The sequence below is a fragment of the Maribellus luteus genome (assembly GCF_003576475.1).
Lineage (GTDB): Bacteria > Bacteroidota > Bacteroidia > Bacteroidales > Prolixibacteraceae > Draconibacterium > Draconibacterium luteum.
Genome location: NZ_QWGR01000016.1, coordinates 57,449 through 115,119, shown reverse-complemented (window position 1 = coordinate 115,119; position 57,671 = coordinate 57,449). Strand labels below are relative to the sequence as shown.

Here is a 57,671-nt window from a genome sequence, read left to right as displayed (position 1 = left end):
CAGTTCTTTTCCCCGAAACCGGATAAGCGTTACAAGCCCGATAATTGTAATTACTGATATTTGTCCAACCAGAAATCCGATATTATCATTCCACACACTTAATAAACTAGCCAGACACATTATCACCACAACCTTTTCAAATACGTTTAACCTTCCCCAGCATTTTAGACCGATAACGATAGTGGCACTACAATACCCCCACGAAATCATTACCGGCGATGCTACCGTAAGATCATAGCCGGCATTTTGATTAAGAAAAATAAAAAGTAATCCGCCCGTTATGGCGGATAAAACAATTATTGCAAGTATCTCTTTCTTACTGATTCTGTTTTCGAGAATAAAACCTGTTAATACCATCACTAATGCATTATGGGCCCAGTTCAGCAACCCTCCACCGTACAGAGGATATGTTAAAAGCCTGTACCAGTTTAATGGTTCTGCCAGATTCGATGAATATAGCAGTACCATTTTACCAAAAGCAGGAATTGTCAATGATAAAATGCCTGTAATAAAAAACAAGCCTACAAGTACCACCGATAGCTTCGGCCAATTGCTTTTAATGTATGCTTTCATTCGTTTATTATTGTTTATTCTTTATGATCAGCCAGCTGTTCTTGCTTTTTCCACGCGATGCAATCGCGCGGGAACAGGGCTGGTTGTTATAAGTTCTGCAATTAAAGCGCCAGCCGGTAATATGGTAAAGTCAGCGCGGGAACAAACCCGAGTTTCTGAGCCAGGCGGTACGACGGTGTATTGCTTAACTTACACGCCCAAACCGGCTCATAAGCATTTTCCAGGCAATAATCGATCAAAGCCGAACAGGCATACTGTGCAAAGCCTTTTCCCCTGAATTCTGCGATCGTTTCCATGCCCAGTTCCAGCTCTTTCTCAAAAATAAAAGCAGAATAGGCCGTAGTGGCCAGCCTTCCGCAGTCAAACAAACTAAACCCGATGCCGTTTTGACAGAAATCGTCGGCATTGTTCCAAAAACGGGCGGGGACAACGCTTCCGGTCATCGCCTCAAAAACAGCGGCGTCGGTTCTTCTTATTTCGTGCTGCCCGTTTATGTTTGCACGCTTAAACTCCAGGTACTTCTGGTGGTCGAAGCTGAAGTTTACGCGGGTGTTCAGCTCAATGCAATCGCCGGGGGCTTCCCCTGCATCCGATGCTGCACGCAACTTGTCTCCGAACAATTCGGGCAATGTAGTATCCCAGCTGCCGGGAAAGGCCTGCATCCATTCAAACGAATTCCGCGCTCCCTGCCGGTTGAAACAATACTCTGCCAGCTGGCTGTTAAAGGCCTTGTTTTCACTGTCGCCAAACAGCAAACTCATGCCATAGGGATGAACTACATAAAAGCTTTTCGGATGTTCAGCGTGATCAACAAACACCTTCCCGTCTACTTTCTTTTCGATTACCGAACGCGCAAAAAGGTGGTTGATCTTTACTTCCTTTAGCGGTGCTTCCAAAAGGGAATACTTTTCTTTCTTCAGTTCAATCATATACCGGTTGTTTAGCTGTTATGGTTTTTTTCGGTTGACTCTAAAATTAGTATTCAGTGGTCAGTATTCATTTGGATAGGCGGATGCCGGATATTAGATATCGGATTATGGACTCTGAACTCCTTCCCTTGCAATACCTTCGCGCGAAATCCGGCTATCCTGACTTTTCTACTTAGCCGCCCAAATTTCAATCTCTATTTTCAGTTCGGGCAATCCCAATGCTTTTATGTAAGCAATCGTCATCGAAGGGTATTTTTGTCCGAACAGAGTTTCCCATTCGGCGTCAAAAAACTCCCAGTCAATTTCTTCGGTAGCCCAGATGTTTACTTTTATGACGTTGTCAGCGCTTAGGTTTTGGCTGTGTAAAAGCTGCTGAATGTTTTTGAATGTCAATACTACCTGTTCGCTCAGATTTTCCGGAATATTTCCGGTATTATCGATCCCAATTTGCCCCGAAAACGTGTACAAGTCTGAATTCTTCGGGATTATGGTAACGTGTGAGTAGTTACCTACTGGCGCCGGGATATTTTCGGGGTTTAACCGGGTTATCTTATTGGTACTCATTGCTTTTTTTCTGTTATTTTTTTTTTGCAGGAGGGAGCTGAAACTACCTCTCACTGCTTTTGTATGAATAATTTTCTGTAAACTCGTTCCATTGTTCATTCACTAATGCTGAACCTTCTGCTGCCCTGTTTTATTGTGTGCCCTTTCGTTTTTTCTCTGGCATGCGATGCAATGCGCGCGGGAGCAGGGCAGACACTTAAACCGTAAAGGTAAAATAAGCAAGCTCTGCCAGTGAAATGATCAGGAAAAAAACCAGGGAAGTAATCCAGAGTCGTTTGTTTTTCTTTACAATACCAATAAAAAACGCAAACAGGAAAACAATGGGTACAAGAAGTAAAATAATCGATAGCAGATTCATGATGCAGTGTAGTTACTATGGTTAAACACCCTAAAAATACTCTTTTTTACTATACGAGAGACTGTAAAATGGTGGTAGCGTGTGGCCTGTAGCTTTTTTTTCCACGCGATGCAATCGCGCGGGAGCGGGGGTTGTTGTGCTGCCGTGTTGCTGTATTGCCGTGCTGCTGCATCTACTCGAAGCTCGCAGCGCTTCTTCTTTGTCCCCATTTCCGAGGGGGACGAGGAATTCCGGAGGCTCCGACGAAGGAATGACGGAGGGGGTGAGAGCGTTCAGAGTTTAGTGTTCAGTGTTCAGAGTTAGCTGCGAGCCACTTGCTTGCCGGGTAGTTTTAGTTAGATATTGAGTATCTATCCTTTGCAGCCAAATGGTGGTAGCGTATGGCCTGTAGCTTTTTCTTTACCATGTGGTGTTAGCGCGCGGGAGCAGGGGTTGCTGTGTTGCCGTGTTGCTGTTTTACTCGTAGCTCGCAGCGCTTCCTCTTTGTCCCCATTTCCGAGGGGGACGAGGAATTCCGGAGGCTCCGACGAAGGAATGACGGAGGGGGTGAGATAGTTCAGAGTTTAGTGTTCAGTGTTCAGAGTTAGCTGCGAGCCACATGCTTGCCGGGTAGTTCTAGTTGGATATTGAGTATCTATCCTTTGCAGCCAAATGGTTGTATCGTGTGGCCTGTAGCTTTTTTCTTTACCATGTGGTGTTAGCGCGCGGGAGCAGGGCGGGAACGGGGTTCAAATTACTCTTCGCTTCTCTCAACTTAATCGTAATCTGGATTTTTTATATCTCCAATTCACATCAAACTTTTCTTTGTTATCAAACAAATAAGGCGGATTCATAATTACAGCATGAAACGGTGGATAAGTCTCTATTTTATGATAAAGTTCTGAATCGTCTCGAAATCTTCTACTTGTGAATAATTCTATTGTTGTAATTTTCTTTGTCGACCGAATCACAGAACAATTTATCCAAACAGGAACTTTATTTTCAAGAATCAGTCTGTTTGCGACCTCATTAGCAGTCAATGTTTTATTAAGTTCTTTTTTTCTGGCAATTAGATTTTCCTTTTCCGAATCAGTCAAATGCTTACTCAAATCAAGACTATTTGGCTTAATTTTGAAAATCAGCTTGTCAGCAATCTCATTGAAAGTAAACTCTCTCGCCAATTTCAAAGCTGAATTGCTTGCCTCATTCAATCTTTTTATGAAAGTCTCTTTATCCATTTATGTTGTCTCGATTCGTTATTATGCACCCTCGCTGCCGCACGATTGTATCGTGTGGCCTATAGCTTTTTCTTTACCACGCGATGCAATCGCGCGGGAGCGGGGCGATGTCAGTGCACGGGAGCGGGGGGCGGAAAACCTTACAGGTTTGTCAATTTAAAATCAATCAGTTTTTTAATGTTTATCAAATCGTTTGAATCCTGAATGTCAATATAAATACCGCGCGTTTTATTAAAGCTCTTTGCCTCTTTGTATTGAATCTTTAATGAATCAGGCAAATTGCTCTCCATAATTGCTGATTCCAATCGAATAGGATACCAAAATGCAATTCTAAAAGTATCTTCCAATACTTTAATCCAAAAAATGGTCTTTTTCTTTTTCAATGAGCGAAAGAGCCAACTCTTGCCATCGTTATAATATTTCCATACCTCGGAGATATCTTTGCTATTATTATACAGATAAGCCATCATTTGTTTCCAAATCAGTTGTTTATCCCCAATTATCGTTGCTATAAGTTCTTCGTTTGGTTGAATATCTTTATCGCTTAAAACTGTTTTCTGTTCCATATAAATTATTTTTTCTCTGCTACTTTAAATGTATCGTGAGGCCTTTAGCTTTTTTCCTTTACCACGCAATACGATCGCGTTGGAGCGGAGTTATTGAATTCAATACAGATTTGCGACATTCTTCAGAAATTATTTGCTCATTGGCTGTGTAAAATCGAGGGTAACCTTTTTTAGATATCACTCCAGGCTTATTTACCTGGTAAATTTCCAATGTTTCAAGGTTAAAAAATACCTGACAACCATATGGATTTTCAGCCGTAGTAATATCCATATGTATGTAATGGGGTAAAAGTTCAGAGTTATGATACCATGATGCTGAGAAGCTTATGTCGTAGTCCTTATAGTCTTTGAAAAACTCTTTTATGCATTCCGGAATAATTATCTGTTTATCGTTTATAGCTAATGTGAACGTTGCCCGGTTAAATTCTGCGTTAGCATATTTTTCAGGAAGTCCTATTAATTTTCCCTCTTTGCTTAGTTTAATCGGTGTGTCTTCATGGGCAAATAAAGGCAACTGAAACGTTAACATTATTGCTATAAGAATCCAGTTTTTCATTGTTTTCAAATTTTATCGCGCTGCAGCTCGCTGCGCCTGTAGCTTTTCCTTTCACCACGCGATGCAATCGCGCGGGAGCAGGGGCACGGATTACTCAAACTGAACTTTTTGTGTTTCGCGCATTTTCTCCTGTACCGATTCAAGGATGTTCAGTCCCTGCGCATCGGCTTTTACTGCATTCTCAAACGACAAGGGAAAACCCGCCCGTTTGGCGGCCACCATACCGCTTACTACGTTGTTTACATCGCCACCGCTCAAAAAGAGAATTTCCAGTTGTTCACCGTTGAGATTTATTCCACCCTCGGTGGCAACTATCAAAGCGCGAACAATCACCCCAACCGGTGTTTTTCGTAGTCGCATCAACAAAAGTTCCATAAACGAAATACGCACCCCCGAAACGGTGGCCGTAAACCATAGCCCAATGGGAAGAAAATAAAGAACCATAAGCAACAGAACCACTACAGCCCCGATTAAAAAGAAAGGATGAAGATTTTCCATTTTGAATGTTGTTATTGGTTTTACTTAAAACTCCTTTGTTTAAATTACCTCGCTGCCGCACGATTGTAGCGTGTGGCCTATAGGCGCGGGGGTGAGTCTATCAAAACTTTAATCCGGCACTCAATGAAAATCGATCGTAACCACCAACTGCCATGTCGTATTTCATATACCAGGTATTACTATAGGCCAAAGGGAATTCATAGATAACACCTATTACAGGACTTATATCTGTTTGACTGCTTCTTTTGTATGACGTCAAATTTGAATATCCTTTCATCACTTCATACTCGCTAAAAAAACAGGCTCCCAATCCTCCCAGAAACCATGCCCGGTTTAATATCTTATAACCGCCATACATTTCGACACATGTTGCCTGACCGTCCCATTTCATATGTGTACTTCTGCTTCCATCTACACCTGTGTTTTCATGATTTTCTTTGGGTGAAAAGGAAAGATCTAATCCCACTAAAAATTTTTCCCGTAACTCATAAATCATTCCCAGGTCAACCGCAATTTTTGTATAGTCATCATTTACACCCGAAAACGAATTAATACCAAATCCGACATCAATACCAATCTGTGGTTTAAAAACATCACCCGCTCTTTCGCTTTTCCCCTGGGAGAAACCATTATTTAGACAGAAGAAAGCACACAGGCTTATGATTATCTTTTTCATTTCGATTCTTTATGTTTGAAATCTATTCCTCTATTTATCTTATTTTGTACTAAAACCTGCAGCCCCACCATGTTATCGTGTCATCTTTAGCCTTTCTTTTACCACGCGATGCAATCGCGCGGGAGCGGGGGAGAGTGGCTATTCCCTTAGAAGTTTATAACCAAGCCAATGCCATTGTTAGAAGGCGATAGTGTTACTGCATCCCGATTCATCTTTTCACCGGCTTTAATAAGTTGAAGATGCCCCGTCACAATAAATATTGCTCCCGTAAGTGCGGCTATTCCTCCTACAACTATCAAACTCTCCTGCTCCGAAGAAGCACCAATAAGCGAGATACCTGCTCCGCCAAATCCGAGACCAACACCAGTTAAATATCTTATCCCTGCAGATTGCAAATAATCACCTGCAGTTACGTTTTCATTTAGCTCCTGATTTTTCGCGTTCGGATCGAAGTACAAATCATCAGACACTCGTTTTTCTTTCAGATTTTCTTTGTATTCTTTTGAAAAATCTCCAGATAGAAATTTCACATCGGAATTTTTGCGTTTAATCGATTTTGATCTGAATGTTGGTATTTCACCAGCGATTGAAACTACATCACTGATGTCAATCTCATCGTTTTTAAGTTCTGGTACAATTTCACTAAATACGAGTTTGGTTCCATACAAACCATCAATTTTGGCAATAAATACAATTCCAGATTTAGTAGTGACTTGATTCTGGGAATAAACAAAAAAAGGAATTACGGCCCAGAGGACTAACAGTAGCTTTTTCATAATGTTTGATTTTAAGGTTTTTACCAAAGGTATTTTTGAGTTATGTATAGTCAGTTTATTGAACATCCCGTTATCACGCGATGCAATCGCGCGGGAGCGGAGATCTTTTCATTATTTTATTTTTTTAGTTCATCTATTTTCTGTTTTGCGTCATTAAATGCTTTTTCTATAGTCGATAAATCATTTACGAAGATTGTATTTCCAGAACCATACTTTTCTAATACTAAGTACCAAACAAGTTTTCCTTTACTCACATAATATCCTAATTTAAATCCGTCGTCTGTAACAAATTTGTTTTCCAAATAGTCAGGATTTAATGCCAAATCAGAGACTGATTCTTTTTTTAATGGTTCAATTGCTTTAATAACTTCAATTAAATCTTCGTCAGCAATAGATGCTGTTTTGGTGTCATATTGTCCAGCTTTTGAAATTTGAAAGAAGTATTTTTCTTCTTGTCCACTAATAATTTTTCGAATTCTAGTTTCAGCTACACCCAAGCTAAGCTTCAGGTTTGGTAGGGAATAGTCAATATACTTGATTATTGTACCTGTTTTTGATGCAAAAGCATCCATTTTTGTCGTTTCTTTTTGTGCATCTTTTGCATCTTGAGCATATAAGCTGGAAGTAAGAAGAATAACACCTAGGGCGAATAGTAATTTTTTCATTCATTAGTTTTTTAAAGGTTAGAGTATGTTTTAATTCAAAATTGCCGCTAACGTATGGGTACCTGAATATTTGTAACTCCAAGCGTTTTAATCGCTTTTCTTGCAGTATACCAAAGCCATATTCGTTTTTAAGTATTGATAAACGTTTACAAACTCCTTGTAAAGCTTTCTTCTGGGGTGGCAAATCTATCGCTGCTGATCGTCCCGGGGTGTCACCACATTACGGGTTCTAATGTAGCAAAAGAATTTTAAACATAAGATAACCGGGCAGAGAAAAGAGCAGAGAGCAGGGAGTTTAGAGTTCAGTGTTCAGTGTTCAAAGTTTAGAGTATTGAGCTGCGGGCTTCGAGCTACGAGTATCAAGAATCAAGCATCCAGCATCGAGTACACACCCCCTCCGTCATTCCTTCGTCGGAGCCTCCGGAATTCCTCGTCCCCCTCGGAAATGGGGACAAAGAAGAAGTGCTGCGAGCTGCGAGCTTCGAGCTTCGAGTATCGAGAATCCGGTATCGAGTATCGAGAATCAAGAATCGAGTATCGGGTATCCAGAATCCGGTTTAACCACAGAGGACACGGAGAAGACACAGAGTAGGCTGAATTCTGGAATCAGCGAATGCGGCTGATCACTGAACTTTGAACTCTGAACTTTGAACTAATGTATCTCTGACACCCCCTCCGTCATTCCGTCGTCGAAGCCTCCGGAATTCCTCGTCCCCCTCGGAAATGGGGACAAAGAGGAAGTGCTGCGAGCTGCGAGCTGCGAGCTTCGAGTATCAAGAATCAAGCATCGAGAATCAAGTATCGAGTATCGAGTATCGAGCATCCAATTTTAGTTCCCAATAAGCTCGTGGCTCGAAGCTCAAGGCTTGTAGCTTCTGTTTCTAGCGGTAGTTTTTTCGTTTCTTTCGTTTTTTCTTCCATTTCTCCAGCATGCCGCCTACCGAGAATTTAAGCAAGGATACCGAGGAAGCTTCGCTGCGCAGTACGCTGTTGTTTTCGGCCATGGTTTGTTTGGCTCGTTCCGACTCCGAAAAACCATCGCCGGGCAACGGCCGGATGTCCCATTCCTTTACATTTAAATTCTGGCTAACGATTTCTGCTGCCGACTTTTCATCGGGCGAGACGGTTATTTCCTCCACATGTATGCTTTCCGATTCGAGCGTGATCACCGGGTTTCGAAGCAACTGGGTGGCGCTTACTATTTTTCGGAAATACGAAATGTGCGATAACAGCAGCGAGTCGGTGGGCAAAATGTTTAGGGTAAACACCCCGTTTTTCAAACTGATGTCTTTTTCGTGGCTAAGCAGGTTTACAATGTAAACGTCGGGGACGGGGGCACCTTTTGCGTCCACGATCTTCCCCTGGATAAGCATGCGTTCGTCCTGGGCCATTGAACACAGACCGGATAAAATGAAGCTTGCAAGTAAAAGTTGTTTCATATGCCTGGCTTTGTTTCTCCAAAGGTCAGGAATAAAGCTATTAACAGCCATCAAAAAAAATTAAACTATGTTAATGAGGGGAGGGAGTTTAGTTCCGAGTTTAGGGTTCAAAGTTCAGAGTCAGGATCGAGCTTTGGGCTGCGAGCTACGGGCTTCGAGCTTCGAGTATCAAGTATCGAGTATCCAGAACACACCCCCTCCGTCATTCCTTCGTCGGAGCCTCCGGAATTCCTCGTCCTCCTCGGAAATGGGGACAAAGAGGAAGTGCTGCGAGCTTCGAGCTTCGAGTATCGAGAATCCGGTATCGAGTATCGAGAATCAAGAATCGAGTATCGGGTATCCAGAATCCGGTTTAACCACAGAGGACACGGAGTAGGCTGAATTCTAAGATCAGCGAATGCAACTGATCACTGAACTAATGTATCTCTGACACCCCCTCCGTCATTCCTTCGTCGGAGCCTCCGGAATTCCTCGTCCCCCTCGGGAATGGGGACAAAGAAGGAAGCTGCGAGCTTCGAGTTGCGAGCTTCGAGCAAAAAACAGCAACACGGCGGCACAGAACTGCAAGATTGCTAAATTGCCAAACTGTTAAATTGCAAAGAGCTTGGAGCTACGAGCTTCGAGTATCAAGTATCAAAAATCCTGTATCAAGCATCGGGTATCCAGAATCCAGTTTAACCACAGGGGACACGGAGAAGACACAGAGTAGGCTGAATTCTGGAATCAGCGAATGCGGCTGATCACTGAACTAATGTATCTCTGACACCCCCTCCGTCATTCCTTCGTCGAAGCCTCCGGAATTCCTCGTCCCCCTCGGAAATGGGGACAAAGAAGAAGTGCTGCGAGTTGTGAGCTTCGAGTATCGAGTATCCAGAATCAAGTATCGAGTATCGGGTATCCAGAATCCAGTTTAACCACAGAGGACACGGAGAAGACACAGAGTAGGCTGAATTCTGGAATCAGCGAATACAAAACAGTCAATATCTAATTTGACCTACAGAACAAGCTCGCGGCTCGCAGCTAATAGCTTGTCGCTTGAATTTTGAACTTTGAACTTTCAACTCTGAACTGTATTTTTGCGGGGCAATGAACAACGTTTATCCACATAATTTTGAGGCGAAGATCGGGTTCGATCGCATCCGCGAGATGTTACATGCCAAGTGCATCAGCACCATGGGTAACGAGTGGGTGGACGAAATGCATTTCCAGACCTCGCACGAAACCATTTTGCGACAACTGGGCGAGGCCGAAGAGTTTAGCCGCATTGTGCGCGAGTACGACAATTTTCCGGCCGGGCATTATTACGACCTGCGGGCGGCGCTGCAAAAGATACGCATCGAAGGCCGTTTTCTGGAGCCCCAGGAACTGTTCGACCTGAAACGCTCGCTCGAAGCCGTGCGTGCCATCGTTACTTTTTTCAGCAAACAGGAGGAAGCGGTTTTTCCGCTGCTGAAACAAAAAACTGCCAACGTGCAGGTGTTCCCTTATATTTACGACCGCATCGACACGATCGTGAATAAATTCGGGAAGATCCGCGACAATGCTTCTTCGGAGCTGGCGCAGATTCGCCGCAGCATTTTCAACATGCAGAACAACATGTCGAAACGGCTGCATAGCATTCTGAAGCAGGCGCAAAAAGACGGCTGGGTGGAAGACGATGCTTCGGTGTCGATCCGCGACGGGCGGGCTGTGATCCCGGTTCCGGCAGCCAACAAACGCAAGCTGAAAGGCATTGTGTACGACGAGTCGGCCACGGGAAAAACCTCGTACATCGAGCCCACCGAAATTGTGGAGATGAACAACGAAATCCGCGAGCTGGAGTATGCCGAACGCCGCGAGATCATCCGCATTCTTACCGAGTTCTCGAACGACATACGCCCCTACCTCACCGAGCTGGCGTATTCGTACGACTTTTTGGGCGAGATCGATTTTATCCGCGCCAAGGCTTTGCTGGCCGTTGAGTTTGATGCACAACGCCCCGACTTTCGCGACGAGCCGATCATTGAATGGTACAACGCCATTCATCCGCTCTTGCTGAAAACGCTGCAAAAGGAAAAACGAAAAATTGTTCCGCTCGACATTAAGCTCACGGAAGAAGAACATATTTTGCTGATCTCGGGACCCAACGCCGGGGGAAAATCGGTGTGTCTGAAAACCACCGGGTTGTTGCAGTACATGTTGCAATGCGGCCTGTTGATCCCGGTAAACGACGGCAGTAAAACCGGTATTTTTGATCAGCTGTTTATCGACATCGGCGATGAGCAGTCGCTCGAAAACGACTTGAGTACCTACAGCTCGCACCTGATGAACATGAAGCATTTTGTGCGCAACTGCAACGAAAAAACGCTGGTGCTGATCGACGAATTCGGAACGGGTACCGAACCGATGCTGGGGGGCGCCATTGCCGAGTCGATCCTCGACAAGCTAAACCAGCAACGCACCTTTGGTGTGATTACCACGCACTACACCAACCTGAAGCATTTTGCCTCGTCGGCCGATGGGATTGTAAACGGCGCCATGCTCTACGATTCGCACCAGATGAACCCGCTTTTCAAACTGGAGATTGGGAAACCGGGCAGTTCGTTTGCCTTTGAAATTGCGCGGAAAATCGGCCTTCCGGAAGAGATACTGGAGAAAGCCACCGAGAAGATCGGGCAGGATCACATCGATTTCGACCGCAACCTGCGGCAGATCGACCGCGACAAACGCTACTGGGAAACCAAACGCATGAAGATCCGCAAGGTGGAAAAGATCCTGGATAACACGGCTGAAAGTTACCAGAGTGAGCTGGAAGAAATTCAGAAACAACGCAAGGAGATCCTGAAAAAAGCAAAGGAAGAAGCCGACGCTTTGCTAAAGGATGTGAACAAACGGATTGAGAACACCATCCGCGAAATAAAAAATGCGCAGGCCGACAAGGAGAAAACCCGGCAGATGCGCGAAGAGCTGGAAGGGCTGAAAAAAGAAGTGGGGAAAAAATCGGCCAGTGACGATCAACAGCTCGCCGGCAAACTTTCGAAGCTTCAGCGCCGCGAAGAAGAGCGTAACAAACGCCGTCCCGAAGAATCAAAGAAACCGATTCCGAAAGAGAAGCTGGAAGAACGGATTGAGATGCGCCCGGGTGATAAAGTCCGTATCAAAGGGCAGGATACCATTGGCGACCTCATCGAAATAAACGAGAAAAATGCGATCGTGGCCTTTGGGCAGCTGATGACGACCATTCCGCGTAAAAATATTGAGCGTATCAGTAACAACGAAGCCAAAAAGATCGACAAAAAACACTACGGAAAGCCGTCGGTGTTGGGTGAAAATTTCTCGGAACGCCGTCTGTCGTTTAAACCCGAGATCGATGTCCGCGGCAAACGCGTGGATGAAGCCATTACCAAAATCACTGAGTTTATCGACGAAGCGATCATGTTTGAAGTGGGGCAGCTTCGCATCCTTCACGGGAAAGGCCACGGCATTCTGAAAGAAACCATCCGCGAATACCTGCGTGCCGAGCCCATGGTGCGCAGCTACAAAGACGAACACGTGGATTTTGGCGGTTCGGGCATTACCGTGGTGAACCTGGCACTGTAAAACCTTTTCAACAAAACAGCAGAGAAATGAAACGAGCATGTAAATTATTCACATACAAGAGGACGATTAAAATACATGCGAGTTCCATACTATACCTTTGAAAACAATCAATTCTAATGGTATGAAACAGAACTTCAAAGTAATTGCTTTTGATGCCGACGATACCCTTTGGGTAAACGAGACCTTTTTTCGCGAAACCGAAGAAAAGTTTTGTGCTTTGTTGTCCGACTTCAGTACATCGGACGAAACCATGGAAGTGCTTTTTGCCACTGAAATGAATAACCTGGAAGAATACGGCTACGGCACCAAAGGTTTTGTGCTTTCGATGATTGAAACGGCGCTGAAGATTACCGGAAACAAAGTGCCGCCAAAAATACTGGTGCAGATTATTGAACTGGGGAAAACACAAATCAATCAGCCGGTGGAGTTGCTTGACGGCGTGCTTGAAACGCTGGACTATCTGAAAGAAAAAGGCTGCAAACTAATTGTGGCGACCAAAGGCGATTTGCTCGACCAGGAACGGAAACTGAAAAAATCGAAACTGGAAAAATATTTTCATCATGTGGAAGTGATGAGCAACAAAAGACCGGCCGATTACCAAAAACTGCTTAGTCACCTCGAAATTGAGGCGGAAGATTTTCTGATGATCGGCAATTCCTTCAAGTCGGATATTGAACCGGTGCTACAACTGGGAGGCTTTGGCATTCATATTCCCTTTCACATCACCTGGCTTCACGAACAAACCGAAGAAACAACGGAACACCCCAACTGGGTAAAACTGCCGCACATCACCGGGATTAAAAATATGCTGTAATCATTTCTGCGGGATTCTTATCTTGCAATAAATAACAACTATGAAAACAAACCTATTCTTTATCATCCTGTTGGGACTCGTTGGCTTTGCTCAACCTGCCGCCGCAAGCAATGCACCAAACGACACCCTTTACATTCATTTAAGAGATTACGGTTTGTACAAAACCAAAGACAGAGATGCAGTTAAATACATCAACAAAGCGCTGGAAGATATCAAGGGAGATCAGCCCAAAGTTTTGTTGTTTAGTCCGGGAGAATACCATTTTTACCCGAATGAATGCACGAAGAAAACCTATTTTGAATCGAATACTACCGATATCAACCCCAAGGCCTGTGCGTTTCTTTTTGAGAACGTAAACAACCTGGTGATCGACGGCCGGGGTGCCACGCTTGTTTTTCACGATCAGATGCAGCCTTTTACCTTCGACAGTTGCCGCAACATTGTTTTGAAGAATCTGCGCATCGATTGGGAGCAGCCCCTGATTGCGCAGGCAAAGATCATGAAGGTCACCGATCATTACATCGATCTTTCCTTTAACGCGAAAGAAGCCAATTTCAGGATAGAAAACGACAAACTTTATTTTCCGGAAGGCGATAAACTGAATGAGTGGTACGGTGCGATGGAATTTGACCAGGAAGGACGCTACATTGTGCCGCAAACCGGCGACAACGGTTGTTTGGGCAGCAACTGGCGGGAATACAAAGCAGTGGCTACCATGCCGGGGATTTTGAGGTTGTACAACGAGTTTGCCCGAAAACCCAAAAAGGGAAACTTCCTGGTAATGCGCTATGCCAACCGCGCTCATTCGGGTGTGTTTATTACCGATTCGAAGAACATCACCGTTCAGAACCTGTTTCTTTTTCATGCCACCGGGCTGGGTATCCTGGCGCAGTTTAGCGAAGACCTTACCTTCGATCAGTACAGAGCCATTCCGAACCTGGCACGCAACCATTATTTTGGTGGCGGAGACGATGGGCTTCAGATATCCAATTGCAAAGGCCTCGTAAAAGTTACGCAATGCGAATTTGCCGGTTTGATGGACGATCCGATCAATGTCCACGGCACCAGTGTTCAGGTACAGGAGATAATGCCGGAAAACAAAGTAAAATTCAGGTTTATGCACCATCAGAGCTCGGGCATGGTTTGGGGGCGTAAGGGCGACCGCGTCAGCTTTATCGAAAACGAACGGATGAATTCCATTGGTTCGGGAGAAGTAGTAGCCTTTCAACCACTGAGCAAGGATGTTTTTGTGCTGACATTTTCACAGCCTGTTCCCAAAACTTTACAAGTGGGCGATGCGCTGGAGAATCTAACATGGTCGCCCGATGTGGAGATCACCAACAGCCAGTTCAAGAATTGCCGGGCGCGTGGTTTGCTGGTGTCAACGCCGGGGAAAGTAGTCGTTGAAAACAATACTTTTGAATCGAGTGGCAGCGCCATCCTGATAGCCGGAGATGCCAACGGATGGTTTGAATCGGGTGCGGTGAAGGATGTTACCATCCGCAACAACACCTTTGGGGAACTTTGCAACACCAGCCCCTACCAGTTTTGCGAGGCAATTATCTCGGTTTATCCCATTATCCCGAAACTGGATGAAGAAACGCCCTGTTTTCACCGGAACATAAAAATTGAAAACAACCGCTTTCATCCGTTTGATTACCCGGTGCTGTTTGCCCGTTCGGTGGATGGAATCACCTTCAACAACAACGAAGTATTCAGAAGCTACACCTTTGAGCCTTACCACCAACGGCCCTACACTTTTACATTTGAATTCTGTAAACACGTTCAGATCAGGAACAACCAGTTTTCTGACGATCTGCTCGGGAAAAATATACTGCTCAAAAAAACAGACGAATCAGAGCTGGATTCGGACATCTCCGGAACATTCCGGATAGAGAAACTCTAAGTAAAAACAGCACTTGTACGAGGCGACAGCTATTTAAAACGAGAATAAATTACCGGCAAACAGGTTACCTTTTAACCCGGAACCGGACTTTATTATAGAAGGACGCATTTCAATTATAATATATTTATTTTACCAACAAAGTTGTAGAAGCTTTGTGGTGACGCTTTTTGAAGTAGAACCCAAAATAAAAAACCGTTCGAGGCCGAACGGTTTTTTTATTTCTAAAGTCAGGTAGAACGCTGTGACGCTTTTTGAAAGATGATTGATATTTTACAAACCCTAAATATAAAACCAACCATGTTGTAGAAGTCGCTCTACCCTGTTATTCTTTGTCGCTTGATGCTTAAAAAGCAACTACCAGGCCAAAAAACACAAAACACTGAAAAACAAAACATTAACACGATGCCAGAAATTTTCGCTTTCCCAGTATGGGATTTTTTTCTTCAAATGAGCCGCTTTCAGCCTAAAGAACGGTTTTCTTTTCCTGCTTTATAATTCAACAGAAGTAGCAGCAAGCTCCCGGAATTACAAAAAAATACTGTGCTTCATTCTCTTCGGTTTGCGGTGAAATCTCTTTTCTGATACCTTACTCAATCAAACTAAGCAACTGAAAAAAACGTTTTCCCCGATGAATTTTATAAATTCGTGAGTTACATCCTAAGTTTAATTCATACTATTCAATTAAATGAGAAAAACTGCACTTATCACATTGATTGTTGCCATCGTTTTTGGCAACGCTTTTGCCCAGGTAGACATTAGCTACCAGGAACCGCCAAAGGAAATCCTTGAACTGGTTGATGCTCCCGGAGTTCCCACTCCCATCTTTGATTACAAAAATGAAAACATTGTACTGCTGAACAGAAGCCGCTTTAAAACGATTGCAGAACTCTCGGAAACCGAACTGCGCCTGGCCGGGCTGCGGATTAACCCCGTGACCAACATCGGCAGCAGAACAAATTATTACACCAACGTTTCGCTGATGAAAGTAGGTGACAGAGAAGAAAAAGCAGTTTCCGGATTACCCGAAAAACCGGTTTTAGCCAACTTCAGCTGGTCGCCCGATCAAACAAAGATGGCTTTTACGCATACAACTTCGAAAGGAGTGGAATTGTGGGTACTCGACATTGCAAGCGCCACCTGTAAAAAGCTGAGCGAGGCCAACCTGAATGCCAACCTTGGATCGCCTTTTGAATGGTTTGACAGCAGCGATAAATTGCTGGTCAAATTTATTCCGGACGACCGTCAGCCTTTGATCGATAAATCAACCGCCGTACCTACCGGCCCGAGTGTTTCAGTGAGCGACGGCACCAAAGCTCAAAACCGCACCTACCAGGATTTGCTGAAAGACAAAGCCGACGAATTTAATTTTGAACAACTGGTTCGTTCTACTTTGTATACGGTTGACCTGAACGGAAAAAAAGACTTCTGGAAAGAAACCGCCATGTACGCCGGTTTTAACTTTTCTCCCGATGGAGTCTATGTGATGGTGGAGACGCTTCACAAGCCTTTTTCCTACCTGGTTACACTCGACCGCTTTCCGCAAAAAACAATCATTTACGACCAGAACGGGAACGAAATAAAGCTTGTCCTCGACACACCACTCGAAGAAGTTCGTCCGCAGGGTTTTATGGCTACCACAAAAGAGATCAGGAGTTTGAGGTGGCGTTCTGACAAACCGGCCGAACTGTATTACGTGAAAGCACTTGACAAAGGCGATCCGGCCATCGAGGTACCTTTCCGCGACGAAATATTCACTTTGAAAGCGCCTTTTGACGGCGAGCCCGTTTCCATTCTAAAAACCCAACAACGCTATCGCGGAATTACCTGGGGAAGCGACGAAATAGCGATTGCCTACGATCGCTGGTGGAATACCCGTAACACAAAAACCTATCTCTTCAATCCATCCAACCCATCGCAAGAGCCTGAAATTCTTTTTGATCGCAACGAGAACGACCGTTACAATGATCCGGGATCGTTTGTTACCGAAAGAAACGAATTGGGACAACACACGCTTACCCTCAACAAAAACAAGGTTTACCTCACCGGAACCGGTTATTCTCCGGAAGGGATCCGTCCGTTTTTTGATGAATTTGACCTGAAGTCAAAAGAAAACCTGCGTTTGTGGCGTGCCGACGGCAAAGAAACCCTTGAAAATATATCGCGTGTTTTGGATGCCAAAAGCGGCGTTTTACTCACCCGCGTGGAGGCCAGCACTACTTTCCCCAATTATTTCATCCGAAACACAAAAAGACGGATTGCCCCACAACAACTTACTTTCTTTGCCAACCCGATTGAAAGCTTAAACGGAATTCACAAAGAAGTAATCACCTACAAACGCGACGACGGAATTGAGTTGTCAGGAACTCTGTATCTGCCTGCCGGATACGACCGCGAGAAGAAAGAAAAGCTGCCAATGATTCTTTGGGCCTATCCGCGGGAATACAAGGACAAATCCACTGCCGGGCAGGTAACTTCGTCGCCCCATACCTTTACCTATCCCGGGTACGGATCGGTTATTTTCTGGGTAACACAGGGTTATGCCATCCTCGACGGGGCCGCTTTCCCGATTGTTGGGGAGGGCGATAAAGAACCCAACGACACTTTTATCAAACAACTGGTTGCCAATGGCAAAGCCGCCATTGACGCGGTTGACGAGCTTGGTTACATCGACCGTAACCGTGTAGCTGTGGGAGGCCATTCGTACGGCGCGTTTATGACCGCCAACCTCCTTTCCCGTTGCGATTTATTTGCTGCCGGAATTGCGAGAAGCGGCGCTTACAACCGCACACTTACTCCTTTTGGTTTCCAAAGCGAAGAACGCACCTATTGGGAAGCGCCGGAAATCTATTACAACATGTCGCCCTTTATGCACGCCGATAAAATGAAAACACCGCTCTTACTGATACATGGCGAGGCCGACAACAACTCGGGAACTTATCCCCTGCAGAGCGAGCGTTATTTTAATGCGCTAAAAGGCCTGGGAGCAACCGTCCGCCTGGTCATGCTGCCCAAGGAAAGTCACGGGTATGCCGCCCGCGAATCGATCCTTCACATGCTTTGGGAGCAAAATGAATGGCTGGATAAATACGTAAAAAACAAAAAATAAGCGATAACAGTAAAGCCCGGAAAATTTCCGGGTTTTATTTTTTCGGACAATAAAGAAAATTCTTAAAGTTGACTATCTCCGAGGCAAGTCAAAAAGTATTGGACCAACTTAATTTCAGCAAAAAAGCTAAAAAACCGAATTTTCTTTATTTCACCCCTCTGTCATCCGTCAATAGACGAATGACATCTCCCCTGAAATCCAGGGGAGAATATAAGGCTCCCCGTGGCAAGCCCCGAGGAATTATTTGATTTACAATAACAGAACATTAACTCAAACAATTTTTACCGGCACCTGTTAAGTTCTGTTGAGGTTTTTAAAGAGCTTTGTTGAAAATGATGAGCATATGACTTCAATTCTGAATCAGAAAGAAGGAATGGAATACCGGCGTTTCGGCAAAACAGAGAAACACCTGAGCGTTATTACCTTGGGAGGAATGCGCTTTAAACACGGCTGGGATGAGCCCCGGAACGAAATTCCGAAAGATACGCTGGAGCAGTGCCTGAACGTGGTGCGTCATGCGTTTGACGCCGGGATGAACCATATTGAAACCGCCTGGGGCTATAAAAAAAGCGAAACGGTTTACGGAAAAGTGCTGAACGAAGAGCTCTCGGTGCCACGTTCATCGTACCACCTGATGACAAAGGGAAACCCACTGACGGCCAGTGATACCAGAAAGCAGGTTGAAACCCAGCTAAAAGACCTGCAAACCGATTATCTTGATTTTTATGGCTGGCACGGCCTGAATACACAGGAACTTTTTGAGCAAAGCTGCAAGCCGGGAGGTGCAGTGGAAGAGTTGCTGAAACTAAAAGAAGAGGGCATTATCCGCCATGTGGGATTTAGCACACACGCTCCGTTGCACGTGATCATCCGGGCTATTGAGTCTGGCTTGTTTGAATTTGTCAATCTTCATTACTACTATTTTGATCAGCGGAACCTGGCTGCTGTAAACATGGCACAGGCAAACGATATGGGCGTGTTTATTATCTCGCCCAACGACAAGGGAGGACAGCTTTTTAAAGCGCCGGAAAAGGTAAGAAACGCCACTTCTCCCCTTACTCCCATTCAGTGGAATGCAAGGTTTTGTTTGCAAAATCCGGCTGTTCATACCCTTTCGTTTGGAATGACGGAAAGCGAACATTTTGAGGAAATGAAAGGTATCTTTCCTTTCGCTCTTCCGTGGTCACCGCTGGAAGAAAACATTAAGCTGCGACTCGATAGTTTTGTCAACGACGATCCCTTTGCCGGCTACGAGGGCTACGACCTGCAAAACGATCCCTCCGAGATTAATATTCCACAGGTCCTTCGCTTACGAAAGCTCTGGAAATGCTACGACATGAAGGAATATGCCCAATACCGCTACAAGATTTTTGAACAAAAAAGCCATTGGTTTCCGGGTGTTTTTCCCACCCGTGAGAACATTGCTAAAATCGACTGCACCAAAGTTCCTTCCAACCTTCCGTTAAAAGAGATGCTGGCCGAAACACACCGCGCCTTATATGTCCCCGACTTTAAGTTAGCAAGCAATTAACATTATTCAACAATTAGGCTGGAAGTTCGTTCTTAAATAAATTCTACATTTGTGCCATGTTATATCATAAAACATTCCGGCATAAGTCTTCGCAAACGTGGGTCGTTTTTATCCACGGGGCGGGAGGAAGTAACGTAGTGTGGTTTAGACAGCTGCGTGAATTCAAGAAGCACTTTAATGTGTTGTTGGTAGATTTGCGTGGTCACGGAAAATCAAAAAAAGAATATACGCAGGAAGAGATCTACAAATTCGATGAGATTGCTCTGGACGTGATCAAAACCATGGATCACCTGCAGGTTCAGAAAGCACATCTTGTTGGGATATCGCTGGGTTGCATCGTTATCCGGGCCATGGACAAGCTGGCTCCCGGACGCGCCGAATCGATTATCTTAGGCGGTGCAGTTATTCAGTTTAATTCGCGGATAAAGGTATTGCTGAACGTGGCCAAATTGCTGAATTCGATTATTCCGTACATGTGGCTGTATAGAATCAATGCCTGGATCCTGATTCCTTACAAAAAGGACATTGAATCGAGAAAATTATTTATAAAAGAGGCGGTTCGTTTGGGTGAAAAAGAATTCAGAAAATGGCTGCGGATGTCTTCTGAAATCAAGCTGAATTTGCAGGAATTTCTGATGAAGGAAGCTTCGGCTCCGGTACTTTACATTATGGGCGACCGCGACCATATGTTTCTGCCAATGGTTTCGAACCTGGTAAAACAACATTTTAATTCGCGGCTCGAAGTGATCAGCAACAGCGGGCATGTTTGCAACATCGATCAGCCCGACATTTTCAACGAACATTCCATTCGCTTTATCAAAAGCATTTCAGGATAAACAAAAAATCCCTCCGGATTAACCGAAGGGATTTTTTGTATTTGCTTGTTATACTGATTAAGCTGTTTTGCTGTCGGAGGTACAACCATCGCGGTATTCAGCAATGATCTTCTTGACATCCGTCGGAGCAACACGGCCGTACACTTTTTCGCCAACGGTCACTACAGGAGCCAGTCCGCAGGCACCTACACAACGCAGGCAATTGATCGAAAACATCCCGTCCTCAGTCGACTCACCTACTTCCACTTTTAACTGGCGTTTGAATTCGCTCAGCACCTGCTCGGCACCGCGTACATAACACGCTGTTCCCATGCAAATGGAAATCGGGTGTTCGCCCTGCGGAATCATGGTAAAGAAGCTGTAAAAAGTAACTACCCCGTATACTTTTGCCACAGAAGCTTTCAGTTCTTTGGCAATCACTTCCTGTACTTCGGCCGGCAAATAACCCAGCTCTCCCTGTACCTTGTGTAAAACATTGATCAATTCACTTTCCTTGTTCCCAAACTCAGCACAAATCGTTTTGATGAGTTCAATGGTATGTTCTGCTAATTTTATTTTTGGCATTTTCTCTGATTTTAAAATTAAAGCATTTAATCATTCCCGCATTCATGCATTGTTATGTCCTGTCAAAGTATTCTGTATGCAATAAATGATGTGCTTTTTCACTCATCGGCTTTCCCAGGAACTCTTCGTAAAGCTTCACGATGTATGGATTCTCGTGCGACTTGCGGATGGTTTTGTTCCGGTCTTCGGTATAGAGAGCCATCTGGCGTTTTTTCAGCACATCGGCATTTCCGTGATGGTAGGGCTGACCACCGCCACCAATACATCCGCCGGGGCAACTCATAATTTCAATGGCGTGGAACTCACTTTTCCCTGCCTGAATATCTTCCAGCAGTTTGCGGGCATTTCCCAGTCCGTGCGCAATACCTATTTTGATGGGTAAACCGTTAAAGTCGATCGTAGCTTCGCGAATACCTTCCATACCGCGTAACTCGTCAAAATCAAGGCGCGGAAGCTCTTTTTGGGTATGCACCTCGTAGGCTGTACGAACTGCTGCTTCGATCACACCTCCGGTGGTACCAAAAATAACACCGGCACCGCTCGATTCACCCAGCGGATGATCGAAGTCCTCGTTTGGCAGGGCTTTAAAATCGATGCTCGATAATTTGATCAAAGCTCCCAACTCCCGGGTTGTAATCGCATAATCCACATCCGGATTATCATTTGTTTTGAATTCGTCGCGACCGCATTCGTACTTTTTAGCTACGCACGGCATAATGGAAACCACCACCAGGTCTTCGCGTTTAACCCCCAGTTTATCGGCCAAATACGTTTTGGCAATGGCACCAAACATTTGCTGTGGCGAGCGGGCGGTAGAAGGAATGTCCTTCATTTCGGGGAACTGATGTTCAAAGAATTTTACCCAGGCCGGGCAACACGAAGTCAGTATGGGCAATTTTACGTCCTTATCTCCATCAAGGTGTTTTTGAAGCCTGGTCAGCAATTCTGTGCCTTCTTCCATAATGGTAAGGTCGGCTGCAAAGTCGGTATCAAAAACATAATCAAAACCAAGTCGTTTCAGGGCGGCCACCAGTTTACCGGTTACCAGTGTTCCGGCTTCCATTCCAAACTCCTCGCCCAGTGCAGCACGCACAGCCGGAGCTGTTTGCACAATCACGGTTTTAGTGGGATCAGAAAGTGCGCGAATCACTTTTCCTGTTTCGTCTACTTCGGTGAGCGCTCCGGTCGGACAAACCGCTACACACTGTCCGCAATACGTACAAACTGAGTGGTCAAGGTTCATCTCAAATGCGGGAGAAACAACCGACTGAAAACCACGGTTGATCGCAGAAAGAACACCTACGGTCTGCACTTCGTTACACATGGTTTCACAACGGCGGCACATAATACATTTATCCACTTCGCGAATAATCGCCGGAGAAGTGTCTTCGCGGTATGTTGACTGTTCACCTTTGTAATGAATTTCGCGAATACCAAGACGGTGCGCCATGTCCTGCAAGTCGCAGTTTCCGGATTTGGCACAAACCAGGCAATCAAAGGGGTGATCGGAAAGAATGAGCTCCATAACCGTGCGACGTGCATTAATTACGCGCATTGAGTGGGTATTCACTTCCATTCCGTCGTTTGCCTCGGTGCAGCAGGCCGGCGCCAGGTTTCGACGTCCGTTTACCTCTACCACACAAATACGACAGCCTCCGGGTTTGTTTTCAATATTCAGATCTTCCAGTTTCATATGGCAAAGCGTAGGAATATCGATGCCGATGCCCGACGCTGCCTCCAAAATAGTGGTGCCTTTTTTCACCACCACAGGTTTATGATCGATTGTAAGATTGATTGTATCCATATTGTTTAGCTCCTGATTAAGTTAGAATGACTGCGTTAAACTTGCACTTTTCGTAACAAACACCACATTTAATACACAGCGACTGATCAATGTAGTGCGGCTGCCGGCGCTCGCCGGTAATGGCACCTACCGGGCAGTTGCGGAAACACAACGTACAACCCGTACACATTTCTTCCAGAATATCGTAACGCAACAACGATTTACACTGGCCCGCCGGGCACTTACCGTCTACCACGTGCGCCAGGTATTCATTTTCAAAATTGCTGATAGTGGAAAGGACCGGGTTGGGCGACGTTTGTCCCAAACCACACAAAGCGGTGTCTTTGATCACAAAACTTAGTTCTTTCAGTCTTTCGATGTCTTCTGCCTCGCCTTTTCCCTGGGTGATTTTATCCAGAATTTCGTACAGACGCTTGTTCCCGACACGGCAGGGCGTACATTTTCCGCAGGATTCTTCCAGTGTAAAATCGAGGTAGAATTTGGCAATGGAAACCATGCAATCGTCTTCGTCCATCACAATCATACCGCCTGATCCCATCATCGATCCAACAGCCAGCAGGTTGTCGTAATCAATCGGAATATCCAGGTGTTCTTTGGTCAAACATCCTCCTGACGGGCCACCGGTTTGAACGGCCTTGAATTCTTTTCCGTCTTTAATTCCGCCGCCAATATCGTAAATAACCTCGCGAAGCGTTGTTCCCATCGGAACTTCGATCAGCCCCACATTATTGATTTTACCTGCGAGTGCAAAAACCTTTGTTCCTTTTGATTTTTCGGTGCCAATGCTGCTAAACCAAGCGGCTCCCTTGTTAATGATAACCGGGATGTTGGCCAGCGTTTCCACGTTGTTAACGTTGGTGGGTTTCCCCATATAACCTGACACCGAAGGGAATGGCGGTTTAAAAGTAGGTTCTCCGCGCAGTCCTTCCATCGAATGGATCAGCGCCGTTTCTTCGCCGCAAACAAAAGCTCCGGCTCCGTACCGCAATTCAATCCTGAAATTAAAGCCGGTTCCCAGAATATCTTCTCCCAGCAGGCCGTATTCTTCTGCCTGGCGGATGGCGACTTTCAAACGCTGGATCGCCAGCGGGTATTCGGCCCGGATGTAAACCAGCCCGGTATCGGCACCGATGCAGTAGCCACAAATGGCCATGGCTTCAATCACCGAATGCGGGTCTCCTTCCAGAATCGAGCGGTCCATAAACGCGCCGGGGTCTCCCTCGTCGGCATTACAAACCACGTATTTCTGATCGTTCTCAACGTTTCGGGTAATTTCCCATTTCAAACCGGTAGGAAAACCACCGCCGCCACGTCCGCGAAGCCCGGAGTCTTTCACCTCCTTTATCGCTTCCTCGGGCGTCATCTCGGTCAGGCACTTTCCCAAGGCCTGGTAGCCATCGCGGGCAATACACTCGTCGATGTTCTCCGGGTTGATAAAGCCACAATTCCGCAGGGCAACACGGATCTGCTTTTTGTAGAAATCCATGCCCTTCGAATCGCTGACGTGTTTTTCCGATTTCGGATCGGTATACAGCAAACGTGGAACAGGACGTCCTTTTACCACGTGCTCTTTAATGATCTCTTCCGCATCCGAAGGTTTTACCTGGACATAGAAGGTATTATCGGGCAGCACTTTTACGATCGGACCCTTTTCACAAAAACCAAAGCAACCGGTCATCACCACCTGCACGTCGTCTTCCAGTCCGTGTTTCTCAATAAACTGATTTAGTCTGTTCTTTATCTCATCGCTTTCCGAGGCTTTACATCCGGTACCACCACAGATCAGCAAATGCATTTTGTAATCGGTCATAGTTAGATTGTATAGTTTTAATCGTCAATGGTTTTAAAATTTACCGGGATAATACCGTCTATCAGTTCACCTCGTTTGATGTAACTATTGATGATCTCGTGCACCTTTTCCTTGTCCACGTGGCCAAATACCACCGGGTCTTTTTTCGGAAGCGTTACTTCAACCGTAGGTTCTGCGTAACAATAGCCCATACAGCCGGTTTGGGTAACAACAGCATCAATGGCTTCCTGTTCCAGTTCTTCAATAAAGAATTTCATCGTTTCTTTTGCTCCGGACGCAATGCCACATGTTGCCATTCCCACTTTTACCTGTACCACCTGCTCGGGATGGTTACTGGTTTCCCGAAGTTTTATTTTTGTCTGCACCTCTTCTTTCATTTTGCGGAGGTCGGCCAGTGATTTGATTTTTCCCATATTGATTTTTTTTTAATTTGTGTTCTCTTATCTTGCCTCAATATCGCTGAGGTTGGTTTTTATGTATTCAATTACTCCTTCCCGTATTTCCTTTTGTTGAAAGGAAACATCTCCCACAATTTCTTTTAGTTCATTAAAACTGAAACTGAATGTGCCTTTTTCAGTCTGATGCGAGTAAATCAGCTCTCCTTTGTCATAACTCAGAACCATCAGGTACAAGGTATTCCAGATATCTCCCAGCGGCGGTCTGTCGAAGTTCGACAGCTGAAAAACAGCCTCCAGTCGGGTTCCTTTTCCCGGCTGAGATTCCAGTTTGAAAGATCCTCCGGCAGCTTCTGCATTTTGTTTCAGCAAAGGCAAGCCGAGGCCCACCTTTCGGGTTTTCCGCGATGTAAAGAACGGATCGGTTGCACGGCTGAGCGTTTCGGCATCCATCCCGCAACCATTGTCGTTGATAGTCAACGAACAAATGTCCTTTTTTTTGTTTTCAACAACTATGATTTCAATCAAGGTTGCCCCCGCACTTACCGAATTCTGAACAATGTCTAATATGTGTTCCGAAAGTGTTCTCATAATGCTTCTACATAGCGGTTGTTTTGCCGGTTAAGCGCCATTTTAATTTCGCTGAAACTTACTTCCTCCAGGTAAAAAGAAGAAAAACTTCGCCCGATATCTTCCGGAAAATGGGCATCGGAATCATACACCAGCGAAACTTCTTTGCCAATGTTGTATCGCTCACGAATGTGCGCGGGTTTTGTTTGGCCGGTAACTTCAAGCGCATCAAAACGCAACCGGGGGGGCAAAAATCCGAGTTGGGAAAACAAGCCGTTCAGCGGCCGGTTAACATGTGCCGGAATAAAGATTCCGTTTAGTTCATCTACTTTTTTTTGAACGTTGGAAATTCCTTTGTTCAGGGCCGAAGTCAGGTAATAAGGCACCATTTCCAGGATGTTTTCATCGGCATCCACCACCGGCTGGTAGCCAAAGTGCCCGTCTTTGTTTGGGATTTTCCCGATGTTTTCTTCGAGGTAAGCCTGAAACAGGAGGAGTTCCGTTTGGGTTTCAAAAAAAGCCAGACAATGAACTTCCTCTTTGGTGGTTACTTCGGCACCGGTAAGTACAAATATTCCTTCTTTTTGTGCCAGTTCCTTTACCAGCCAGGCATTCCGGGTTGAATTATGATCGGCAATTCCAATGATGGAAAGCCCGGATTCCTTTGATCTTTGCACAATATTCGCAGGCGACATTTCCACATCGGCGCAGGGCGACAAAACAGTGTGTATATGTAAATCGGCCCGGAATTGCTGCATTCTACTGGTTTAAAACATTGTACAGTTTACCAGCTATTTCAAACGTTTGCCGGTTGGTTCCCAGTATCGGAATACTTTCGTCGTTGCTGTGTTCCAGCGTGTCTTCCTCCGGCTCGCGGTCTTTTACCAGAATCACCGCGGCCAGGTCTTTCAACGAAGCAATGGCCATTACATTCTGATGAGTTTGCAGGGTGATCCAAACATCTCCCTCGCCTGCATTTCCCATCACATCGCTCAACAGGTCGGAAACATAGCCACCTGTTACTTCGCGGTCTAATCCGTCTTCACCCGAAAAAACTTTCAGTCCGAACTTTTCAACTAAATCAGAAACCTTCATTTCTACCTCCTCTTTTATTACAGTCTGCATCAAATCTGTTTTTACCCCAGGCTTTTTCAAGATTTTTGGTAGCCCTGGCTAGTGTGATTTTATTTTCGTTTAAATACCTGTTCTGAAGAAATATACAATCCGACATTTTGGCTTTTCCCTGCACCATGTCTTCGGCCAGAGCATGGCAATTGGGAGCGCCACAGGCCGCGCAGTCGATACCCGGCAGCTGGCACAAAATGCGCTCTACTTTCTGCAGTTTTTCCAGCGCTTTCATCCGGTCGCTGTCGAGTGCAAAAACATAGTCGGGTTGAATCGGATTTATTTTCAGTTTGTCTTTTAAGTCCTGAACGTTGCAATTGGTAATCGGGCAGTCCTTTGTTACCGGGTAGCGTTTGGCTCTCTTTTGGAGTCTTTCCACGGTAAGGAAGCGGTTACCGGTAAGCAGAATACCGCCGGCACATCCCTGGTGACACGATTTCAATTCCAGGAAGTCGAGTTCGGGAATATCGTCGTTCTCCATGCGTTCCAGAATCTTCACCACATTGTGAATGCCGTCCACCGCCATCGATTTGCGCTTAAAATGACGAGCTTCGCCACGTGGCAGGCTCCACACAATACCGTCGTGAGTAAGTTGATCGCGGCAGCACGACGTATCCTGTTCTTCTTTTTTCGAGATCACTTTCATGATCTGGCTGTAGAGATCGTTCATGTTGATTAGTCCGTCCACAATCGATTCTTTCTCACCCAACGGACGTTTAACGGCGGCCATTTTTGCCGAACAGGGCGAAATGTAGAAAATACCGATCTCTTCCCGCCGCGCGCCTTCTTTGGTTAAAAGTTGCAGGGCATAGGCTGCCGCCAGGTCGTGCGGAGCATTCACCAAAACCAGGTTGTCGATCAGCGACGGATACCGGTACCGGATTAAACGCACAATGGCCGGGCAAAAAGAAGAAATCAATGGTTTCGATTCGGCGGCATCCACCTGCTCACGAATACTGTCGATCAGCAGCTGGATGGGTTGTTCCACCTCAAAAATATGGGTAAAGCCCAGCTTTAGCAAGGCTTCGTAAATGCTCCCTTCGCTGTATGCTTCCGGAAATTGTCCGATCATTACAGACGAGAACAAAGCCACGCGGTATTTATAATTCTGCAGTTGATCCAGTGCGTCGTGGTCCATGTAAAACGCATCTACCGGGCAAACCCGCAAACAGTTGCCGCAATCCACACAACGGTCCGGATTTATATTCGCCACTCCTTCCCTGATACGGATCGCCTCCGTAGGACAGGTTTTCATGCAATGGGTGCAGCCCATGCATTTTTCGGTATCGACCTTTATCGCGTGATATTTTTCAACAGTTTCCATCATACTGCAATTTTATCATTCACTCTAAAACTGATTCCTGAACCAAACCGTCGTCCCCACTCCCCATTCACTGGTTACATTCAGTTCATCAGTATTTTTCCGAATGTTGGGCAAGCCCATTCCGGCACCAAAACCCATATCGCGCACTTCTTTGCTGGCGGTTGAAAATCCTTCCTGCATGGCCTGTTCAATATCTTTGATACCGGGGCCATTGTCAGTCAGGGTAACTTCAATACTATTTCCGTTAATGTGTGCCGTTAATTTTCCGCCGAACGAGTGTGCCACTATGTTCACCTCAGCTTCGTATATGGCCACAACAATGCGTTTGATGATTTTCGGATCAACCTGCAACTGCTTGAGCACTTTCTTGATCTGGCTCGAAGCTCGCCCGGCCTTTTTAAAATCGCCGCTTGCTATGTCAAATTCCATCTTCATATCAGTACACCGGAGGCAGGCCGTTGCTATACAATATTCCACTGGCTCTGAATATGGAATAAGGAGTTTCGAGCAATACCAGCCCCACTTCGTTTGCCAGATCGATCATTTCCTGCGATGCGCGTTTGTTTCTCGAAAGCAACACCACTTCAATATCCGCCATTTCGGCGGTACGGATAAGCTGCACATTGGCCAGCCCGGTAATCAGCAAAATATGTTCTTCGTCGAGCGTTAAAACATCGCTCATCAGGTCTGAACTAAATGCCTTTGTTACATCGTTTGATTCAACGTTTTTCCCGGCCACCAACCGTGCGTTTGTTAAGCTAATTATTTCTGAAAGTTTCACCTGCCTGTAATCGGTTTATTAATCAATAGATTTAGTTACAAATATAATCGCCGGCAACATGATTAGGATGAATTTGAGGGCTTTCCCGCGGAATTTATAATCATTAAAAACAACAGACAGTTTCAAATGCTTTTCAAAATATGTAATTTTCAAGTGGAAAAAATCAGACAAGCGCTAACCATGATTTACGATAAAAAATCCTTCCTCGCCGGAAACATTGAAGATCCGGAAATTCATCAGAAAATTATCGATGCCCTGCCGGTACCGATCTTCTACCGAAACACCAATGGTATGTACCAGATGTGCAACGCAGCGCACGAAAAGTTTACGGGAAAAGCCAAGGTCGATATCATCGGAAAATCGGTTTACGAAGTTCATTCCAAAGACATGGCCGATATGTATTCACACCAGGACAAGGAACTGATCAGCAACCCCGATGTGCAGGTGTACAACACGCTGGTAAAACAAAGCGACGGAAGCAAACATTACGTAATTATTAACAAAGCCGTCATTCGGGATAACGAAGGCAAAATCATCGGCATTGTAGGGTCGATCAACGATGTTACCGAGCTGAAAAAAACCGAACAACGGTTGGAAAAGGCACAGGAATCGATGGAGGTATCCTCGCAAATGATACACAAAATTTCATCGGGAATTGTAATGGTAGACCGGAACCTGAAAATTGTGGATTCGAACGAAAGCTTTGCCCGGCTGATGGGAACTGAAACAAGCGAGCTGTACGAAACCATTCCCGGGCTAAAAGGCGCCAACGTTCATGGTCTGGTTCCCGAGGTAGTGTACAAAATGATCTCGAACCTGCTGACTTCGGGCGAAGAAAAGGTAGAGCGCGACCTGAAGTTTCACAACAAGCTTCTGCATGTTTCGGTGCTTACCTTGTACAAAAACCATGTGGTTGGAGCGGTTTTCCGCGATATGTCGGCTCCGATGCTGGTTCAGGACGAAATCATCAACCGCGCCCGCCGCATCAACAAAAAAAGCATTGAAACCGTGCAAAAAGTGGCCTTCTTACTGGGCGAAAACGCTGCCGAGACTGAAGAACTTCTGAACTCAATTATTGAAACCTACCGCTATGGAGACGAGGACAATGCCTGATTTTCATGTGGAAATAGATGTGCAGCAATTGCGCCCACGCGGCGAAACCGCCTGCGGCGATGTTTTTCAGTCGAGCATCATCCGCGAAGAAGGGCGAACCATTCTTGTTTTGAGTGATGGCATCGGGCACGGGATTAAAGCCAGTGTGCTGGCCACGCTTACCGCCACCATGGCGCTGAAATATGCACAACTTCACACCAAACCCGAGATTGCCGCCCGCATTATTATGGAAACACTTCCCAAAGGGACTGAAAAGGAAAGCTATGCAACGTTTACGATCATTGAGTTGGAAGACGACGGGAAAGTAAGGATTGTAAACTACGACAACCCGCCGGTGCTGATCATCCGCAACGGGATTTCGATGCAGGGACGCGAGTACGAACTTGACATCCGTGGTGATGAAAATACCGGGAAACGCCTGCTTTGCCGCGAATTCACGGCCCGCAAAGAAGACCGCATCCTGTTTATGTCTGACGGTGTTACACAATCGGGACTGGGGGATCAGCGCTATCCCCTGGGATGGGGGATGGATTCGGTGGAAGATTTTGTGATCAGCCAGGTAACCCGAATGCCCGGCATATCGGCCACCAAACTCGCCCGGAAGATTGTCAACCAGGCCAGCCTGAACGACGATTTTTCGGTTAAAGACGATACTACCTGCGGAGTCATGTATTTCCGCGAACCCCGTAAATTTATGCTGATAACGGGGCCTCCGTTTTACAAGATAAAAGACTACGATTTTGTGGGTAGAGTGCAGGGTTTTAACGGAAAAAAAATCATTTGCGGAGGCACCACTGCCGAAATTATTGCCCGCGAACTAAACCTGAGTGTGGAAATTCAACACGGAAATAAAAACATTGATACCTTGCCGCCCAGCGCCACAATGGAGGGTTTTGAAATGGTGACCGAAGGAATCCTGACACTGGGAAAGGTGGAAGAGATCCTGGAAAATTACAACAGCGACACACGGCTTGGCGACACCCCTCCCGAAGAAGTGGTAAAGCTGCTCTTGCAGCACGACAGTATCGATATTATTGTGGGTACGCGCATTAACTGGGCACACCAGGATCCGGAGCAACCCATCGAGCTGGAGCTGCGCAAATTTGTGATCAAACGCATTGTGCGGATCCTTATTCACAAGTTTTTTAAGAAAGTGAAGATCGAATATGTTTAGCCGAAAAGCATTGAAAACACTGACTATCGACCTTTATTTCAGCTTATTAAATTAACATAATTTAGCAAGACGGGTTGGGATTTAACATTGAGATTGCCGAACTTTACTATAATCAATTCATTCCATGAAGAAACTTTCAACCATATTGTTGCTCTTTACCTGCCTGACTTTGGCAGCCCAGCAGGAAAAATTCCTGATACAGGGAAAAGTAGTCGATGAATACGGAGAATCGCTGCCCGATGTCTACATCATCAACTTGAATACCTACGAAAAAGACATCAGTCACGAGAACGGTTTTTTTACGCTTTGGGTCTCCCCCTCCGACTCTTTGTTGTTTTCGCACATTTCTTTTTTCCGGAAAGTATCGAAAGTAAGTTCGCTGCTTATAAATCCGACTGTAAAAATGGAATCAGAACACATCGGGATGAAAGAAATTGTGGTAAGCCCCAACCAGAAAACCGATATGGACCGGGCGCGCGACAACATGTCTTTCATGAATGAGTACCAGGTTCCGCCCTTTCAAAAAATCAATCCCGACCAAAACAGCCCGGTAATCACCATAATGACAGAACACAACCAGGTAATGCGCACCGAAGCTTCTTCAGTAAGTATCTTCCGTTTTTCTCCTTCTGATGTAATGGGCCGGGTGATTCGCCGCACCAAAAACAAAAGGGTCAGTGATTACGATTTCACCCGCAAGGTTAAAAAGCCGGAAGAAAATAAGTAACAACCAATTCCAGGAAAGTATCTTATCTCCCAGAACAAAATCACGTGAAAAAAATCTGTTACTTACAGATAATTGCGGAATGAGTTGCAAGCTGGCCAGACGGCAAGACGTTAGGATAATTAGATTGCAATACCGAATCACAGCAAGAGGGCGAAACGACATTAAATTGAGGTGTGCAAACTTACAACAGACTAACGTTCCGGCTCGGCATCAAACTTCTCGATAAAATCGGTTGACAACACTCTGAATTCCGTACGGCGGTTCATCGCCTTGGCTATTTCCTGTTGCTCGGGTGTTAACTGACTGATAAACTCTTCGGTCAGCTCATCCCCTCTTTTCAGAAAATCATATTGTTTCGCCAGTTCGCGGGTAACCGTTTTGGGCCAGGTTTCGCCATAACCTTTTGCCACCAAACGCTGCGGACTGATACCTTTTTCAATCAGGTAATCCACCACACTTTGCGCACGTTTCTGCGACAAATCGAAGTTAAACTGGTCGCTGCCAATGTGGTCGGTATGTGCCATTAACTCAATGGTAATGGTTGGGTTGAACACCAGTACTTCCACCAGGGTATCCAGAGCAACTTTGGAACTCTCCATCAGCTCCCAGCTGCCAAATTCATAATTGATGTTTTCAATTTTGATCGGAGCATCGGTTGGAGTCAAAAACATCTCAAACCTGAAATCCTTGCTTTCCTCCAGTCCAATGGTATTGGCTGCGGCCTTATCCCGCAGGTAACCATCTTTGAAAGCAGCAAAAATATATTCGGTTTCGGGTTTTAGTTTCATTTTGAAATTACCGTTGCGTGCACGTACTTTCAGGTTGGTTCCATCGGTACCGATTACACGAACTGTAGCTCCGTCGAGCCGTGCTTTGGTTTCGTTGTCAAAAATATCGGCTTCCACTTCGTAGATTTTCGGCGGCACCATAAACGAATAGATGTCATCGCCTCGCGATCCTTTACGGTTCGAAGTAAACATCCCTTTGTTCTCGCCGGTTACATACGAAATCCCAAAATCGTCGCCACTCGAGTTCATGGGCGATCCCATGTTGTTAACGATCCAAACATCGTCCTCGTTTTTGGAAGCCACATACAAATCGAGTCCTCCCATACCGATGTGGCCGTTGGAAGCAAAATACAACTCGCCGTTGTCTCTCACAAACGGGAACATCTCGTCGCCGGCCGTATTGATCACCGAACCCATGTTGACAGGTTTTCCATACGAACTGCCTTCAGCCCTGGCCATCCAAATGTCTTTGCCACCCTGCCCGCCGGGCATGTCCGAAACAAAGTACAACACCGAACCATCGGGGCTCAGTGCCGGATGCGCTGCAATAATGCTGTCGCCCACCACTTCCAGTTTGATCGGTTCCGACCACGAGCCTCTCGACTGAGAAGTGGAATACAACTCGGTTCCCATGGCTTGTGTTTTATCGTAACGGCAACGCGTAAATATCATCTGTTCACCCGAAGAATTCAGTGCGGCAGCACCTTCCTCATCGCCGGTATTGATCATCAGTGTTTCATCAAGCAATTTAGGTTGCTGCCATTTCTGGCGCTGTACGCTAAAATTTGCCCTGAACAAATCGGCATATTTCTGCCCGTGTATCATGCTTTCCTTTTTCCCGGTGGCAGCTTTTCGCGTAGATGTAAAAATCACCTCGTTATCGCGTCCTCCAACAAACACCGGTGCAAAATCGCTTTGAGGCGAGTTGATTTCTTTAATCGGATTAATAATGTGCCGGGTTGGATAGGCGACCCATTCCTGTGTTTTCCGCATGGCTTCCACCCCGTCGAGGGCACGTTGGTCGCCCGGAACAGAATCCAGGTAGGTTCGGTATGTTTCGGTTGCTTCCTCAAAATCCTGGGTAATGCGCAACATTTCGGCATAACGCAACAGGGCCTCATTATCGGGGTACCCCAAACGAATTGCAAACTTGTAGTTCTGGGCAGCATATTCGTACTGCCCGATTGCCCGGTAACTTTCGGCAATGTTATAGGCGTACTCAATACGTTTGGTACGGCTTTTTTCTTTTTTCCGCGCCTTTTTATAAAGTTCAATGGCTTTGTAATATTCACCAATATCCTGCGAAAGCAGGGCATCACGGCCATACCGTGCCGACCCACATCCACTCACAATAAGTATTACCAGAGAAAGTACTGCTAATCGAATTTGCTTCATGCCCAGTTCTATTTCGGGAAGTAAAAGTAAATGTTTTTTTTAAACAGCTGTTAGGATAACGTGCGTTTAGCCGATTAAGTATTTATTGAAGGAATGATCACTCAAAAAGATTTGTTTCTTTCATTCTTCCTTAACAATCAATATTTCTTTCAGGAAGTGAAACTCCTCGCAGTAAGGCACGGGAAATATACCCATGTGCTCCCTCTCCATTGCTCGGGGTTAGTTCGGCTAAATAATCTTGAAGAACAAACTCATAGTCTCACTGATTTAAGCAAGCTACCCAAATTATTGTATTTTTGCCAGCTTCTATAAGCAAACAATAAACCCATTTATCATGTTAAAAACTATCTGCTTTTTATTTATTTCCCTCTTTAGCAGCACATTGGTTTTTGCGCAAGAAATTCCCGATTGGGAAAATCCGGCAGTATTTAATATCAACCGCTCTGCTCCACATGCCTTTTTTATTCCGTTCGAAAACGAACAACAGGCATGGAACAATAACAAGAATGAATCAGCATACTATCAATCGCTGAATGGTACCTGGAAATTCAATATTGCAAGCAATCCAGCCGGGCGGCCACTTGATTTTTACCGCGAAGATTTTGATGCAAGCCGGTGGGCCGACATTCAGGTTCCGGGCAACTGGGAGCGCCAGGGGTTTGATACCGCCATTTATGTAAACACCACTTATCCTTTTTGGCAAATCGCAAAAAAACAGCCCAACCCGCCCCACATTCCTCACGATTATAACCCGGTGGGAAGCTACATCCGCTCGTTTTCTATTCCGGCGAACTGGGACGGACGCCAGATTTCCATTCACTTTGGTGCAGTAAAATCGGCTTTTTACATTTGGGTGAACGGACAAAAAGTAGGTTACAGCGAAGGTTCCAAAACACCGGCCGAATTTGATATCACAAAATACATCCGGACAGGAGAAAACACGCTGGCACTGGAAGTGTACCGCTGGAGTACCGGAAGTTATCTCGAATGCCAGGATTTCTGGCGCATCAGTGGCATTGAACGCGACGTTTACCTGCTCGCAACACCACAAGTCAATATCCGCGACTATTTTGTTTTGGCGGGATTGGACGAAAACTACCGCAACGGAACTTTTTCGCTGGATGTGGAAGTACAGAACCTTACCGCTGCCAACCAGGGAAACTATACGGTGCAAGCCTTGGTTTCGAACCTCGACAAGAGTGAAAAACACATTGACCTGGCAGTTTCTCAGGCAGTTGGAATAAACGCAACTCATTTCAAGCTCAAAGCAACCCTTGATAATCCGCTGAAATGGTCGGCAGAACAACCCAACCTGTACAAATTACTAATTGTATTGAAAGATGCTGCCGGAAAAACCGTACAGGCCATTTCGCAAAACATAGGTTTCCGCACCGCAGAAATTAAAAACGGACAGTTTTTAGTGAACGGAAAAGCAGTTTATGTAAAAGGTGTTAACCGCCACGAACACGATCCCGACAAGGGCCATGTTATCAGCCGCGAAATAACACTGAAAGACCTTCAGTTAATGAAAGAGTTTAACATCAACACCGTGCGTACCTGTCACTATCCTGACGATCCGGAGTTTTATGCCCTGTGCGATTTGTATGGCTTGTATGTGATTGACGAAGCCAACATTGAATCACACGGAATGGGTTACGGTGAAGCCAGCCTGGCCAAACAACCGGAATGGGGTCCGATGCACATCGACCGCATAGAGCGGATGGTGGAACGCGATAAAAACCATGCCTGTATTGTTACCTGGTCGCTGGGCAACGAAGCCGGCGACGGGATCAACTTTGTGGAAGGTACCAAATGGATCAAAGACCGCGACCAAAGCCGTCCGGTGCAGTACGAACGTGCCGGGCTGGAAGCACACACCGATATTTTCTGCCCGATGTACATGGATATCGACGGTATTACCCGATATGCACAGAATAATCCTGACCGCCCGCTCATCCTGTGCGAATATTCACATGCTATGGGTAACAGCTGCGGAAGCTTGCAGGATTACTGGGATGCCATTGAAACTTATCCTGCCTTGCAAGGTGGTTGTATCTGGGACTGGGTGGACCAGGGTTTCCGCGAAGTGGATGAAAAAGGAAGAATGTACTTTACCTATGGCGGCGATTACGGGACCAACAAACCCAGCGACAACAGTTTCTGTATAAACGGTCTGATCAATCCGGACAGGCTTCCCAACCCGCAGTTGTGGGAAACCAAGAAAGTATACCAGAACATTGCCATTACGGCCGATGATCTGGCTGCCGGAAAATTCACGGTTAAAAACAAGTATTTCTTTACCAACCTAAACGAATTCATCCTTTCGTGGACCATTAAAAATGCAGAAGGAGTTGTTGCTCACGGCACGATACCCGGATTAAATGTAGAGCCGCAGGAATCAAAAGCTTTCAGCATTTCAATACTGGAGTTGCAAGAGCCCAAGGCGGGACAGTCGTATACGCTAAACTTCTCGCTGCTTACAAAAAAACAAAAAGGACTGGTAAAAAAACACCACGAACAAGCCTGGGTAGAGTTTGAATTACCAATTCAAGCCGCACCATTCACGATGGTAGAGAACACCGGTGAAGTTTTGGTTCAGCAAAACCAAAACAACCAGCTTATCAGCGGAAAAAATTTCCAACTGACAATTGACTCCAATACCGGCGCTATTTCTTCGTACCTGCTGAACGGTACTGAATTAATGACCGTTGGACCAACGCTGAATTTCTTCCGTCCGCCAACAGAGAACGATGTTCGCGACCGCAATGGAATGCGGGCCTGGACCTCAGCCGGACTGGATAAAATGGAACAGGTGGCCGCTAAAGCTGAAATCAAAAACCAGGCTGACGGTTCTTTGCTCGTGATTTTTCCGCTTACGATGAAAACCAGCACCACCGAATTTGATGCGGTGATCCAGTACCAGGTATTTGGCGACGGAACATTTACGGTTTCCAGCGAGGTAAACCTGCCAACGACCATTACTGCAGTTGCCAAAGTAGGCCTGCAAATGAAAATGCCCCGCTCGTTTAACGAGTTGAACTGGTATGGATTGGGCGGTGTATCAACTTACCCTGACCGCAAAAGCGGAGGCAAATTTGGCTTCTATGCATCAACCGCCGAAGAATTGTACGACCACAACATGGTAGTTCCGCAAGATAATTGCAACCAGGCCGATGTTCGCTGGGCTGCCGTTACCAACATGGAAGGAATTGGTTTTATGATGAGCGCACCCAATGCAATGAATTTCAGCGCATACCCTTACGACGATGCAGCTATCACCAAAGCCCGCCACATGAACGAACTGGAAGATGCCGGTTTTGTAACCGTTAACTTCGACGACCTGGTAACCGGACTTGGGACAGCCACTTGTGGCCCGGGCATTTTGCCGCAATATGTTGCCACTAATGGCATCTACCGTTTTGAGGTTACTTACCGACCGGTTCAGTTTCAGCAAAAAGAGATTTTTGATTATGCTGCCGAAAAATACAATTCAGCTGAATTACAATTGGCACAAGCCCCTGGAATAGAACGTGATGAAAATGGAATGGTAAGCTTATCGGGAGATAAAAATTCGGTGGTTTATTATTCGGTAAACGACGGAAAAACCATTCGTTACAAAAAACCGTTTGACCTGCGAAAAGGAGGCAAGCTTGCCGTTTATGCTGAAACTCCCGGGAAAATGAGAAGTAACAAAGCGGTTAAAATATACGAGATTAATAAATCGAAATGGAAAGCCACTGCCGATTGCAGCTACCCGGGAGAAGGCCCCAAAGCAGCAATCGATAACAAGCCGGAAACTTTCTGGCATTCTGACTGGAGCGATGAAAAACTCGGGCAACCTCATTTCATCCAGGTGGATATGGGTGAAGTACTTACCCTAAAAGGCTTTGATTATTTGCCCCGGCAAGAACAAAGCAACGGTCGCATTGCAGAATACAAACTGGAAGTGAGCACCGATGGCAAAACCTGGAAAACCGTGGTAGAAAAAGGACATATCCGGAATACCAACCAGCGCCAGGAAGAAATGTTTGACAAGCCCGAAAAAGCGCGGTATTTTAAAATCACTACGCTTCGCGAGGTGAACAACAGCTTTTACAGCTCGGCTGCCGAAGTGGGAGTAATCCTCTAGAGGAAAGGCAAAATTTTGGCACCATAGCAAGTGGCTGTCTGAATTTTAAATATCCAATACTCAATGCAGAATATCCAACTTGGAGATTGAATATTGATCATTCTACATGGGTCGTTTGGATATCCTCGCGCCAGAAAGGCAAAAGTTAAAAATGCAAGTGTCGGTCAATTCGGATTATTGGCTGCCCTAGCAGAGAAGAAGCGATATTGAACGCTTCATAAAAAAATCTACCTGTATTTAGTATATTTACTGAAAGTTACAGGTAGATTTTTTATTTTGAACAACCTGCATTGAAAACACCAATAATGTAAACATTCCAAAATGAAGCTAACGACCATCTACACATCCAACATCCCCATCGACTGCCACATACTAAAAGGCCGTCTGGAGAGTGAAGGAATTCAAGCTTTTATTTACGACGAAAACCTGGTTTGGGTAAATCCGTTTGATGCGGTAGCCATTGGCGGTGTAAAACTAAAAGTACCGGAAGAACAGGCAGAGAAAGCCCGACAGGTACTGAATTCCATTTCGGAACACAAACTGACGGACAGCAGTGGCTCCTACGATATAGACGAAGCACTTGAGAAAGCGATAAAAAAACAGAATGAAATTTTCCGGATCAAGTCCCTGTTGCGAAAAAAGTCTACGTTACCCGATAATGCAGACGAGATCCAATCGGAGGTATTAACAAAGCCCGAAATTGAGAAGATCCTTGCTGAGGAAGCTGAATTCAAAAAACTGGACAAAAAAGAATTTAGCTTTTCGTGGAAAGAATTCTGGGGCGAACTACTGGACTTCGACGGCAACGTTTTTGGCTATCTCCGGCAAAAACCCGTTGAATATTACCAGGAAAAAGAATTGGTGGAGAGGTTTGGGATTTCTTCGAAAGACGATGTGCTGCGGGTAATCTGTCCGAATTGCCAGTCGACCAATGTGAGTTTTGGCTATGCCACCGACGATAAATGGGATGTTTTGTACCTCATCTTATCGTTTCTGACGACTAGCCCCTTTCCGCTCATCAGAAAAAATTACCATTGCTTTGATTGCGGACACAGCTTTAAACTGGAACACAAATCAAGCAAGCAACAATCGTAAAACTCAAATATCTCCCGGGTAATTGTTGCCAGGAATCTTAAACCTCCACCATTTTCACACCAACCGCTTCAAATTTTCCTTCCAGGATATCAGGCGCAATGGGTCGTCCATTCTTGGTCAGTACAGTGGTAATACGGGCATTTACCATTAGTTTTTCATCCGATTTCCGAATGATCTGCTGATCAAAGATAACGCGCAAACGCCCCTGTTTGCCCATTCTCAGGCGAATCAGAAAAATATCGGCCGGCCGCAACGGAAACTTGTAATCCAGTTCGGCACGAATCACTACCGCGTCAATCCCGTCGTTGTGCAACTCGGCAAAATCCAGTCCGGCAGCATGTAAAAACTTGTGGCGGCAATGTTCCAGATAATTCTGATAAACCGAGTTATTTACAATGCCCTGTAAATCGCATTCGTAATCGCGTACTTCGAGTTCTATTTCAAAATGATGGTCTTGCATGTTGTTGGATTCTTTCTTTTAAAACAAAATGTAACTTATTGTGCCTGACAGCAACTCCAGTAGCTACCCGGAACAATCAGTTACAATCAATAACTTTCTCTTACTTCACCTTAAAATCGAGCAGTTTTTTGCCTTCCAGGTAACCTTCCAGGTGGTCGCCGATTTGCACCGGACCAACGTTGGCGGGTGTACCCGTATAGATGAGATCACCTATTTTCAATGTTACATATTTTGAAACATGGGAAATGATCTCATCAAAGCCAAAAATCATCAGGCCCGAGTGGCCTTCCTGTGCAGTTGTCCCATTGATATCGAGCTTAAAATACAGCGACTCCATATCGGGGAAAATGCTTTTCGGGAAAAAGGTGCTGCTGATTACCGCCGACTGGTCAAAAGCTTTGGCTTTCTCCCAGGGCAAGCCTTTGGCCTTGAGTTGCGCCTGCACATCGCGTGCTGTAAAATCGATGCCCAGCCCAATCTCGTCGTAGTAACGATCGGCAAAGCGCTTCTCTATGTTTTTGCCAATACGGTTGATCTTGATAACCAACTCTATTTCGTGATGAACCTCTTTTGTCCAGTCGGGAATATAAAACGGATCGTTGTTACGAAGCAGGGCCGAATCCGGTTTCATAAAAAACACAGGCTCCTCCGGGACTTCGTTTCCCAATTCTGCGGCATGCGCCACATAATTTCTTCCTATGCAAATAATTTTCATCTCAATTTCTTTTTCGAATGCACCCGCTACTTACTCATCATTTTCAGTTTAAGCTGGGTCAGCACTTTTTTTGTGTAAAGCGGAAATTCGCTGTTCAATATCCAGCCAAAATACCCGGGTTGCTCTTCCAGTACCTGAGCCACCGGAATTCCTTTGTTTTTCCCAAAGTTGAACACCGGCACATCGTTTTCGTCGTAAACAATCCGGCCAACAAAGTCAACGTTCCGGTCGTACGAAGAAAACTCGCTCAGTTGGTCCACGTTGTTTACAATCGGAAGGGATTTATTACCTTTTGCATCTTCATATTCTACTCCGTTATAAACATCGAGCTGCGCCTTTAACACCTCATATGTAGCCTTGGTATCGGCCATGGCGCTGTGTGCATCGATTAATTCCTGGTTACAGTAGAATTTATAGGCAGCCGCCAGCGTTCTCTTTTCCATTTTGTGAAAGATCGCCTGCACATCAATAAACTTTCGTTTTTTTAGGTCGATGTCCACATCGGCACGTAGAAATTCTTCGGCCAAAAGCGGAATATCAAAACGATTGGAATTGAACCCTCCCAGATCGCAGCCTTCCAGAAATTTAGCCAGTGTTTTGGCCACTTCCTTAAAAGTAGGTGCATCTTTTATGTCCTCATCGTAAATTCCGTGAATCATCGAAGCCTCAACGGGAATGGGCATTTCTGGGTTAATACGCAACAGCTTTTCCTCTTCGCTGCCATCTACATTTACTTTTACCAACGCGATTTCCACAATGCGGTCAGTAACAATATTGATCCCCGTAGTTTCGAGATCCAGAAATACAATGGGATTTTTTAAGTGTAATTGCATACCGGTATGAATTAAAAAAGGTATCCTACAATCTGTTGACCCCAGGATACCTTTTCTCTGATTATTAAATTTGATCAGGCATTGATCATCATGGGCATCAAAAGCATCAACATGTCTTCGTCTTCGTGATCGTTCTCGGCCGGGAGTAACAAACCAGCGCGGGTCGGGTCACTTAATTCCAGCCTTACATCACCTGCCGAAATATTGGACAGAATTTCCTGCATAAAGGTTGATTTGAAACCGATTTCGATTTCGTCTCCTTCGTATTCACAAGCCAGTCGTTCAACTGCCGAAATCGAGAAATCGATGTCCTGTGCAGAAACCACCAGTTTGTTATCGTTGATGTTTAATTTTATGAGGTTACTGGCCTGGTTTGAAAATACAGACACCCTTCTTACGGTGTTGTAAAGACTCAGGCGGTCGATAACCATTTTATTTGGGTTGTTGGTTGGAATTACCGAATTGTAACTCGGGTAATTACCTTCCACCAAACGGCAAATCAATTTATAATTGCTCAGTGTAAAAAATGCGTTTTTATCGTCAAACTCTACTTTTACGTCGAATTCTTCTTTAGGAAGAAGGTTTTTCAGCAAACTGGCCGGTTTTTTCGGAAGGATAAAAGACGATTCAAACTCCGACTTCGCATCCATTCTGCGGTAACGAACCAACTTGTGAGCGTCTGACGCAACAAAGCTCATAAAATCGGGCGAAAGTTCCACAAAAATACCGTTCATTACAGGGCGAAGTTCGTCATCTGCCGTAGCAAACAGCGTTTTTTCAATACCTTTTTGCAAAACCACATGGCTTACATTGATCGACGAAGCACCTTCTTCATCCAGCCCGGGCTGTTCCGGAAAATCTTCCGGATCCTGTCCCATAATGCTGAATTTACCGTTGTCGGAAAAGATTTCAACATGAAACGAACCTTTGTCGATCTGGAAAGTCAGTGGCTGCTCCGGAAATTCCTTCAAAGTATCTGTAATTAGTTTCGCCGGAACGGCAACAGCACCTGTCCCGTCAATATTGTCCAACTCGATACTGGTAATCAAAGTCGATTCCAGATCGGAAGCTGTAATGGTCAGCTCCGAATCGTTTAACTGAAACAAAAAGTTATCCAGTATCGGCATAGTACTTTTACTGCTGATTACCTTGCTGATAGCAGAAAGGTGACTCAGTAATTCAGTGCTTGAAACAACAAACTTCATGTGCTTATTATGTTTTTTTGATTTTTAATTCCGTATGAGATTTTTAGTTCTCCAAGTACACGAATATACAAACTTTAATAATATTAACCTACCTGACTTTTCGCGAAAATACCCACGATTTATGAACGGGTATAACGATACTTACGAACAAGGTTGTATACCAGGCCGAAAAGTGCCATGACCAAAGCGGGTAACAAAACATTCAGCCATTGCCAGAATGCTTTTTGCTCCCGTAACTTCACCTGATCGAGCAGCCGGAGCTTAATTGTACGGTTTCGAAGTTGCATGATACCGCGGTCGTCGTTCAGGTAAAAAAGCGTGTTCATCAGAAACTCCTTGTTACCCCAGGCACGCCGGGTCACTTTATCGTATCCCATTTCGCTGATTTGCGGACGCTCGCCCGAATAATTCACCAGGTTTGCGATCATTCCGGCATCGGCAAAAACAACCATTTTGCTTGGCTGGCTTTCATTTAAAGTGGAAGCCGATGAAAAACCCCACTGTTCCACCATCCGGTTCTTATACAGCGAAGTAAATGTTCCTTCCATCAGCACTCCCACCGGAATAAAAGGCGTGTTGAACAATTCGCGGGCGGGTGGATTGTCGATATTTTGCAGACTTACCGACGAAGGCGATTTTACCCTCCGGGCATAAGGCGAAGTGGAAAGAATCACCGTTTTGGTAAGTCCGGGTGTTCCGGAAACGGTATCGACCGATGAAACGTATTCGGCAAAAACACGGTTCAGGTTTCGGCTGAGCGGATGATTATCGTTGGGTGTCAGCAAAGGCGAGTAATACCAGGGATGAAGCGTGTACTTTGGCTGGGCTCCGGCGGGAGCGGTATTCACAGCCAATTGTGAACAATTTACATCCTGAAGTAATTCGTAATTCAAACGGGCTCCGTATTTAAACAACTGGTCGCCCAGGTTGATATCATGCGGAAACGCAAAAGTCCGGAATCCGCGCGACAAACTGTCAACATCTACTTTTACGGGATCGATTAACCAAACCACTTTTCCTCCGTTCATGATGTATTGATCGATGATGTATTTATCGGGTTCACTAAAGGGCTGATCGGGACCGGCAATCACCAGAATATCAAAATTATCGGCATACTTTCCGAGCAAGGTCGTATTTACACGCGTCACTTCAAAGTCACCCGAAAGTGCATTGGCAAAATCCATCACTTGGTACTGATCCAATTCGCCGTGTCCCTCAAGGAAAGCAACGGTCGATTTTTTGCCGCGCATCAGCTTTTGAAAAGCATTTACCAATTCAAACTCCACACTTTCTACCGAGTGATTTATATTGTATTCGCCCGAAAAATCCTGGTTTGATTTCAGAAAATTAACAGCTACTTCTTTCCCTCCTATTTGAATAAGCGCTCCCGGAATAATAAGTTTTGTTGCTACTCCCGTTTCAGTTTTGTGTCTGAAACTGGTAGGTTTGATACCTTTTTCGTAGAGTTCCTGTATTTTTTCTTCGCGTTTCTCCGGGTTCACAACCTGGTAAATATCGGTAACTTTTATGCGAATTGGTTTCGAAGAATAGGCATTTAGCACTGCTACCTTTTCAAAAACCTCGCGTTGCAATTTTTTTAATCCGGGCTCCAACTCTCCTTCCAAAAAGAATTCGACCGAAACCGGTTCCTGAATCTCCGCAGCAATTTGCTTACTAATCGGCGAAAGCGAATAACGTTTATCAACGGTTAAATCAATCCGAAGCAAAAAACTGGAAGAGGCAAAAAACACCACAAGAACAGCTAAAGTCACCAGCACCAGCCGGGTACGTATAATCTTCCTTTTGACGTTTCCCTTGCGAAGAAACACGGCCGTAAAAAACAGGAAAAGAAAAGTCATCCCCAAAAAGTAGATCACATCTTCGAGATCGATCACTCCGCGCGAAGCCGACAGAAAATGCTCGTTAATGCTCAACCACGTCAGCATTTGCTCTACCCAGTATGGAATTCCGGACGAAGCCGCAAACTCAAATCCCAGGTAAAAAACAAACGACAACACCATGGACAGAATGAAGCTAACGATCTGGTTGTCGGTTAACGACGAGGTAAAAACCCCGATGGCCACGTAAATGGTTGCCAAAAAGAAAAGCCCGAAAAACGATCCCCAGGTGGCACCTGTATCGATACTTCCCACCGGATTTCCAAGCAGGTAAACCGACAGAAAGTACAACAAAGTAGGCAGCAGCGAAATAAACACCAGCACCATTCCGGCCAGGAATTTGGCGAACACCAGCTGAAATGCAGAAACCGGGCGGGTAAGCAACAGTTCGATGGTTCCGCTTCGTTTTTCGTCGGCAAAAAAACGCATGGTAATGGCCGGAATCAGAAATAGATACAGCCAGGGAGCCAGCGAAAAAAACGGGTCGAGCGTAGAATATCCGCTTCCGACAATGTTAAAATCTCCGGGAAACACCCACAGAAACAGGCCACTGACCAAAAGAAAAACCAACACTGCCAGGTAACCGATCAGCGACCCCAGAAATGTTTTGATCTCTTTTTTGAACAAGCTATACACTTCGGCAAAAAGTTTTAAGGTGAACGTCTTTCCTGACGCTTTCAATATTTTTCAGGGCAGAAATTTAATGTTTTTCCGCTGTTTTCAACAATTCAACCATTTTATCTGCTGCCCGTTTAGAACAACCCGGTTCGCCCATCATCTCCCATAACTGCTGATAATCGGCCCGTATCTGAGCCCGGTATTCTTTGTTGTAAAGCAACTTTTGCATTTCGCTTTTTACGTTTTTCAAAGTCATTTTCGCCTGTACAAGTTCCCTCACAATCTCACGCTCCATAATAATATTCGGAAGCGATACCCCTACCATCTTAAAAATAAAATGACGGAAAATAAAATCGGTTACCCAACCGCCTTCCACTTTGTAAATCACGGTTTGCGGCACCCCGAACAAAGCCGTTTCCAATGCCGCCGTTCCGGAGGCAACCAGCGCCGTGTGCGCGTTATTCAGCAAATCGTAGGTTTGATCGTAAATAAGTTTTATGTCCGCATCCTTCAGATAAGACTGATACAACGAATCGTCGATGCTTTTTACCCCGGCCAGCACAAACTGAAAATCAGGAAAAAGAGAGGAGATAACCTTCATTACCGGCAGCGTTCGTTTAATTTCCTGCACCCGGCTACCGGCCAGCAAGGCTACCAAAGGTCTTTCACCCAGCTGATTTTTTTGGATAAATTCCGGCCCCGACAGGGCTGTTTTCTGAAATTCGGCAAACGAATCCATCAGCGGATTTCCCACATAATGAACGTCCATCCCGTGCTTTCGGTAAAAACCGGTTTCAAACGGAAAAATGGTAAACATTTCGTCCACACAAGCTTTGATCTTTTTCACCCGGTACTCTTTCCAGGCCCAAACCTTCGGAGAAATGTAGTAGTATACTTTAATGTTGTTTTGTTTGGCAAACTCTGCAATCCTCAGGTTAAACCCGGGATAATCAATCAGGATCAGCACATCGGGTTTAAACTGAAGCAGGTCTTTTTTGCAAAATTCGAGGTTTCGGGCAATGGTTTTCAAGTTCAGAATAACATTCAAAAAACCCATAAAAGCCATTTCGCGGTAGTGTTTTACCAACTCCCCGTCAACGGCCTGCATCAGGTCGCCACCAAAATAGCGAAATACAGCCCCCGAATCTGCTGTTTTCAGTTCTTTCATCAGGTTCGATCCGTGCAAATCACCTGATGCCTCGCCTGCTATCAGATAATACCTCATCTATACGGCTTTTGATATGAGCACCACAAAAGCATAGAGCAAAGTAGCCCCCAACACACCACGTGCCGCCCGTTCGTGTTTCATCTTCAGAAAAACCCAAAATACCGCCAGGTTGGTAAACACACACAAACTGCCAATTTTTACCAGGGCATGAATGCGCCACAACCCTTTCAGGTATTCAGAAAATGCAATCTCCGGGTCGTTCACGAGGTAAACAATCAGGAAGATCACCAGGGGCAAAAGCAGGCCCGCCAAAAGTCCGGCACCAACGGTATCCAGTTTATGTCTGCGGTTTCGTTGCATATCAGAATTTCCAGTCTTTCAGTTGCTCCAAGGTTTTGTAACAGGTCATATCAACGGTCACGGGAACTACCGATGCATAGCTGTTTTTAAGTGCGTGCATATCGGTTTCCGATGCATCTTCTTCGAAATTCTTGAAGTATCCTGCCAGCCAGTGGTATTCACGACCGTGCGGATCGGTTCTTTTTTCAAACTCTTCCACCCATTTACCATGTGCCTGCCTGCATATTTTAATTCCCTTTGGCTTGCCTTTGGGAATGTTCACATTCAAACAAACAAAAGGCGGCAAACCATTCTCCATTACGCTCTGAAAAACACGCGCCACCACCAACTTTGCTTTTGAGAAGTCGGCATCGGCACTGAAATCATCCAACGAAAACCCGATGGAAGGAACTCCGTGCAAACCACCTTCGATGGCGGCTCCCATTGTTCCGCTGTAAATAACACTGATCGAGGAATTTGCCCCGTGATTAATACCGGAAACAACATAATCGGGGATACGCGGCAAAAGGCTGTTAAAACTAAGTTTCACGCTGTCAACCGGAGTACCGTTGCTTTTGTAGGTAGGCACCCCGTGAATCTGTTCAACCGGGATGGCCCGCAAAGGGTGATCAACGGTTATACCACATCCCTTCCCCGACATGGAGACTTCGGATGAAATAACGATTACTTCTCCGAAAAACTGCATTACCTCTACCAACTCTCTCAGCCCTTTGGCATGAATTCCGTCGTCGTTGGTTACTAATATTAATGGCTTATCTGACATACATTTTTTGTGTGAGCAACAAAGATAGTCAGAATTTGAGAGGATAAAGAAAGAAACATAAATAAGCGGCAAGTTAATTGGCTCCCATCCCGTTTCCTCCTGACCGTCAACGGCAGTAAAGAATTCGGAAACACTTACCAACCCCGAACCCCTCATCCATCATTCTGATATTTTTACAAAGTGCCTTGTTTATCTTCATGCATTTTTACTACTTTTAACCCTGATACGGATGACGCTTATACCTGTACCAACATAAAACCAAACGTTTAGATAAAAATGCCATGCGGAAGATTCTTGCAGTGGATGATAATTTGATAAACCTTGAGCTCCTCGGGCACATTATCAGAAAGCATTACCCCGACTTTCTGTTCGTCGCAGCACAGAGTGGAGAAGAGGGGATCGAGAAGGCGACCAAAGAGTTGCCCGATCTTGTGCTGCTTGACATTATGATGCCCGGGCTGGATGGCTACGAAACCTGTCGTATTTTAAAGGACAATGTAAAAACCAAACAGATTCCCATCATCATGGTTTCGGCCCTCGGACACGATAGTTCGGAACGTTCGAAGGGCCTGAATGCCGGCGCCGATTCTTTTCTCTCAAAGCCCTATGATCAGGCTGAATTATCGGCCCAGATAAATGTGGCCATGCGCATTAAAGAATACCAGGAAAGGCTTCGGAAAATGAATTCGGAACTAACACTGGTGGAAGAACGTGAACGCCGCCGTGTTGCAGAAAACCTTCACGACAGTTTGGGACAAACCCTTTCACTGGCGTTTATGAATCTGTCATCGATTGACGTACAGAATTGTTCTCCGCAAATAAAAAAAACAATCGAATTTACCTCCAGTCTGCTCAACAAAGCCATCCAGGAATCGCGTACCTTAACGTACGACCTGAGTCCTCCCATTCTTTATGAACTCGGGCTTATTCCGGCGGTAAGCTGGAAACTGGAACAGTTTGAGAAAAACTTTCAGATTAAAACCACCTTTAAGGTAGGCGACTATAAAAATGGGCAAAGCAAGGAAAACGAAATTTTTCTCTACCGCATCATCGGAGAGCTTTTAACCAATATACAGAAACATGCCAGGGCCTCCGAGGTAAAAGTCTCGGTCGACACAAACGACGAGGCTCACGTTATTTTGGTGGAAGACAATGGTGTAGGTATTGATCCGGCAAAAATAAAAGCTCCAAATTTAGAAGGAGGATTTGGATTATTGAGCATTTACGAGCGCGTCGACAGTATCAACGGATCATTCAAAATACACCCAACCGGTAAAGGAACACGTGCCAAAATAGTTTTGCCGGTTAACAAACAGTGCGACTGACAGAATTAACAACCCAAGTATAGAACAATGAAAATTAAAGTTATTGTTGCCGACGACCATCAGTTATTCAGAGAAGGCCTTAAAAACCTGCTGGAAACCGATGAAACCATTGAAGTAATTGCACAGTCAGAAAACGGAAATGCAGCCATTGAAATGGCGCAACGCCTAAAACCCGATGTGCTTTTGACCGACATTGCCATGCCCGATATGAACGGCATTGAAGCCACCCGGCTTCTAAAAGAAAAATTGCCCGAGATAAAGGTGATTGCCGTCTCTATGCATTCCGACAAACAATACGTAAAAGGAATGCTCGAAGCAGGAGCCGATGCTTACCTGCTTAAAAACTCAACACACCGCCAGCTGATCGATGCTGTTCATTCGGTTTTTAACGGGAAGAAATTCCTTAGCGAAGACATAACCGAACTGGTAATCAATGGCTACCTTGACGCAGCCAATACCAAAGACGACAGTTACAATCAGTTGTCAGACCGAGAAAAGGAGATTTTCATGCTACTGGCCGAAGGTATTTCAACCCGTGAAATCGGAGAAAAATTATTTATCAGCGTTAAAACTGTGGGAACCCACAAACAGAACATTCTGGACAAGCTAAACCTGAAAAATAATTCCGACGTGGTAAAGTACGCACTAAAAAGAGGACTGATCCATTTGGAATAGACTGTGTAAACACACCACGCTCAAAAGAACGTGATTTACCAGTAAAAGCATAATTATTATTCATTCTCATATTGGTTTGATTTATACCTTAATTCGCAAGCGGAATTCAACAGCACACAGATAACGCAGATTTACGCAGATAATGATTTCACCCAAATGGGTGAAATAAGATTTGCGATGATCTGCGCAATCTGCGGGAAACAAAAAGTACTTAAAAAACTAAGGTAATAACCAAAATCAAAATCCAGTGCTTCTCGTTTTCAGCTATGTAAACGAAAAGAAGCTGTCAAGTCCCGAAATCTTTTTGTAGATTCATGCAGGCTTCTGATTCTGTTGGAGTTTATTACCTTCAATCAGGAAGATGCTTCTGTTGAATTACGAACAACTGTTTCGCTGCGGTATAAGCCGTATGGAAATACAATAAATGGAAACAGGATGAAAAAGATTGTTGTACTGGGTGCCGGATTGGTAGGCAGTGTAATCGCCAAAGACCTGTCGAAAAACCATCAGGTTACGAGTGTAGATATCGATCCTTCTACTGCTCAGAAATTTCTGGATTTTCCGGAAATAAGAACCATTCTGGCCGACCTGAAAGACCCCACAAAAATCAGGGAAATTGTTCGCGGGTTTGACCTCGTTATCGGGGCCGTTCCCGGCTTTATGGGTTATCATACCATGAAAACGGTGATCGAAACGGGGCGAGACATGGTTGACATTTCGTTTATGCCGGAAGATTTTCTGGCCCTGAACGGATTAGCTCAAAAGCACAAAGTTACGGTAGTGGCCGATTGTGGTGTAGCTCCCGGAATGGGAAACATTATCCTCGGACACCACAACCGCGAAATGCATGTTCATTCGTATGAATGTTTGGTGGGAGGACTCCCGGTGGTTCGCGAGTGGCCCTACGAATACAAAGCCGTTTTTTCTCCCATCGATATAATCGAAGAATACACCCGGCCCGCGCGCTATATTCAGAATTATGAAATGGTGACCAAAGAAGCACTTTCCGATCCGGAGCTGCTTCATTTTGAAGGAGTGGGAACCCTGGAATCGTGGAATTCTGACGGACTGCGATCACTCATGTTTACCATGAAAAACATTCCGCACATGATCGAAAAAACACTTCGTTACCCGGGATGCATTGAATACCTGCGGGTGTTGCGCGCATCCGGATTTTTCTCGTACGAAGAAATAGAAGTAAACGGCACAAAAATCCGCCCCATAGATGTAACGGCCAAACTGCTTTTTCCCAAATGGCAGTTAAAGGAAGGCGAAGAAGATTTTACCATCATGCGAATCACCATAAAGGGAACGGAAAACGGCACAAGTAAAACATACACCTACGACCTTCTGGATAAGTTTGACCGTACCAGCAAAACCATTTCGATGGCACGCACAACAGGATACACCTGCACGGCGGTTGCCAATTTATTGCTCGACGGCGGTTTTTCGGAACATGGTGTAAGCGCCCCCGAAACTCTTGGTGCCGGAGTTGGAAATTTGGGATACATTTTTAAATACCTCGAAGAAAGAAACGTTATTTACCGACGCACCTGAATCCGTTTTAAACCTTTTCGGCAGAAGGGCGTCATAGTTTACTGAAATTTGAACTGACTTGAACCATCAATTTTTCCGAATAAAGCCCGGATCAGAAACGCTCAGACACACGCAGATAGTTTTCTCCCTGCACCCGTATTTTGTTTAAAACCAAATAGTATACACTCATGAAAAAACTGCTGTTCATTTTTACTTTTTCCGTGCTGGCTGTTCTGGCATTTGCGCAAAACGAAAAGCGCCCCTTAACGTTTGATGACATCCTGAAATGGAACAGGATTACGGAAACCCACCTTTCCAACAACGGCAAATACATTGTTTACAAAGAAGAACCGTGGAAAGGAGATCCTGTACTAAAGATAACCACTCCTGCCGGCGAGGAAAAAGCATCTATTAAATGCGGAACCGGAGCTAAAATTACAGCCGATTCCCGATTTTTGGTGTTCACTTTAAAAGCTCCGGAAGACAGTGTCCGAGCCCTGAAATTAAAAAAGACAAAAAAAGAAGACCTTCCCAAAGACCAGCTTGTAATTTACGATCTCGACAAAGGAACGCAGGAAGTGATTGAGCAAATAAAATCATTTAAAATACCTGCAGAATGGTCGGGTTGGATTGCCTACCAGACTGAAAAAACCGACACTACTTCCCGTTCAGACAAAAAAGAAAAGAAAAACGGCAAAGACGAAACACTTCCGCTGGTGATAAAAAACCTCATTAATGGCGAAGAAAAAGAATTCCCGGCAGTAAGCAGCTACGAATTTTCTGAAGAAAATAAAATACTTGCCTTTGTGTCAGAAGGCGACAGTGTTTTCGATGCCGGTGTTTATGTATGGGAAAACGGAAATGAGCAAAAAATCCTGGATGCAAAAGGCGACTTCAAACAACTTACGCTAAGCAAAACGGCCAACAAGGTGGCATTCCTGGCCGATACTACCGGTTCGAAAGAAAAAAGCTATGCACTGTATTTGTGGTCTGGCAATGAAAGTGCAGAAATCATCGCAGCCAATGATAACAAGGCCATTCCCGAAGGCTGGGAAATCAGTTCCAACGGCCGGCTTTCGTTTTCGGATAACAACGAACGCCTGTTTTTTGGGACTGCGCCAGTTCCAGCAGAAAAGGATACAACAAAGCTGGAAGAAGAAATTCCGATGCTGGATATCTGGCACTGGAACGAAGAAGAGCTGCAAACCGTTCAGCTAAACAACAAATCGCGCGACGAGAAAAAATCATACCTGGCAGTGGTCCATCTTTCCGACAACAAAGCCGTTCAACTCGAAACCGAATTGTTTTCCGGCATCGACCTGATCAACAAAGGCAATGCAGATTATCTGCTGGCCTATTCCAATCGCCCTTACGCGGTGCAGGTAATGTGGGAAGGGCACCCGAACCACCTCGATTTTTACCTGGTCCATATCCGCACCGGCGAGCACAAAATGATCAAAAAAGACTGTCGAGCGCGCCCCATGTCTTCACCCAACGGCAATTACCTTTACTGGTACAATGCCATCGATACTACGTGGAATACTTACAACATAGCTACGGGGAAAGAATTTGTTGTCTCCATTCCCCAACAAATTCAGGTGGCTGATGAACTGAATGACATCCCCAATCCGCCATCGTCATACGGTACAGCGGGCTGGCTGCAACACGACAAGGCACTGCTAATTTACGACCGTTACGATTTATGGCAGGTAGACCCTGAAAATAATTCGGCCCCCTTAAACGTCACCCAAGATGGCCGGAAAAACAAAACCAGCTACCGCCTGGTGAGATTTAATGCCGAAAGGGGCGAAGCACTTGATCCTTCGGAACCATTGCTTTTAAAAGCCTTTGATGACGAGAGTAAAGCAAACAGCTATTTCTCATTTGATTGGGAAAAACCGGAGAAGAAAAAGACCTTGCTGGATGGAAACTTTAAACTCAGTACGCCATCAAAAGCAAAAGATGCTGATGTACTGGTTTTCACCAAAGAGAATTTCCGGACCTATCCCGATCTTCTGGCTACCGACCTGAATTTCAAAAAGCAGGTGCAGATTTCGGATGCAGCCCCTCAGCAAAAAGATTTTATATGGGGAACGGCCGAGTTGGTTTCGTGGCGCTCGCTCGACGGACTGACACTGGAAGGAACCTTGCACAAACCGGAAAATTTCGACACATCGAAAAAATATCCGATGATCGTAAACTTCTACGAGAAAAGTTCGGATGAATTGCTTGAATACCGCATGCCGGAACCCCATCGTTCTACCATCGACTATCATTATTACACCAGCAACGGGTACGTTGTTTTCAACCCCGATGTGCATTACCGGGAAGGCTACCCGGGAGAATCGGCCTTTAACTGCGTGATGCCCGGAATTACCCATATCCTTGAGATGGGCTTTGTGGATCCGAAACGAATCGGGGCGCAGGGGCACAGCTGGGGCGGCTACCAGGTGGCCTACCTTGCCACCCGCACCAACCTCTTTGCTGCCATCGAATCGGGTGCACCCGTTGTAAACATGTTTAGCGCTTACGGTGGAATTCGCTGGGGATCGGGACTGAACCGCGCTTTTCAGTACGAACACACGCAAAGCCGCATCGGAAAGTCGATCTGGGAAGCGCCGCTGCGCTACCTCGAAAATTCGCCGCTGTTTACGCTCGACAAGATAGAGACGCCTATTTTGATCATGCACAACGACGACGACGGAGCCGTACCGTGGTACCAGGGAATTGAGTTTTTTATTGGCTTGCGAAGACTTGGAAAGCCGAGTTGGCTGTTAAACTACAACGACGCCGACCACTGGCCGCTAAAACTCCGCGACAAACATGATTTTCAAATTCGGCTGGCACAGTTTTTTGATCATTACCTGAAAGGTGCTCCGATGCCGGTTTGGATGAGAGAAGGAGTTCCGGCAACCAAAAAAGGAATTGAAATGGGCTATGAACTGACAAAATAAACACTCTTTGGTGATAGTTCAAAGGGCTGTTTCAGAAGTGGCAAATCGGTTTACGCAAAAGAAAAACAGGAAATATTCTGCGTAAAGATCACTTTTGGAACAGCCTTTTTTCTGAAAGTCGATTTTCTAAAAAATCCAATTCTCAATTTTGAATGTAAAATATCCAACAAAATCCGGAAATTTGAATATTGGGAATTCAATATTGGATATTCAAAAAATTAAAAACAAATCCCGGATTGGAGTATACATCTTAACTTTCATTTCTGTTGGTGATTCCCGCAAATCACGAATATTTTATTGGATCGAGTTCAGTATCTCCAGCGCCTCTTCCAAGTTCTCTTCCATTACCCGAAGCTCAATGCCTATGTTTGACGGACTGCCCTTGTAAATACCATCGATCGTACTGGTGATCTCATTTACCAGCATGTATTCGATTCCTGCCTCGTCGAGCATTTCCTTAAAAAGAATGTATTTCATATCGAAGTTGCTCGTAAATGTTGCGACGGTTACCGGTTTGTTCATGATTGTAGTTTTTAAGTACGTTCCAATTTAGCGATTTAATTCGAGATATGTTTTTAAGCGTCCCTGAATAAGATACTGCCATCCGGCCACACAACTTTCGCGTTTAAACTCGGGTATTTCGCCCGGAAAACCGATGATAAAAATCAATCATCCTTCCCCCGCTTGGTTTCGATAATCACCACTCCGTTGGCGCCCCGTGCACCATAAATAGCAGCACTTCCGTCTTTGATAATGTTGATGCTTTGCACATTCGTGGGGCTTAAATTATTCAACATGCTGTTATCTACCGCTACTCCGTCCACCACTATCAGGGCAGCACTGCTCAGGTTTATCGAACTCACCCCCCGAATAATGATCTCGCCATTCGGACTTACCTGAACGCCGCCAAACCGGCCGCGTATCAAATCGTACATATTTGTATACTGCGAGAAATCCAGATCTTTGCTGTTTAGTTGAGCCACCGCGTTGAGCTTATCGGCATCTTTTACATAACCGTATCCGATTGCATATTCCCGGGCACTTTCGGTAGGTTTTAGTTTTAGGTTCACCAAAACCATTTTGATTTTATCGTCGAGTTTAACTTTTTGCGAAATAAAACCTTTGGCAGAAACCTTTAGTTTATCTCCGGGATTTACATTTATTGAAAACCTTCCAAGCGTATCGGTTTTTACCAACTCTTTCGAACCCGCCACCTGCACGTCGGCACCAATCAGCGGAATACTGTCAAAAGTAGTTACAATACCTTTAATCAAACGCTCCTGTGCATTTACGGACAAAAGAGCGAGGACAAAAAACACAGTCAAAAAAAGTGATATCCGGGCCTTCATTGTATTCATCACATAATTATTTAAGTTGATCAATCTTGTTTATTTTATGACAAGCAAGATCGTAATTACCCTTATCTAAAAATGAAACAAATCTTCCGAATAAAATTCCAAGGGGATACTATCAGCTACTCCTGTGTTTTTAATCCGGGTATTACTCACTGCCTATCAATGGAAAACCATATAAATCTAAACAACTTTTTGTAATTCCGGATAGCTGTTTGGGATTATTTCTCTACGGCCGGAGACACACTTTTAACCCGGTACGGTTTTTTCTTTTGCGACTCAAAATAAGTACGCATCTGAACTTCCGCAATTATACCGGTGGTGATAAACTGAATTCCGCCCAGCACCATTAAAATTCCCAGCATCAGTAAGGGTTTCCCCCAGATGTCGTTTCCTAAAACCTTCAGGATCAACAGGTAGAAATTGATCAACACGCCAATTCCGAGGGTTACGATTCCGATACCACCAAAAAAGTGCATCGGGCGCTGCATGTATTTTTTGAAGAAAACCATCAGCACCAGGTCGCTCATTACGCGGGTGGTTCGGCTGAGGTTGTATTTGGATGTTCCAAAGGTGCGTGGCCGGTGGTTAACATCCACCTGTGTTATACGCGTGGCGCCTTCGAGTGTAATCAAGGCCGGAATATAACGGTGAAGTTCGCCGTAAATATGAATGCTTTTGATGGTTTCGCTGGTAAATATTTTCAAAGTGCACCCCAGGTCTTTCATATGGATCCCGGTAGCCCGGCGAATCATGTAGTTGGCAATTTTTGAAGGTACTTTGCGCAAAAACATACCGTCTTTCCGGTTGGCACGCACACCTGCCACCATGTCCCAGCCTTCTTTCTCGATTTCGTTAAGCATCATCGGAACATCGGCCGGGTCGTTTTGCAAGTCGCCGTCAATCAGCGCAACGTACTCCCCTTCTGCCTGGTCGATACCAGCCTGCAATGCAGAACTTTGCCCGTAATTACGTTTTAACTCTACCAGCAAAAAACGTTCGTCATTTATCTTGCGGATTTCTTCCCTGGTTCGGTCGCTCGATCCGTCGTCCACAAAAATGGCTTCGAAATCGATGTCTTTCAACGCGGCTTTAATTTCTTCGGAAAGTGGTTTTATGTTTGGCTCTTCGTTATAGACACAAATCACCAAGGACAGCTTCTTCATTGTTGCAAATGTTTCAGTTAGTGGTAAAAAAAGTGATACAAACTTACATATTCCGTGAAAAACAGAACTTATTTTACCGCATTAAATTTCCAGATAAACGAAAAACGCAGGGTTTTATAAAGCCAGTCGTGCAAGCCATGCTGGTATTGCAGGCTGATGGCACTTTTTGAAAAGTCTTTCCGGAGGTCGAAATTTAGTTGCATAGGCCGGTCGCCGGTATTTTTATAGCCATGATACCCCGACCACGAAGCGCCCAAACGCCAACTGTTGTGCTCCCATTCGGTTCCCAGTCCGTAAAGCAGGGCATCGTTCTGAAGCATCAGCTCGTCGTTGGTTTGCCAGCTGTAAAAACCGATCATTCCGTACGGGCGAAAAAGCAGGCTTTCGCGGGTGCCAAAATCTTTCGATGAGCTCACATCAAAAAAATAGCCGGGTGCATCGGAATAGCGGGCGGCGTCCAGTTTCCCTCCCGAGGCTGTCCTCAAAGCCATCCGGAACAAGGTGTTCGGAAACTTCCGGTCGCGTGTCAGCTGAATCAATGTGGAAAAATAAAAATCACCGATGGCGGCTCCTTTGCCGTCTTTATCGCGCGAAAAACGTTCGTTTCTGATTTCTTCGGTGTACGCATAATGTTCCATCATTACCCCATACATTTCAACCGCGATCTTTCCCTTTGCAAAAGGAATAAAAAGCCGGCCCGAAATATCCTGGGTTGGATCGCCCGAATGAAAATGCGTGGAAGCGGTTAAAGCAAATTCACTTTCGTTGAGGAAAAAACCCTTTTTTACTTCCGGCACAGGCAAGGCATTGGGTCCCAGGTAGGCGGGTGATATAATTATCCAGTTTCGCCAGCCGGGCATACCTGTTTTCCAGCCATGAAGTTCGTTCCACCAGCCCCAGTCTTCTTCAGCAAAAGAAGAAAAGCTTAGTACCGCAAATAAAACAAAGAGGAAAAGTTTTCTCATCGTATCGATTTGAGTTCCAAAGATAAAAAAACCCTTCAGAAAACTCTGAAGGGCTGCTCCCTGTTGAACTAAAGCTCAAGTTTTTCTCTAATACTTTGGGGTATGCCATCCTTGTGTACCATAATACACATAGTTTTATACGTAACATAAGGTTTAGAGGCATAAAAATATCCGTTGTATTTGTTGTAATCTCCCCACGAATTTTTCACTTTGTAAAAGGTCTCGCCCTCCTGATCTTTGGCAATTCCAACAATGTGCATTCCATGATCATCGGTTGTCTGGTAGTTATCAAAAG

Annotated in this window: 51 protein-coding genes (2 of these 51 running past the window's edge); 15 read left to right on the top strand and 36 right to left on the bottom strand. The window is 45.2% G+C overall.

Annotated elements, in window-relative coordinates; translation table 11 throughout:
• The 12 genes from D1614_RS20065 to D1614_RS20015 all read right to left on the bottom strand — a co-directional run.
• Positions 1 to 573 carry the 5' portion of a rhomboid family intramembrane serine protease gene (locus tag D1614_RS20065; RefSeq protein ID WP_119439769.1) on the bottom strand. The gene continues 27 nt to the left of window position 1, outside the view, so the window shows 573 of its 600 coding nt (coding positions 1-573); the start codon lies at positions 571 to 573; its stop codon lies beyond the left edge, outside the window.
• A 101-nt stretch (positions 574 to 674) separates the two neighbouring features.
• A complete protein-coding gene (locus D1614_RS20060) occupies positions 675 to 1,502 on the bottom strand; it encodes a GNAT family N-acetyltransferase (protein ID WP_119439768.1) in 828 nt (275 codons plus the stop codon).
• A 168-nt stretch (positions 1,503 to 1,670) separates the two neighbouring features.
• Positions 1,671 to 2,066, bottom strand: a complete 396-nt coding sequence (locus D1614_RS20055; protein ID WP_119439783.1) for a RidA family protein — start codon at positions 2,064 to 2,066, stop codon at positions 1,671 to 1,673.
• A 196-nt stretch (positions 2,067 to 2,262) separates the two neighbouring features.
• Positions 2,263 to 2,424, bottom strand: coding sequence for a hypothetical protein (locus D1614_RS25695; protein WP_155523345.1), 162 nt, complete (start codon positions 2,422 to 2,424; stop codon positions 2,263 to 2,265).
• Positions 2,425 to 3,173: 749 nt separating this feature from the next.
• A complete protein-coding gene (locus D1614_RS20050; RefSeq protein WP_119439767.1) occupies positions 3,174 to 3,641 on the bottom strand; it encodes a hypothetical protein in 468 nt (155 codons plus the stop codon).
• Positions 3,642 to 3,781: 140 nt separating this feature from the next.
• Entirely contained in the window at positions 3,782 to 4,207 is a 426-nt protein-coding gene (locus D1614_RS20045; RefSeq protein WP_119439766.1) for a DUF3788 family protein, read from the bottom strand.
• Between the two features lie 58 nt (positions 4,208 to 4,265).
• Positions 4,266 to 4,763 carry a hypothetical protein gene (locus D1614_RS20040; protein ID WP_119439765.1) on the bottom strand — a complete coding sequence of 166 codons (498 nt, stop codon included), beginning with the start codon at positions 4,761 to 4,763 and terminating at the stop codon, positions 4,266 to 4,268.
• Between the two features lie 90 nt (positions 4,764 to 4,853).
• Positions 4,854 to 5,261: a flotillin-like FloA family protein gene (locus tag D1614_RS20035; RefSeq protein ID WP_119439764.1), complete on the bottom strand. Its 408-nt coding sequence runs from the start codon at positions 5,259 to 5,261 to the stop codon at positions 4,854 to 4,856.
• 100 nt (positions 5,262 to 5,361) lie between these two features.
• Entirely contained in the window at positions 5,362 to 5,937 is a 576-nt protein-coding gene (locus D1614_RS20030) for a hypothetical protein (RefSeq protein WP_119439763.1), read from the bottom strand.
• Positions 5,938 to 6,083: 146 nt separating this feature from the next.
• Positions 6,084 to 6,713, bottom strand: a complete 630-nt coding sequence (locus D1614_RS20025) for a hypothetical protein (RefSeq protein WP_119439762.1) — start codon at positions 6,711 to 6,713, stop codon at positions 6,084 to 6,086.
• Positions 6,714 to 6,829: 116 nt separating this feature from the next.
• Entirely contained in the window at positions 6,830 to 7,378 is a 549-nt protein-coding gene (locus tag D1614_RS20020; protein WP_119439761.1) for a hypothetical protein, read from the bottom strand.
• Between the two features lie 881 nt (positions 7,379 to 8,259).
• On the bottom strand, positions 8,260 to 8,817 hold the full coding sequence (locus D1614_RS20015; RefSeq protein WP_147384330.1) for a hypothetical protein: 558 nt from the start codon (positions 8,815 to 8,817) through the stop codon (positions 8,260 to 8,262).
• A gap of 1,086 nt (positions 8,818 to 9,903) precedes the next feature.
• Between D1614_RS20015 and D1614_RS20010 the strand changes: the two genes are divergently transcribed.
• The 6 genes from D1614_RS20010 to D1614_RS19985 all read left to right on the top strand — a co-directional run bounded on the left by D1614_RS20010 (position 9,904) and on the right by D1614_RS19985 (position 20,589).
• Positions 9,904 to 12,396: an endonuclease MutS2 gene (locus D1614_RS20010; RefSeq protein WP_119439759.1), complete on the top strand. Its 2,493-nt coding sequence runs from the start codon at positions 9,904 to 9,906 to the stop codon at positions 12,394 to 12,396.
• 121 nt (positions 12,397 to 12,517) lie between these two features.
• Complete coding sequence (locus D1614_RS20005; RefSeq protein WP_119439758.1) at positions 12,518 to 13,210, top strand: HAD family hydrolase; 693 nt, start codon at positions 12,518 to 12,520, stop codon at positions 13,208 to 13,210.
• Positions 13,211 to 13,250: 40 nt separating this feature from the next.
• Positions 13,251 to 15,116, top strand: coding sequence for an alpha-1,3-galactosidase-related protein (locus tag D1614_RS20000; protein ID WP_119439757.1), 1,866 nt, complete (start codon positions 13,251 to 13,253; stop codon positions 15,114 to 15,116).
• A gap of 685 nt (positions 15,117 to 15,801) precedes the next feature.
• Complete coding sequence (locus D1614_RS19995; RefSeq protein ID WP_119439756.1) at positions 15,802 to 18,222, top strand: alpha/beta hydrolase family protein; 2,421 nt, start codon at positions 15,802 to 15,804, stop codon at positions 18,220 to 18,222.
• Between the two features lie 343 nt (positions 18,223 to 18,565).
• On the top strand, positions 18,566 to 19,753 hold the full coding sequence (locus D1614_RS19990) for an aldo/keto reductase (RefSeq protein WP_119439755.1): 1,188 nt from the start codon (positions 18,566 to 18,568) through the stop codon (positions 19,751 to 19,753).
• Between the two features lie 56 nt (positions 19,754 to 19,809).
• Complete coding sequence (locus D1614_RS19985) at positions 19,810 to 20,589, top strand: alpha/beta fold hydrolase (protein ID WP_119439754.1); 780 nt, start codon at positions 19,810 to 19,812, stop codon at positions 20,587 to 20,589.
• A 57-nt stretch (positions 20,590 to 20,646) separates the two neighbouring features.
• On the opposite strand, the gene D1614_RS19980 is transcribed toward D1614_RS19985, so the two are convergent.
• The 10 genes from D1614_RS19980 to D1614_RS19935 are packed head-to-tail and all read right to left on the bottom strand — an operon-like array spanning position 20,647 to position 28,962.
• Complete coding sequence (locus tag D1614_RS19980) at positions 20,647 to 21,153, bottom strand: NADH-quinone oxidoreductase subunit NuoE family protein (protein ID WP_119439753.1); 507 nt, start codon at positions 21,151 to 21,153, stop codon at positions 20,647 to 20,649.
• A gap of 52 nt (positions 21,154 to 21,205) precedes the next feature.
• The gene (locus D1614_RS19975; RefSeq protein WP_119439752.1) at positions 21,206 to 22,957 is read right to left on the bottom strand and encodes an NADH-dependent [FeFe] hydrogenase, group A6; all 1,752 of its coding nucleotides are present in this window, start codon (positions 22,955 to 22,957) and stop codon (positions 21,206 to 21,208) included.
• Positions 22,958 to 22,973: 16 nt separating this feature from the next.
• Positions 22,974 to 24,767 (bottom strand): NADH-quinone oxidoreductase subunit NuoF, encoded by a 1,794-nt coding sequence (locus D1614_RS19970; protein WP_119439751.1) that lies wholly within the window; start codon positions 24,765 to 24,767, stop codon positions 22,974 to 22,976.
• A gap of 17 nt (positions 24,768 to 24,784) precedes the next feature.
• Positions 24,785 to 25,180, bottom strand: a complete 396-nt coding sequence (locus tag D1614_RS19965; protein WP_119439750.1) for a (2Fe-2S) ferredoxin domain-containing protein — start codon at positions 25,178 to 25,180, stop codon at positions 24,785 to 24,787.
• A gap of 27 nt (positions 25,181 to 25,207) precedes the next feature.
• Positions 25,208 to 25,753 carry an ATP-binding protein gene (locus D1614_RS19960; protein ID WP_119439749.1) on the bottom strand — a complete coding sequence of 182 codons (546 nt, stop codon included), beginning with the start codon at positions 25,751 to 25,753 and terminating at the stop codon, positions 25,208 to 25,210.
• Complete coding sequence (locus D1614_RS19955; RefSeq protein ID WP_119439748.1) at positions 25,750 to 26,490, bottom strand: PHP domain-containing protein; 741 nt, start codon at positions 26,488 to 26,490, stop codon at positions 25,750 to 25,752. The genes D1614_RS19960 and D1614_RS19955 overlap by 4 nt, the downstream gene beginning before the upstream one ends.
• A 1-nt stretch (position 26,491) precedes the next feature.
• The gene (locus D1614_RS19950) at positions 26,492 to 26,857 is read right to left on the bottom strand and encodes a DRTGG domain-containing protein (protein WP_241558142.1); all 366 of its coding nucleotides are present in this window, start codon (positions 26,855 to 26,857) and stop codon (positions 26,492 to 26,494) included.
• Positions 26,814 to 28,184: a [Fe-Fe] hydrogenase large subunit C-terminal domain-containing protein gene (locus D1614_RS19945; protein ID WP_119439746.1), complete on the bottom strand. Its 1,371-nt coding sequence runs from the start codon at positions 28,182 to 28,184 to the stop codon at positions 26,814 to 26,816. Before D1614_RS19945 ends, D1614_RS19950 begins: the two co-directional genes overlap by 44 nt.
• A gap of 21 nt (positions 28,185 to 28,205) precedes the next feature.
• A complete protein-coding gene (locus D1614_RS19940; protein WP_241558141.1) occupies positions 28,206 to 28,610 on the bottom strand; it encodes an ATP-binding protein in 405 nt (134 codons plus the stop codon).
• A 7-nt stretch (positions 28,611 to 28,617) separates the two neighbouring features.
• Entirely contained in the window at positions 28,618 to 28,962 is a 345-nt protein-coding gene (locus D1614_RS19935) for a hypothetical protein (RefSeq protein ID WP_119439744.1), read from the bottom strand.
• A 153-nt stretch (positions 28,963 to 29,115) separates the two neighbouring features.
• On the opposite strand from D1614_RS19935, the gene D1614_RS19930 reads away from it, so the two are divergent.
• From D1614_RS19930 to D1614_RS19920, 3 genes are all read left to right on the top strand, one after another.
• Positions 29,116 to 30,075, top strand: a complete 960-nt coding sequence (locus D1614_RS19930) for a PAS domain-containing protein (RefSeq protein ID WP_162304582.1) — start codon at positions 29,116 to 29,118, stop codon at positions 30,073 to 30,075.
• Positions 30,053 to 31,249 carry a PP2C family protein-serine/threonine phosphatase gene (locus D1614_RS19925; protein WP_241558140.1) on the top strand — a complete coding sequence of 399 codons (1,197 nt, stop codon included), beginning with the start codon at positions 30,053 to 30,055 and terminating at the stop codon, positions 31,247 to 31,249. The genes D1614_RS19930 and D1614_RS19925 overlap by 23 nt, the downstream gene beginning before the upstream one ends.
• Positions 31,250 to 31,373: 124 nt before the next feature.
• Positions 31,374 to 31,976 (top strand): hypothetical protein, encoded by a 603-nt coding sequence (locus D1614_RS19920; RefSeq protein WP_119439741.1) that lies wholly within the window; start codon positions 31,374 to 31,376, stop codon positions 31,974 to 31,976.
• A gap of 191 nt (positions 31,977 to 32,167) precedes the next feature.
• Here D1614_RS19920 and porE read toward each other — a convergent pair whose 3' ends face one another.
• On the bottom strand, positions 32,168 to 34,159 hold the full coding sequence (gene porE / locus D1614_RS19915) for a PorE family type IX secretion system protein (RefSeq protein ID WP_119439740.1): 1,992 nt from the start codon (positions 34,157 to 34,159) through the stop codon (positions 32,168 to 32,170).
• A gap of 334 nt (positions 34,160 to 34,493) precedes the next feature.
• On the opposite strand from porE, the gene lacZ reads away from it, so the two are divergent.
• The gene (lacZ, locus tag D1614_RS19910; RefSeq protein ID WP_119439739.1) at positions 34,494 to 38,288 is read left to right on the top strand and encodes a beta-galactosidase, LacZ type; all 3,795 of its coding nucleotides are present in this window, start codon (positions 34,494 to 34,496) and stop codon (positions 38,286 to 38,288) included.
• A 321-nt stretch (positions 38,289 to 38,609) separates the two neighbouring features.
• Positions 38,610 to 39,383 (top strand): putative signal transducing protein, encoded by a 774-nt coding sequence (locus D1614_RS19905; RefSeq protein WP_119439738.1) that lies wholly within the window; start codon positions 38,610 to 38,612, stop codon positions 39,381 to 39,383.
• 37 nt (positions 39,384 to 39,420) lie between these two features.
• On the opposite strand, the gene D1614_RS19900 is transcribed toward D1614_RS19905, so the two are convergent.
• The 8 genes from D1614_RS19900 to surE form a co-directional block, all read right to left on the bottom strand.
• Entirely contained in the window at positions 39,421 to 39,843 is a 423-nt protein-coding gene (locus D1614_RS19900) for an acyl-CoA thioesterase (RefSeq protein WP_119439737.1), read from the bottom strand.
• 100 nt (positions 39,844 to 39,943) lie between these two features.
• A complete protein-coding gene (locus D1614_RS19895; protein ID WP_119439736.1) occupies positions 39,944 to 40,558 on the bottom strand; it encodes a fumarylacetoacetate hydrolase family protein in 615 nt (204 codons plus the stop codon).
• Positions 40,559 to 40,584: 26 nt separating this feature from the next.
• Entirely contained in the window at positions 40,585 to 41,391 is an 807-nt protein-coding gene (locus D1614_RS19890; RefSeq protein ID WP_119439735.1) for a 3'-5' exonuclease, read from the bottom strand.
• Between the two features lie 74 nt (positions 41,392 to 41,465).
• A complete protein-coding gene (gene dnaN, locus D1614_RS19885) occupies positions 41,466 to 42,596 on the bottom strand; it encodes a DNA polymerase III subunit beta (protein ID WP_119439734.1) in 1,131 nt (376 codons plus the stop codon).
• Positions 42,597 to 42,715: 119 nt separating this feature from the next.
• Positions 42,716 to 45,175, bottom strand: coding sequence for a gliding motility-associated ABC transporter substrate-binding protein GldG (gldG, locus tag D1614_RS19880; protein ID WP_162304581.1), 2,460 nt, complete (start codon positions 45,173 to 45,175; stop codon positions 42,716 to 42,718).
• Between the two features lie 19 nt (positions 45,176 to 45,194).
• Positions 45,195 to 46,337, bottom strand: coding sequence for a lipid-A-disaccharide synthase (lpxB, locus tag D1614_RS19875; protein WP_119439732.1), 1,143 nt, complete (start codon positions 46,335 to 46,337; stop codon positions 45,195 to 45,197).
• Complete coding sequence (locus tag D1614_RS19870) at positions 46,338 to 46,640, bottom strand: hypothetical protein (RefSeq protein WP_119439731.1); 303 nt, start codon at positions 46,638 to 46,640, stop codon at positions 46,338 to 46,340.
• A 1-nt stretch (position 46,641) separates the two neighbouring features.
• Positions 46,642 to 47,403, bottom strand: a complete 762-nt coding sequence (gene surE / locus D1614_RS19865; protein WP_119439782.1) for a 5'/3'-nucleotidase SurE — start codon at positions 47,401 to 47,403, stop codon at positions 46,642 to 46,644.
• 281 nt (positions 47,404 to 47,684) lie between these two features.
• Here surE and D1614_RS19860 point away from each other — a divergent pair, with 281 nt between their 5' ends.
• The 4 genes from D1614_RS19860 (at position 47,685) to D1614_RS19845 (ending at position 53,893) form a co-directional block, all read left to right on the top strand.
• Positions 47,685 to 48,728, top strand: coding sequence for an ATP-binding response regulator (locus D1614_RS19860; protein WP_119439730.1), 1,044 nt, complete (start codon positions 47,685 to 47,687; stop codon positions 48,726 to 48,728).
• A 27-nt stretch (positions 48,729 to 48,755) separates the two neighbouring features.
• The gene (locus D1614_RS19855; RefSeq protein ID WP_119439729.1) at positions 48,756 to 49,403 is read left to right on the top strand and encodes a response regulator transcription factor; all 648 of its coding nucleotides are present in this window, start codon (positions 48,756 to 48,758) and stop codon (positions 49,401 to 49,403) included.
• 333 nt (positions 49,404 to 49,736) lie between these two features.
• Positions 49,737 to 50,960, top strand: a complete 1,224-nt coding sequence (locus D1614_RS19850) for a saccharopine dehydrogenase family protein (RefSeq protein ID WP_262707230.1) — start codon at positions 49,737 to 49,739, stop codon at positions 50,958 to 50,960.
• A 167-nt stretch (positions 50,961 to 51,127) separates the two neighbouring features.
• On the top strand, positions 51,128 to 53,893 hold the full coding sequence (locus D1614_RS19845; RefSeq protein WP_119439728.1) for an alpha/beta hydrolase family protein: 2,766 nt from the start codon (positions 51,128 to 51,130) through the stop codon (positions 53,891 to 53,893).
• Between the two features lie 294 nt (positions 53,894 to 54,187).
• On the opposite strand, the gene D1614_RS19840 is transcribed toward D1614_RS19845, so the two are convergent.
• The 5 genes from D1614_RS19840 to D1614_RS19820 all read right to left on the bottom strand — a co-directional run.
• A complete protein-coding gene (locus tag D1614_RS19840) occupies positions 54,188 to 54,415 on the bottom strand; it encodes a putative signal transducing protein (RefSeq protein ID WP_119439727.1) in 228 nt (75 codons plus the stop codon).
• Between the two features lie 143 nt (positions 54,416 to 54,558).
• A complete protein-coding gene (locus D1614_RS19835; protein WP_119439726.1) occupies positions 54,559 to 55,251 on the bottom strand; it encodes a TonB-dependent receptor plug domain-containing protein in 693 nt (230 codons plus the stop codon).
• Positions 55,252 to 55,466: 215 nt separating this feature from the next.
• Positions 55,467 to 56,411: a glycosyltransferase family 2 protein gene (locus D1614_RS19830; protein WP_119439725.1), complete on the bottom strand. Its 945-nt coding sequence runs from the start codon at positions 56,409 to 56,411 to the stop codon at positions 55,467 to 55,469.
• Positions 56,412 to 56,479: 68 nt separating this feature from the next.
• A complete protein-coding gene (locus D1614_RS19825) occupies positions 56,480 to 57,376 on the bottom strand; it encodes a hypothetical protein (RefSeq protein ID WP_119439724.1) in 897 nt (298 codons plus the stop codon).
• Between the two features lie 68 nt (positions 57,377 to 57,444).
• Positions 57,445 to 57,671 carry the 3' portion of a C1 family peptidase gene (locus tag D1614_RS19820; RefSeq protein ID WP_119439723.1) on the bottom strand. 982 nt of this gene lie beyond the right edge of the window, so the window shows 227 of its 1,209 coding nt (coding positions 983-1,209); the start codon falls outside the window, past its right edge; its stop codon occupies positions 57,445 to 57,447.

Coding starts and splice junctions, on each gene's coding strand:
- D1614_RS20060 (WP_119439768.1), bottom strand. CDS start 1,502: ATGATTGAACTGAAGAAAGAAAAGTATTCCCTTTTGGAAGCACCGCTA.
- D1614_RS20055 (WP_119439783.1), bottom strand. CDS start 2,066: ATGAGTACCAATAAGATAACCCGGTTAAACCCCGAAAATATCCCGGCG.
- D1614_RS25695 (WP_155523345.1), bottom strand. CDS start 2,424: ATGAATCTGCTATCGATTATTTTACTTCTTGTACCCATTGTTTTCCTG.
- D1614_RS20050 (WP_119439767.1), bottom strand. CDS start 3,641: ATGGATAAAGAGACTTTCATAAAAAGATTGAATGAGGCAAGCAATTCA.
- D1614_RS20045 (WP_119439766.1), bottom strand. CDS start 4,207: ATGGAACAGAAAACAGTTTTAAGCGATAAAGATATTCAACCAAACGAA.
- D1614_RS20040 (WP_119439765.1), bottom strand. CDS start 4,763: ATGAAAAACTGGATTCTTATAGCAATAATGTTAACGTTTCAGTTGCCT.
- D1614_RS20035 (WP_119439764.1), bottom strand. CDS start 5,261: ATGGAAAATCTTCATCCTTTCTTTTTAATCGGGGCTGTAGTGGTTCTG.
- D1614_RS20030 (WP_119439763.1), bottom strand. CDS start 5,937: ATGAAAAAGATAATCATAAGCCTGTGTGCTTTCTTCTGTCTAAATAAT.
- D1614_RS20025 (WP_119439762.1), bottom strand. CDS start 6,713: ATGAAAAAGCTACTGTTAGTCCTCTGGGCCGTAATTCCTTTTTTTGTT.
- D1614_RS20020 (WP_119439761.1), bottom strand. CDS start 7,378: ATGAAAAAATTACTATTCGCCCTAGGTGTTATTCTTCTTACTTCCAGC.
- D1614_RS20015 (WP_147384330.1), bottom strand. CDS start 8,817: ATGAAACAACTTTTACTTGCAAGCTTCATTTTATCCGGTCTGTGTTCA.
- D1614_RS20010 (WP_119439759.1), top strand. CDS start 9,904: ATGAACAACGTTTATCCACATAATTTTGAGGCGAAGATCGGGTTCGAT.
- D1614_RS20005 (WP_119439758.1), top strand. CDS start 12,518: ATGAAACAGAACTTCAAAGTAATTGCTTTTGATGCCGACGATACCCTT.
- D1614_RS20000 (WP_119439757.1), top strand. CDS start 13,251: ATGAAAACAAACCTATTCTTTATCATCCTGTTGGGACTCGTTGGCTTT.
- D1614_RS19995 (WP_119439756.1), top strand. CDS start 15,802: ATGAGAAAAACTGCACTTATCACATTGATTGTTGCCATCGTTTTTGGC.
- D1614_RS19990 (WP_119439755.1), top strand. CDS start 18,566: ATGACTTCAATTCTGAATCAGAAAGAAGGAATGGAATACCGGCGTTTC.
- D1614_RS19985 (WP_119439754.1), top strand. CDS start 19,810: ATGTTATATCATAAAACATTCCGGCATAAGTCTTCGCAAACGTGGGTC.
- D1614_RS19980 (WP_119439753.1), bottom strand. CDS start 21,153: ATGCCAAAAATAAAATTAGCAGAACATACCATTGAACTCATCAAAACG.
- D1614_RS19975 (WP_119439752.1), bottom strand. CDS start 22,957: ATGGATACAATCAATCTTACAATCGATCATAAACCTGTGGTGGTGAAA.
- D1614_RS19970 (WP_119439751.1), bottom strand. CDS start 24,767: ATGACCGATTACAAAATGCATTTGCTGATCTGTGGTGGTACCGGATGT.
- D1614_RS19965 (WP_119439750.1), bottom strand. CDS start 25,180: ATGGGAAAAATCAAATCACTGGCCGACCTCCGCAAAATGAAAGAAGAG.
- D1614_RS19960 (WP_119439749.1), bottom strand. CDS start 25,753: ATGAGAACACTTTCGGAACACATATTAGACATTGTTCAGAATTCGGTA.
- D1614_RS19955 (WP_119439748.1), bottom strand. CDS start 26,490: ATGCAGCAATTCCGGGCCGATTTACATATACACACTGTTTTGTCGCCC.
- D1614_RS19950 (WP_241558142.1), bottom strand. CDS start 26,857: ATGCAGACTGTAATAAAAGAGGAGGTAGAAATGAAGGTTTCTGATTTA.
- D1614_RS19945 (WP_119439746.1), bottom strand. CDS start 28,184: ATGATGGAAACTGTTGAAAAATATCACGCGATAAAGGTCGATACCGAA.
- D1614_RS19940 (WP_241558141.1), bottom strand. CDS start 28,610: ATGGAATTTGACATAGCAAGCGGCGATTTTAAAAAGGCCGGGCGAGCT.
- D1614_RS19925 (WP_241558140.1), top strand. CDS start 30,053: ATGGAGACGAGGACAATGCCTGATTTTCATGTGGAAATAGATGTGCAG.
- D1614_RS19920 (WP_119439741.1), top strand. CDS start 31,374: ATGAAGAAACTTTCAACCATATTGTTGCTCTTTACCTGCCTGACTTTG.
- porE (WP_119439740.1), bottom strand. CDS start 34,159: ATGAAGCAAATTCGATTAGCAGTACTTTCTCTGGTAATACTTATTGTG.
- lacZ (WP_119439739.1), top strand. CDS start 34,494: ATGTTAAAAACTATCTGCTTTTTATTTATTTCCCTCTTTAGCAGCACA.
- D1614_RS19905 (WP_119439738.1), top strand. CDS start 38,610: ATGAAGCTAACGACCATCTACACATCCAACATCCCCATCGACTGCCAC.
- D1614_RS19900 (WP_119439737.1), bottom strand. CDS start 39,843: ATGCAAGACCATCATTTTGAAATAGAACTCGAAGTACGCGATTACGAA.
- D1614_RS19895 (WP_119439736.1), bottom strand. CDS start 40,558: ATGAAAATTATTTGCATAGGAAGAAATTATGTGGCGCATGCCGCAGAA.
- D1614_RS19890 (WP_119439735.1), bottom strand. CDS start 41,391: ATGCAATTACACTTAAAAAATCCCATTGTATTTCTGGATCTCGAAACT.
- dnaN (WP_119439734.1), bottom strand. CDS start 42,596: ATGAAGTTTGTTGTTTCAAGCACTGAATTACTGAGTCACCTTTCTGCT.
- lpxB (WP_119439732.1), bottom strand. CDS start 46,337: ATGAGGTATTATCTGATAGCAGGCGAGGCATCAGGTGATTTGCACGGA.
- D1614_RS19870 (WP_119439731.1), bottom strand. CDS start 46,640: ATGCAACGAAACCGCAGACATAAACTGGATACCGTTGGTGCCGGACTT.
- surE (WP_119439782.1), bottom strand. CDS start 47,403: ATGTCAGATAAGCCATTAATATTAGTAACCAACGACGACGGAATTCAT.
- D1614_RS19860 (WP_119439730.1), top strand. CDS start 47,685: ATGCGGAAGATTCTTGCAGTGGATGATAATTTGATAAACCTTGAGCTC.
- D1614_RS19855 (WP_119439729.1), top strand. CDS start 48,756: ATGAAAATTAAAGTTATTGTTGCCGACGACCATCAGTTATTCAGAGAA.
- D1614_RS19845 (WP_119439728.1), top strand. CDS start 51,128: ATGAAAAAACTGCTGTTCATTTTTACTTTTTCCGTGCTGGCTGTTCTG.
- D1614_RS19840 (WP_119439727.1), bottom strand. CDS start 54,415: ATGAACAAACCGGTAACCGTCGCAACATTTACGAGCAACTTCGATATG.
- D1614_RS19835 (WP_119439726.1), bottom strand. CDS start 55,251: ATGAATACAATGAAGGCCCGGATATCACTTTTTTTGACTGTGTTTTTT.
- D1614_RS19830 (WP_119439725.1), bottom strand. CDS start 56,411: ATGAAGAAGCTGTCCTTGGTGATTTGTGTCTATAACGAAGAGCCAAAC.
- D1614_RS19825 (WP_119439724.1), bottom strand. CDS start 57,376: ATGAGAAAACTTTTCCTCTTTGTTTTATTTGCGGTACTAAGCTTTTCT.